Source organism: Barnesiella sp. B2-R-119 (genome assembly GCF_023656675.1).
GTDB classification, from domain to species: Bacteria; Bacteroidota; Bacteroidia; order Bacteroidales; family Barnesiellaceae; genus Barnesiella; species Barnesiella intestinihominis.
The window spans coordinates 691,313-734,358 of sequence record NZ_JAMOKL010000002.1 but is presented as its reverse complement, the minus strand read 5'-3'; the positions used below and the strand labels follow the sequence as shown (position 1 = coordinate 734,358).

The window sequence follows — 43,046 nt, the reverse complement described above, 5'->3', positions numbered from 1 at the left end:
TTACCCGCAACGGGACGAAAAGACCCCGTGAACCTTTACTGCAACTTAGCATTGCGTTTGGGCATTTGATGTGTAGGATAGTCCGGAGGCTACGAGCCGGCGACGCCAGTCGTCGGGGAGCCGCTGTTGAAATACGGACCTTCGAATGTTTGAGCGCTAACTCGCAGGAGCGAGGACACTGTTTGGTGGGTAGTTTGACTGGGGTGGTCGCCTCCAAAAGCGTAACGGAGGCTTCTAAAGGTACCCTCAGACCGATTGGTAACCGGTCGGAGAGTGTAATGGCACAAGGGTGCTTGACTGAGAGACCCACAAGTCGATCAGGTAGGAAACTAGAGCATAGTGATCCGGTGGTTCCGCATGGAAGGGCCATCGCTCAAAGGATAAAAGGTACTCCGGGGATAACAGGCTGATCCCTCCCAAGAGCTCATATCGACGGAGTGGTTTGGCACCTCGATGTCGGCTCGTCACATCCTGGGGCTGGAGAAGGTCCCAAGGGTTGGGCTGTTCGCCCATTAAAGTGGCACGCGAGCTGGGTTCAGAACGTCGTGAGACAGTTCGGTCTCTATCTGTTGTGGGCGCAGGAAATTTGCGGAGATCCGACACTAGTACGAGAGGACCGTGTTGGACAGACCCCTGGTGCATCGGTTGTTCCGCCAGGAGCACAGCCGAGTAGCTAAGTCTGGAAGGGATAAGCGCTGAAAGCATCTAAGTGCGAAGCCCACTCCAAGATAAGATTTCCATATAGGGACGTCAAAGACGATGACGTGGATAGGCCGCAGGTGTACAGGCAGCAATGTCATAGCCGAGCGGTACTAATAGCCCGAAACTTTCGGAAGCGCGAGGCGTCGAGGGTGGATAAGGGAGGCAGAGATTGCGAGAGACTCTTTTTTTTCGTCAAGGATCGAGACATTCAGGCGGTTACAGCGCGGGGGATCCACCTCTACCCATTCCGAACAGAGAAGTTAAGCCCCGCCACGCCGATGGTACTGCGCAAGTGGGAGAGTAGGTAGCCGCCAACTTATAGGAGAGAGAGCTGGAGAGGGAGAACCCCTTTCGGCTTTCTCTCTTTTTGTATATAGGACTCACAACGAGGCAAGGCAGGAGAGACACATGAACGCCCCTAAAGTTCCGAAAAGGTAAAAAGCTGTTCAAAGCGACACTTTTACCCCTCTCCCCCCAGCCGTGTCCCGCAGCAAAATATAGGGAGGTGTCCAAAGGACGGAGGGGTTAAATATACAAACAAGAATCCCTTCCTATCTTTTCACCTCTATCCCGAAGAAGTGTTGTTGATACCCTCGGTAACGAGAGTAGAAATTTTTCATTATTCTTGTACCAAAGCCTTTTTGAAGATAGCTTCGACTTCGTTCGGATAGATACCGCCCTCGTGCACCTTTTCGTCTGCGATGTAAAACGTTGGAACGTAATAGTAATCATATTGGTCTGCGATATCGGGGTGTTCGGTTTCTTCAATGGTTTCGATGACAATGTCTTTATATTCGGGACGTTTTTTCAATTCGTCGATGTAATTGAATGCCCGTTTACAAAATGGGCAACGAGCTTGATAGAATAATTTGATGGGCTTCATTTTCGTAGATTGTTTTTTTATACAAATATACTTTCTATTTTGGAGTGTAGTATTTTTACTTGTATTATTTTTGCATGAAATGCAAAGTATGAAGATATATGAAACGTTTTTATTAAATGGGTTTAATTGTTGCGGTGATTTCGGTATTATCGCTCGTATCGTGCGGCGTGCACAGTAAAAATTCGTATTTGAAAGAGTTCGAGTCATTTGTGGATAAAGTGGAGAATACCGATTTCGACACCGAGGCGGAGTGGAACGAGGCATTGAAAGAATACGAGCGGTTTACCACAACGTATTATGAAGAGTATGAAGATAAACTGACCGAAGAAGATTTAGTGGAGATTGGACGTTTGCGGGGACGTTTTATGAAAGCATCGATGACAAGAGGTGCTAAATTTATCGAAAAAAAATTCAATGATGCCATGAAACAGGCATCCGGATTACTCGATGGTTTATTCGAAGAGAATGAAGACGAAGAATAAATTTTAACGTCTTGTTTTTTAGCCCCGGAGCGATTCTTCGGGGCTTTTTTATTAAAAGCCGGTTCGAATAAAAAATTACGGAGATAGACTTTGTTCCCTTGTGGTGTTTCCTTATGTTTGGATATAAGGTGCGGTTCAACAGAAAAAATAAGCAAAACTCTTTTTTCTGCACTTACCTTTCACTACTTTTGTAAAGTATGTGAAAATGAAGTGTGACTTGGCAGAATAAAATTCTGTGTCTGTCTTTCGTTATTTTTGCAGGGGAGAAGGGTAGTCCTTTCCAATACATATTAAATTAAAAAGAAGCGTTATGCTTGTCTTGTAGTTTGAAAACGTAGGAAATTTTCGAAACGAGATACAAGGTTAGGCATGGTGATTCTTGCGCATCACGGGCGTGGGCTGCTATCTCATATCTGTATCTCGGGTTTCCTACGACCTTCAAACTGCGGTGTGAGTGTTCAGTTCCACGCTTCGTTGTTATATTAAACCTTCTTATGGGGACGGTAAGAAGAATCTTTTCGCTATGAAACCGATAGGGGAACTCATTAAAGAGCGATTGAAAGCCGAGGAGCGCTGTCGTTTGGTTTGCCCGCAAACTCTCTTGTAGCCGGGCCAATGTGTACAAGATATTCTGCAAAGAGTATATCGATACCGAGTTGCTCACCCGTATTTCTCGAATCTTGAACTACGATTTTTTTCAATATTTCTCTGAACATTTGAAAGAGAAGTAAGCCGGCTGTTCGACTTTTTGACGGGATAAATGTTTCATGTAGAGGGCTGTGAAGGGGTTTCCAATCGGTGTCCAATTTCTGGCTCAGTGGATTGCCTTTTAACTCTTGTATTCGCAGTAGGGAGGAAAAAGAATATTCGCAGAGACATTTTGGCCCTTCTTCCCTGCCGTGTCCCGTAGCCTTACGGGTTGTTTTCGAAGGAAGATAGGGGAGGTGTCCGCCGGACGGAGGGGTTATTCTTACTGTCAAAAATCTTATGAAATCTTTCTAACCCCTCTCCTAAGAAATGCTTGTTTCGTCAGTCTCTTTCCTATATAGCTAACGCGACTCCCCGTGAGGCTACGGGACACGGCAGGGGAGAAGGAGAAATGCAATCTATCTCATTCGCTAAAATTCAGGTCTATTCCCACGGATTTTTCTACCTATTTGCGACAGTAGTGTCAACTTTTTGTCGATTATATTGGAAACTAATGGGATATATGAATTGATGGGAACCGATACCGTTTTTCACTTTCTTTGTGTAAAGAAAAGGAAAAATGAGAATGGGTTTGAAACCATTTATGTGTATTGCATTGTTTATCCCGTTATTGGCTTGTAGCGGAAAGGTCACTAAGGAAGAGTCTCCCGAATCTTTATTTGAATTAGGATTAAACTATTTGAAGGGGAATGATTCATTAGGTATTTACATGAACAAAGAAAAGGGAATAGCCTTGATTCGTCGATCTGCCGAACAAGGGTATACCGAGGCACAATACAATTTAGGACGTTGCTATTATAATGGTGAAGGTGTATCACAGGATTATACCCAGGCCGTCTATTGGTGGAGTAAAGCTGCCGAACAGGGGAATGCTGATGCCATAGAATTGTTAAAGGTATATTACGAATAAAGATCTGTTGTTTTTAATAGTTCTTTCATGAGTGTTTTGCTGCTTATAATTTTGTCCCTTAGAAAGAAGAAACTATCATAAGAGCATTTTGATACAACTTTGCGAGCCAATGCCGAATTTCGGCATTGGCTCGCAACTGTTTTATTGAGTAGAATGCAATAGTTTCAATACTTATTATACGAAATCACCTCGTCGGCAGATTTTCGTTTTTTCTCCCGAAGCGGTTGGGTGGAGTATCCCAATACGATGTCGAGAATGACTCGTTTCTTATCGGGAACATGGAGTAGTTTACGCACGGCTTTCTCGTCGAACCAACCGAGTATGCAACTGCCCAATCCTTCGGCGGTGGCGGCGAGGGTGATGTGTGCGGCAGCGATACCGATGTCGAGCAGCGGAAATTGTTTGTCCTTGATGAGCCCGCCTATGCCCGATGTGAAATTGGGTCGCTCCTCCACGACGAGGATATGCACGGGAGCCTGTTTGGTGAAGTGGTTCATGCCCAATATGCGGCTGGCCACGGCATCGGCCACTTGGTTTCGCAACTCGGGTTCGTCCACTACGATGAAGTGCCAAGGTTGCGCATTGCAGGCCGAGGGTGCTATGCGGGCGGCTTCGAGGATGCGCCGTATTTTTTCGGGTTCGACCGGACGTTCGGGATCGTACTGGCGGTCGCTTTGCCGGTGGTTGATAATTTCGTAGATATTCATTTTGTTCTAATCTTTTTCGAAGTGCATGATACGGCTGATGTATTTGCCGATAATGTCGAATTCGAGGTTCACTATACTACCCTCCTTGATTTGGTGGAAATTGGTATGCTCGTAGGTGTAGGGAATGATCGCCACTTGGAAACTGTTGTCCTGCGAGTTGCATACGGTGAGGCTTACCCCGTTCACGGTAACCGATCCTTTCTCTACGGTCATATAGCCTTTGGCAGCCATTTCGGGATTGAGGTCGTAGGTGAAGGTATAGTATCGGCTTCCGTCGACAAGATCGATTTTTGTACAGCGGGCTGTTTGGTCCACATGGCCTTGCACGATGTGTCCGTCGAGGCGGCCGTTCATGAGCATACTACGTTCGAGGTTCACTTTGTCTCCGACAGAGAGAGTCCCTAAGTTGCTGCGTTCGAGAGTTTCTTGTATGGCAGTGACCGTATAGTGATCTCCTTCGATGTTTACGACTGTGAGGCACACGCCGTTGTGAGCGACGCTTTGGTCGATTTTCAATTCGTGAGTGAACGAACTTTTGAGCGTAAGGTGCAAATTCCCGTTATCCCGTTTCAAGGCAACAATGGGAGCGGCTTCTTCGACAATTCCTGAAAACATAATTTAATGAATTAGGGGTTATAAATAGACAAAGTCAAAAATACGAAAATTGTTCGGATTGTTATGCCGTTTATTCCCGAAAATAGTTATTTTTGAGAAAGGATTTCCTTTCATGTTAAAAAGTGCTACTATGGAAATATTGCTCCCGAAAAGAAACGATAGCGCACAAACCGAAAAACTGTCGTCGCGGACGGTAACGGTCGTTGGTGCGAATGGAGCCGGAAAAAGCCGGTTCGGAGTGGAAATAGCCCGACGGATACAAGACCATGCTTTTTGGCTTTCGGCTCAAAAGGCATTGTGCATTATGCCGCCTCACGAAGTTTGGCCGGGGTCTATCGAGGCGATGTACCGGGATGCTATGGAACATTCGCACTATGTTTCGAGAGAGATTCCCACCGAGTTCGACCAGTTGCTTTTCTTGCTGTTGAGCGAAGAGTGTCGCAATCTGTTCGAGTATAAATTCAAAACCCCGAGGGGGGAACGGGTCAATTTCCCGGAAACTCGTTTCGATCGGGTCCAAAAGTTGTGGGAACGGGTTTTCCCGAGAAATAAAATGTTGCGGGCCGAGGGGCGTTTGTTGATTCAAAGCGAGAATTCGGAGCCTTTCAATCCTTTGCGACTGAGTTCGGGGGAGAAGGCGGTGCTCTATTATATAGCAGGTGTGCTGTTTGCTATGCCCAATGCTGTGATTTTGGTGGAAGATCCTGAATTCTATCTGCACCATTCCATTATGAAATCGCTGTGGGATTCGATTGAGAACTTGCGCAAGGATTGTACTTTTGTTTATCTGACGCACGATTTGGATTTCGCGGCTTCGCGTGTCGAGAGTACTTGTATTTGGGTCCGTTCGTTCGATGCCGATCACGTGAGTTGGGACTATGAGTTTATCCGTAACGACGACTCTTTTCCCGAAGGCATGTATTTGGATATATTGGGCAGCCGCAAACCGGTATTATTTATCGAGGGAGCAGCTACCGGAAGTATCGATGTGAAACTCTATCCCTATATTTTCCCTGAATACACCGTGAAGCCGTTGGGTGGTTGTAATAAGGTAATAGAAGCGACAAGGGCTTTTGCCGATTTGAAGGAGATACACCATCTCGAATCTCGGGGAATTGTCGACAGGGATCGGCGGACGGAGCGAGAAGTCGAGTATTTGCGCAGTCGTCATGTGTATGTGCCCGAAGTAGCGGAAGTGGAGAATCTGTTAATGCTCGAAGGGGTGATTCGCTCGGTTGCCCGACGTATGAAACGAAACGAGAACAAAGTCTTCGAAATAGTAAAAAACAATGTCATTCAGTTGTTCGCGCAAGAGATAGAGTCGCAGGCATTGTTACATACCCGTCACCGCATACGGCGTGATTTGGAATATAAAATCGACCGGAGGTTCAACGATATCGGTTCGTTCGAAGACCATATCGACCATTTGACGGACGATACCGATGTACGCGGACTTTATAATACGATTTGCAGTCAATTCCGTACATTTGTCAAGAACAGAGATTACCGGTCGATATTGAAGGTTTACAATCAGAAGTCGATGTTGACGAACAGTAATGTCTGTAACCTGTGCGGATTGGCGAATAAAGATAAATATTTGAGGGTGATACTTTCCATATTGCGGGAAGATAGACCGGAAGCCGAGGGCATACGCACTACGATACGGGCCTGTTTCGGATTGGATAAAGAAGAGTCTCATGGTTAAGGATTGGATTTCGGCGGCTCGTCCGCGCACGCTGCCGGCATCGGCCAGCCCGGTGATCGCCGCTTCGGCTTATGCCTTTTATGCCGGTACGTTTCGTTGGGTTCCCGCCGTGTTGTGTTTGTTGTTCGCTTTATTGGCACAAGTCGCCTCTAATATGGCGAATGACTACTTCGATTATGTGAAGGGGAGCGATAAAGCCGGTAGGGTAGGACCTCGTCGAGCCGTCGCTTCGGGCGATATAACTCCGCGAGCCATGCTTATGGGTACATTCTGTGTTTTAGGGGTGGCTTGTGCGGTAGGATTGGGACTTGTTTTTTTTGCCGGTTGGCAGTTGATACCGATAGGCGTGATTATAGCGTTGTTTGCATTGGCCTATACGGCAGGCCCTTATCCGTTGGCCTATCACGGATTGGGCGATGTAACCGTGTTTTTGTTTTTCGGTCTGGTCGCAGTAAACATGACCTATTATGTACAGGCTTTACAGTTCGATGCAGATGTGTTTCTGCTGTCGATTGCTATGGGATTGTTGTCTATAAATATTCTGTTGGTGAATAATTATCGGGACATGGAAGAAGACGCTGCGGCGAATAAACGAACGACGGTAGTTTTGTTCGGGCGGCGTTTTGCTTTGTGGTGGTATTTTGTGAACGGGGTGGTAGCCGTTTTGTTGCTTTTTCCTTGTTTGGCAGATTTCGGAATCGCGTATATATTTTTACCAGCCATTGTATATCTGTTTCTTCATATAAAGACAGGGTTGGCGATTAAGCAGCGGGTGGGTGAGGCATTGAATCCCCTGCTGGGAGCGACGGCTAGGAACCTACTCGTTTTTACGATTTTGGTTTCTGTGGTGTGGATATGTAAAGGATTAGGATTATGAGCAGGACTATTTTATTCATTGCCGCATTTTGGTTGGCTGTGCCATTGTGGGGACAGTCGGGTATCATGCCGCGCCGAAGTTCTTCTATAAAAATTCCGAGTCAGGAAACAATGGAGAAAATAACCGAAGCCGACCCCGAGTTGGTAAGTCGGGAACCGGTATCGACATTATCCGATACGACATCTCGGGCGTTGCTGTTTTCTCCGGTAGCTGTCGATATGTTAGGGTTCGATAAACGTATGAGCGATACGAAAGAGAGTTTCCTTTTGCGAAACAATACTCCTTATCGGTTGTCGCGGGTAGTCTTGAAAATGATTTATCGTACCCCGGACGGCCAAATGATCGATTATCGTACTCGCATGGTGGATTGTGATCTTTTGCCTCGTTCGACTCGCAAGTGTGAAATCGAGAGTTTCGACCGTTCGAAAAATTATTATCATGTCGATTCTCCCCCGTCTCGTGTATCTGGACGTCCGTTCAAAGTGAGTTTCCAGCTATTGAGATATGATATTGTGATAGAGCCGTAACTCTTTTTTATAACTTCTCGTCAACTTTAACGACTTGCGGTTGACCCAAAAGGGGTATCTCCTTGTTTTAAGAGTGATTGTCGGAATAACCCGGCGACGTTAATTTATAAACTTATTTAGGAGGTATAATTATGACACCTGCAAAGCATCAACAAAACTGGCTCCCCGGAATTTTTAACGATTTCTTCGGAAATGAGTGGATCGCTAAAACTAGCAGTGCGGCTCCGGCCATTAATATTGTAGAAACGGAAAAGGAATATGAGGTTCAAATTGCAGCGCCGGGTATTACCAAAGACGACTTCGATATAACGGTCGACAAAGAAAATCATTTGGTCGTTACGGTAGAGCACAAACAAGAGGAAGGCGAAAAGGATAAAAAAGGACGTTATTTGCGCCGAGAATTTTCGTATTCGCAATTTCAACAGACTTTGATTTTACCGGATAATGTCAATACGGATGCCATTGAAGCACATCAGAACAACGGCGTATTGACAGTGATGATTCCGAAAAAGCAAACTCCTATGATGGCAGAAAAAAAGAAAATTATGGTAAAATAAACTTTTTCTGCATGGATAGCATACATAAAAGAGAGGGCTGCAATTTGCGGCCCTCTCTTTTATGTATTATCGCCACGTGAAATTCTTTTTTCTCGTTACAGAGCCTATTGCCTTGAAATAAAGGTTTATACATGGCTGTATGAAAGAAAAGAGCGGTAAGGAGAAAAAAAGTCTCGGTTTGCGGAGTATTTTTGCAGCCCGTCGATAGACGATGACTTTAATCGAGAATAAAGACAAGGCCAGTATCGAGGCCAAAACAGCGGTTGCCCAATTATGTATGATGCCCTCTACCCATAGACAAACGAACAGAATATCGAAGGCATAGTCGAAGAACTTGGCTATACCGAATATCGATTTGGCTGCGGTATGAAGGTATTTGGAAGTAAAGTCGTATTGTAGCTTCAACTCTTTCCATGCGTCGTAGTTATCCTGATAAGTCGCGGTCATTTGTCCCGCCTCGGATACTTCTATTCGGGTGTTGGTTCGGGTAGCTATCTCGTTGATAAACAGGTCGTCGTCTCCGTAGTGCAGATGTAGGAATTTGGAAAACCCTTTATTCTTGAAAAATAGTTCTTTACGGTATGCCATGTTGGAACTTATTCCCATATAGGGCCGATTGATGAGGGCGAAAGATAAATATCGGATAGAGAATAACAGTTGGTCATAAGAGCAATACCAGAAAGAGAGTTTTTCTTTTTCCTTTCGTTCGATGGCCGTATAGCCTAAAACAATATCGATTCCGGGAACGAAGTTTCGGGCGATAGCGGCCAACCATTCGTTGCTTTTTGGATCGCAATTGGCGTTCGTGAATACGACTATATCGTATCGGGCCGCTTTTATACCGAGGGTCAAGGCCAGTTTTTTATGGCTTAGGTTGCGCGATCCTTCCGGCACGTAGGTATGGTATAGATTTTTATATTGTGTCTCCAAAACAGAGAGTATGTCTTTGGAATCGTCAGTCGAATCGTCATTGACTACGATGACTTCGAATTCGGGGTATGCCTGATTAAGAATTTTCGGCAGGTATTTAACGAGGTTTTCGGCATCGTTTTGAGCATAAACGATTACCGATACCGCAGGATATGGGTGGGTATATTCTATTTTCCCGTTTTTCTCTTTTTGATAAACGCGAAAGGGGCGATTGAAAAGATAAAACTGATAGATTATTTCGATAATCCAAATCAGAATCAATGCCCCCAAGCAATATATTTCTGGGGTGGAAAAATCCCAAGAAAAGTTTAAATCCATAACATGTGATAAAATAAATTACAAACGTACATAAACTTTTTCAAACAGACCGTTTGAAATGATTTTAATATTCTTTTTTATTGAAGGCCGATAGAAAATAGAACATTAAAAAGCTGTATGTGAGAACTTTTCGTGAATGGCGAAAAATTGTAAGAAAAAATTGTAATAAAGGTTCAAAAAGATGTTGAGATATGTATAATAAAAGGGCGTGATACAACGTTATAAAATAGAATTATGCCGGGCTAATCCGGGCGGAAAAGGATAATGCGATGAAAATAAATGTGTTAAGAGCTATTGTCTTATTGCTTGTGGTTTCTTCCTGCTCAACCAGTAAGACAGCTTATTTTGAAAATTTGGATATCGAAGAGATGAGCGGAAAGATGGAGGTGGGCAATTATGAATTGCGAATAGCTCCCGACGATATGCTATCGATAACGGTTTCGTCGGTGGTCCCCGATGCGGCCGCTCCTTATAATTTACCGGCTGTTTCCTATTCTGAGCCGGGGAAGCAAGAGCTGACGATTGTCCCTAATTTGCAAGTCTATACGGTAGATAAAAACGGTTATATCTATTTCCCGATAGTAGGACGTATTCGTGTCGAAGGAATGACCCGCAATGAACTGTCGAAGTTTATAGAGGATAAAATCCGTCCTGAGTTGAAAGATCCTTTCGTATTGGTACAATTCATGAATTTTAAAGTCGTTGTACTGGGCGAAGTGAAAAACCCGGGGCAAATATCGGTACAAACAGAACGTATGTCGATACTCGATGCCATAGGTGCGGCAGGCGATTTGACTATCTATGGCGAACGGAAAAATGTATTGTTGATGCGGGAAGAAAATGGCAAACGGATTTTCCATCGTTTCGATTTGACCGATCAATCTCTATTTGGATCGCCCTATTTTTATTTGAGACAGAACGATGTCGTTTACGTTATGCCGAATAAAGCACAGCGAAATAATTCGAATTACAATCAATTGGCACAATATCGCATATCTGTGGTGGGTACTGTTGTGAGTGCCATCTCGGTGTTGGCATCGTTGGCGATAGCGTTGTTCATTAAGTAATGAAAAGATTTTGTTTATGGAAGAAAAATATACCTCGGAAAGAAAAAATGATAATATCGATATAGTCGCTTTATGGCGTGCCGCATGTAGAAAATGGTATCTCTTCGCAGGGTCGGTTGTCGTTTGTGTAGCGTTGGTAGTTTGTTATTTGAAGATTGCCAAGCCTGTATATGAAGTTTCTGCCGATATTCTTGTCAATGAAGATGAGAAAAAAGGCGGTGGAGGCTTGTCTTCGCTGATGGGAGGAATCTCTGGTGGTGGATTCTCGTTAGACGGTATGATAGGTGGTGGCTCGGTGAATGACGAGATATTGGTTATTTCGTCGCATTCTTTAATTCGCGAAATGGTTCAAAGACTCGATTTGAATATATCATATACGAGCAAAAAAAACTTTTTCAAAAAGAAAGAGTATTATCGTAATTCACCCTTTACCGTAGATATTCCCGAATCGATGGCGGATACATTGTCAAGTGGATTTGTCGTTAAAGTTCAAACGGGCGGCTCTGATGATAAAATCAAGGTCTTGTTGAAGAAAGGGTTCTTTACGACTTTGGCCGAAATGGAAGCGGCATCGTTCCCGATAAAAGTAGATTATGGAGAGGGGATTGTTATCGATAAGACCCAATTTTATGAGCCGGGCAAGAAGTTGAAATTCGTCGCTCATGTCAACGGGTATGACGGCGAAGCTGAAATATTGGAGAAAAGGCTGGATATCGATTTGTCGAATAAAAAAGCCAATGGCATTTCATTAAAAATAAGGGAATCGAATAAGCAAAGAGGAAAAGATATGCTCAGTACGTTGATAGAATGTTATAACGAGGATGCTGTGCTGAATAAAAACTTGAAGGCGCAAAACATGCTTTCGTTTATCGACGAGCGTTTGATAACGGTAGAAGAAGAACTCCATGACGCCGAGAATATTGTAGAACGGTATAAGAGGGAAAACGATTTGTCCGATATAGATGCCGAAGCCAAAATCATTCTTGAAGCAAACAGTCAATATCGCAAGTTACTGTTGGAAGCCGAAACACAATATTCGATTATTTCGATGGTAGATAGTTTCCTGAATAAGCCGGAAAACAAATATTCTTTGGTTCCTGTTACGACCGGTTTGCCCGATCGGGGAGCGGCCGAGGCGATTAATGAATATAATAAATTGTTATTGGAGAGAATGCGTTTGCTTCGTACAGCAAAGGACTCGAACTTGGCTTTACGTACACTTACCGCTCAAATAGATGTCATGCGTGAGAATATATTGAATACGGTGTCGAAAGCGAAAGAAAGTTCGGATATAGCCCGTACCGATTTGAAAAAACAAGAGCAAGAGTTTCGGGCTAGGTTGCGGGGCTTCCCTGAGCAAGAGAGAGAGTATATGGATATAAAAAGGAACCAGCTTATTAAGAATGAGCTATATACTTTCTTGATGAAGAGAAGAGAAGAAAGTGCTATGACATTGGCGGCGACTTCGCCTAAATGTAGGATTGTCAATCCGGCTTATAGTAAAAATAAACCGGTTGAACCGCAATCTTTGACTCTTTTATTGATCGCTTGTGGAATCGGATTGGTACTGCCCGTTGTCTACTTGTATGGAAAGACTGTTTTCTCTGTTAAGTTCAATAACAAAAATGATTTGCGCAGATTGACAGATTTGCCTATTGCTGGTGAAATTTGTCATAGCTCTGCTTCGGGCTATGTCGTTTTGAGAGAAAACAGTGTTTCTCCTGCCGCTGAAATGTTCCGTTTATTACGGTCTAATTTACAATTTATGTTGCCGGGTGGAGGAAAGGGTATTCTGTTGGTAACCTCGTCAGAACAGGGAGAAGGAAAATCGTTCGTCAGTCTTAATCTGGCTTACTCGATAGCTTTAATGAGGAAGCGTACGGTTTTGATCGATTTGGATTTGCGGAATCCGAAAATTGCTGATTATTTGGGGCTTTCGGTGACTACTGGGTTGACGAATTATTTGGTTTCGAATAAAGAAGGTGGAGAGAACGATTTGATTCATCATGTGGCACAAGAAGGCTTTCTTGATGTCATAACGGCCGGCCCCGTTCCACCGAATCCTTCCGAGCTTTTATTGTCCGAAAAATTGGATAGTTTAATGGCTCGTCTTCGAGAAAAATATGATTATGTAATTGTCGATACAGCTCCTGTGGAGAGAGTTGCTGATACGTTCTCGTTGACTCGTTTTGTCGATGCCACGTTATATGTTTGCAGGGCTGATTATACGCATAAGAATAGTGTATTCAACGTCGAGGATTTTGTAGCAGAGGGTTCTTTGAAAAATGTAATGTTCGTCTTGAACGATACGGAAATAAAAAAGACTTATGGGTATTCGGTGAAACATACAAGGGGATAAGCGATGATTTCCTTGAATAAAATATTCTATGGGCTGTTTATTCTGATGCTTGTGGCGGGGATTTATACCTATCAATTGATGTGGTTTAAAAGTTCCGACGAGTTGATTACATTGCTTTTAGCTCTTTTATGTGTACTGGATATATTAAGTAATAAGAACCATCGGCGTTATAAAGGTCTTTTTGGGGTCGTAGGTATAATGACGTTTTACCTGTTGTATTCGTTGGTTGGCGTTCATTATAATACCCCTAAGGCGATATTCTATGATTTTTTTATTCAAATCAAGCCCTTCATCGCTTTTTATGTAGCTTATGCCATGGGGGTAAGGTTTACGGGAGCTCAAAAACTTTTTTTGAAAAAACTATGCGTTGTTCTCAGTGTGGCGATGCTGGGAATAATCCTTGTAGGCATGGGAGAGGCTTTCTTCTTTCATGTAGCGTATTATGGTATTATCAGCACGGTACTATTTTTGATATATTATTATTGCTCTTGCCAGGATATGAGCCGTAAGGACAAGATTATCATGCTGTTTATCTTGTCTGTGGGGTTTTTTAGTACACGCTCCAAATTTTATGGGTTTTATGTGGCCGCTCTGTATCTCTTTTTGTGGTACAAACCGGGACAATTGTCGAAAGTAAAGTTAAAGCAGTGGGCGATGATGGCTTTGGTTTTCTGTGGCGTCTTATATGTAGCTTGGGATAAAATCAATTATTATTTTATTTCTTCCGGTTTGTTTTCCGGGGAGGAGAATATGGACGAATCCTTTGCTCGGGCTGCACTATATATCAGGGCTCCTCAGGCTTTGATGGACCATTTCTTTCTGGGTTCTGGATTGGCATCGTATGCCACCTATTCTTCGGGAATAATAGGCTATTCGCTTTTGTATAAAGAATACAATTTAGATGGGGTTTGGGGACTGTTGGAAGGCGATTGTCCGTTTGTATCCGATACCTATTTCCCGGAGTTGGTACAATTTGGAATGGTAGGGATTGTATTGTTCTTTTATTTTTGGATATGGGTATATAAGAAACTGAAAATTATTACAGGTTCTCCTTATGCGGTGCACCTCCATAAAATAGGCTTGATGATCATTTTGTTTATTTTCATTGAGTCGGTTGCCGGTAGTGCTTTCGTGCAAGGCTCAGGGATTATTGTAATGATACTGTTGGGCTTTGTCGTAAGAGATATTTCTGTGATAAGAGAGAAAGAAACAAGGGTGTTAAAAGAAGCGATGGTGAAGAAATGAATAGAAGTACGAAATTTATAAACGATATTTTTATTTATGCCATAGGAAACCTTGGCTCCAAGTTGATTACGTTTCTTTTGGTTCCTCTATATACATATTATATATCCCCCGATGATTTTGGATATTATGATATTGTCCTGACTCTTACGTTTTTGGCAATGGGGTTTATAACGTTTCAATTGCGAGACGGTACTTTTCGTTTTTTGCTCGATAATGAAGACGAATATACTCGTAAAGGAGTCGTTTCGTTCTCCTATAAATTGATGGCCCAATCCTCTTTGTTGGTATTGTTGGTGGGGATTGTTTTTTCTTTCTTTTACGATATACGGGATTGGGGTTGGATTGTCGCATTTGTAATCACGCTTTCGTTGTATGAGGTCGAAGTCCAAATCGTAAGAGGCTTGGGACAAAATAAATCTTTTGTCTTGGCCGGTATATTGACCGCCTTTCAGATAGGATTGTACAGTTTGATTTTTGTTGCTTGGTTACGAATGGGAATTGCGGGCATATTTTGTTCCAATATATTGTCCCGTTTGGTGACAATGGTTATTATAGAATTTCGGGCACGAGTATTTAAACGCTATTTTATCGTTAGTTTTAGAGATAAGTCTCTGAATAGAGCTCTGTTGAAATATTCTTTGCCTTTGTTGCCGAATGCTGTTTGCTGGTGGCTTTTGGGAAGTTCCAGTCGATTGTTTATAGAACATTTCTTAGGTTTGGAGGCCAATGGTATATTTGCGGTAGCCATGAAATTCTCTACTATATTAGAGACATTTTCGGTGATCGTATATCAAGCATGGCAAGAGACTGCTATTAAACAGTACGGGGCGGCAGACCGGTCGAAGTTCTTTTCCAGAATATTCAATACATATATTCTCATATTGTCCGTTTTAGCGCTGATTTTTGTTTTCGTGCTGAAAATCAATTATTCATGGCTGGTGGATTCTCGTTATTTAGAGAGTTTGCAATATTTATATCCGATGTTCATCTCGGTAATTTGTTTTGCTTTGGCATCTTTTTACGATTTGGGCTATCAATGTTCGAAGCAGACCGTGAGAAATCTGCCGGGAGTGATTATTACAACGGGGTTGAATTTAATCATGAATTATGTTTTCATTCGTTTTATGGGTATTTGGGGAATTGTCCTTTCTTCCATTCTTTCTTATCTGTTTATGCTTGGTTTCCGGATAATCGATACGTGGAAATTTTTCCCGGTGAAGGTATCGATGGAAATCATTTATCCGATTTTGTTCTTGATAGGAGGGGCGATAGTATTTTATAGGGTCGATTCGATTATATTGCAAATTATTTATATTGCAGTGGTTGTGATTCTTAGCTATTGTATTCAACCCAAATCGATTCGGCAGGAATTACAAATGAAGATAAAAGCCCTGTTTAATTGAATAAAATTTTGGCATAAATAAACGAGTTCGTTGGTAATCTTATTTATACGAAGACTTACAGCATGTTGCGAATATAGGTTACACTTGGCAGGGACAAATTTATTTGTTTCTGCTTTCGTTTGTGCTATCTTTGCGGTAATAAATAGACTTTACGTATGAAAATCATAGTTATCAATCCCATTCTTTTTACTCATGAAAAAGGAGTTATACCACATGTAACTACTATAAAAGAGACGATGATCTATGATTTGTGTTTGGCTTATCATCGAGCCGGGCATGCTGTCACATTGATAGCGGCAGCCGACTATGCACCAGATAGAGAGGAGACGTATGATTTTGAAGTCGTCTTTTTGAAGTCGATTGGACGAAAAATATTTCAACCGAGTGTGCTTCCTTTTTTACCGGGAGTATGGAGGTATTTACAGCAAAGAAAAGGTGATGTCGATATGGTTTTAGCAAGTGAGACTTTTTCTATACCGTCGTTGTTCGCTTCGCTCATTGTCCCTCGTAAAACTGTAATTTGGCAGGAATTAGGAGCTCACAATCGCAAGATGAAAACTTGGCCTTCTCGCATTTGGTATAATATAATAGCTCGTTGTTTTATGCGTAAGGCTTGGATTATACCTCGGTCGTATGTCTCGCAGCGGTTCATTCGGCGATATATGCCTCGTGTCGGCGACCCCATAGGACATGGGGTAGTAGTGACATTGGAGAAAGAGATGTCGAATAAAAAGAGCCAGTTCTTGACTGTCGGACGTTTATTTTGGGAAAAGAATGTCATATCTGTTATTCGTAAGTTCGATGCTTTTCTTTCAAAATATCCTCGATACAGAGATTACATATTGTATATAGCCGGCGATGGCGTGTTGAGAGAAGAGTATGACCGACAAATAAAAGAAATGGGGCGAGAGCGGCAAATCGTCCTATTGGGGAAACTGCCTCATAAAGAATTGTTTCGGTATTATCGGGATTCGAAGGCTTCTTTGTTCGATTCTCTGCGAGAGTTGAATATGCTGGCGATTATGGAATCTGTGGCGATGACAACGCCGGTAGTTACGAATCGTGTGCCGTTTGATAGTGAGATAGTAGAGAAGCGAAAGTTAGGAATCTCTAAAAATGACTGGAACGAGGACGATATAGCTCGAATGATAGAGCGAAATGACGAGTATGTGGAAAATTGCAGGGAATATGCTTCTTTAATTACTGTCGATGCGGTCGCTCGACGAATTATAGATTCGTTTGAGAAGGCTTCGAAATATAATAGCTGATGGGAAAGATTCGGGATATAACGTTCGATATAGCAAAGGGAATAGGGATTGTATTGGTCGTTATTGGGCATTATATCCCAGATACCGCTCCTTCGTGGTATATCGGATTTGTAAGTTTTGTCTATCATTTCCACATGCCTCTTTTTTTCATGATCGCTGGTTTTTTTTATGAGCGTTCTATAAAAAAGATAGGCTATTGGCGGTTTGTACGCTCGAAGTTCGAGCGATTGATGTTTCCCTATTTTATTCTCTCTTGGACAATTATAGGGATTAAAATACTGGTCGACGGGTTTATGCAAGTCGATCACCCGGTTTCGATAAGAGCTTTATATCGAGTGTTCTATTTGCCGGAAGCCGGGTATTTTTTATGGTTCGTTTATGTTTTGTTTTTAATATTTTGTATCGCCCCGGTTTTCAAGGCAGGGAATCGCTTGGTACTATTGTCTCTTCTTTCGCTGGGGCTCGCTTTTTGGGATACGGCTCCTGAATATTTTTGTATTGAACAGTTTTGTTTGAATTCGATTTTCTTTGTATCAGGAATGTGGGTGGCCCGAAAATCATGGATAGAGCAAGCGATATACCGGTATTCTATTCTTTGGATTGTAATTACGATCGGCTTCTCGATCATATATGAATTTATTCCCGATAAATTTTGGAACGAAACTTTGGCCGTCCTCCTCGGTATCACCGGTAGTTTTATGATTCTGGGCATATCCAAGTCATTATCTCGTTTAACTGTCTCATTTGTAGAATGGTTGAAGTATATAGGAACTATGTCCATGACTATATATTTGTTTCACACTTTATTTATGGGTGTGGTAAAGTCAATTTTAACATATATATTGTCGGGCGGAAATATAATAGAATTTGTGTTCGTTACGTTATTTATAGTAGGAACGGGAATAGTCTGTCCCATTTTATTGTATAAATGGGTATGGATAAAAAATAAATTTACGTCCCGAATATTTAAATAACCTGAACACGACCCATGAAGCGAATGCCACGTATCCTTTTGGTAAATAAATTTTACTATCCGAGAGGGGGAGATTGTATTTGTATGATCAATCTCGAAGCCTTGTTACGTCGTCTCGGATATGAAGTGGCCGTGTATTCTATGGTTTATTCTCAGAATTTGCCCAGTGAAATGTCGGGCTATTTTGCATCGGAAATTTCATTTTCCGATGGACTTAAAAATAAAACAAGAGCGACTTGCCGTATCTTTGGATTAGGAGATATAAAAAAATCGTTTAAGAAGATATTGAATGATTTTCGTCCTGACATAGTCCATTTTCACAATATTCATTCTTATCTTTCTCCGGTTGTCGTAAAATTGGCGAAAGAATATGGCTGTCGTACTGTTTGGACGCTGCACGATTATAAATTGTTATGTCCGTCGTATAACTGCCTTTGTCAAGGGAAAATTTGTGAAGCCTGCTTTACCGATCGTTTTCAAGTATTTCGTCGGAAATGTATGAAAGGAAGCCGGATAGCCAGCGCATTGGCTTATGGAGAAGCCTTATGGTGGGATCGGAAAAAACTGCAACGCTGGGTTGATACTTTTGTTTGCCCTAGTTCTTTTATGGCACAGAAGATGAGAGCTTGCGGTTATGATTACACGAAATTATCCGTAATTTGTAATTTTATAGAACGGGATAAATTGGATTTTTTTCATTCGACAGAGATAAATGAAAGGGAAAAGTCGCGCTACTATTGCTATGTAGGTCGTTTGTCCGAGGAAAAAGGTGTACGCATGTTGCTCGAAGTGGCAGAGTCTTTGCCATTCCCTCTTTATATTGCGGGAGATGGGCCGTTGCTGAATGAGTTACAGGCAAAATATAGTTCGGGAAATGTCATTTTTTTAGGACACCTTTCGTCTATGGAGATAGTACGATTGGTGAAACATGCGCAGACGATGGTAGTCCCTTCCATTTGGTATGAAAATAATCCATTAAGTGTGATAGAGTCTTTGTGTATGGGAACGCCGGTTATCGGAGCCGAAGTCGGTGGAATACCGGAACTGATACGTGAGGGCGATGGTATGTTGTTCCGCATGGGAGATAAGGAAGAATTAGCCTCGGCTATTGTTTCTATGATGTCTAAGGACAACGTGGATACACAAGGTATTGCACGACGAGCCCAAAAACGATTCTCGGAGGAACGATATTGGGCGGAATTGAAGAATGTGTATGACTTGTGAAAACAAGATGTTCGATATATAAAATTTTTGATAGACCGGTGAAAAAGGTTTATCTTTGCACGATATTTGTAAGAAATGAAAGTTTTTGCGCCTACCGATATAAGCATTATTACCACTTATCGCTGTCCCATGCAGTGTAAGATGTGTAATATCTGGAAAAATCCGACAGATCCGCGGCTGGAAATTCAACCGGAAGAATTGGAGATTTTGCCGCATGTGAAATTTATCAATATAACAGGGGGAGAACCTTTTATTCGTGAAGATTTAGATAAGATTGTGGAGGTCGCTTTTCGAAAAGCCCCCAGAGTTGTTATTTCCACGTCGGGGTGGTTCGAGGAGCGAGTATTGGAGTTGGCGAGAAAATTCCCCAAAATAGGAATACGTATCAGTATCGAGGGTTTATCCCAAAAGAATGATGAATTACGGGGAAGAGCCGGAGGTTTTGATAAAGGGTTGAGGACTCTCTTGTCACTTAGGGAAATGGGCGTGAAGGATATTGGGTTCGGTATAACGGTGTCGAATAATAATTCCGAAGATATGCTTTCCCTATATCGTCTTTCCAAAGCCTTGAATATGGAGTTCGCTACCGCTGCGTTTCATAATTCGTATTATTTTCACAAAGATGACAATGTGATTACCAATCGCGATACCGTTTGTGGTAACTTTGCCGAGCTGATCAATATGCAAATGAGGGAAAAACACCCCAAATCATGGGCACGGGCATTTTTTAATATGGGATTGATAAACTATATCGAAGGAAATCGCCGTATGTTGCCGTGTGAAGCAGGTTTGATGAATTGTTTCATAGATCCTTATGGCGAAGTTTATCCTTGTAATGGGTTGGAAGCTAAGTATTGGAAAGAGAGTATGGGAAACATTCGACAGGCGAACTCTTTTTCGGATATTTGGAACAGCGAACAAGCCCAACATGTGCGTAGTTTAGTACGCAAATGTCCGAAGAATTGTTGGATGGTCGGCACGGTCTCTCCGGTTATGAAGAAATTTGCTTATGCCCGTCACCCCATGGGGTGGATTATCAAAAATAAATTACGTTCTCTTTTAGGGAAACCTGTTTGTCTGGATAAGAAATGGTACGACGTGGGGCAAGATCCCATGCAGGGGAATTTAGGACGTGAGTAAATGGGGGAGGGGAGTGTTGCGATGAAGATAGTTGTAGTCGGTACTCGTGGTATCCCCGATATTCAGGGAGGTGTGGAAACACACTGTGAGGAATTATATCCCCGATTAGCTGCTATGGGACATGATGTGACGGTTGTTCGTCGTTCGTGTTACGTCACTCCCCAAAATAAGATTAAGGAGTATAGAGGCGTTCATCTAAAAGATATTTATGCTCCCCGCAGAAAAAGTATAGAAGCCATTGTTCACACTTTTTTAGCGATTATTTATGCTCGTTGGGTCGGTGCTGACGTTTTACATATCCATGCTATCGGCCCGGCTTTGTTAACCCCGTTGGCCCGGTTGTTGGGATTACGAGTGGTGATGACTCATCACGGTCCCGATTATGATAGGCAGAAGTGGAATAAGACGGCTAAGTCTGTGCTCAGATGGGGCGAACGAATGGGGGCGAATTATGCCAACGAAGTGATTGTAATTTCTACTGTGATAGATAATATTTTACGTGAAAAGTATGATCGCACGGACGCGCACTTGATTTATAATGGCGTGAATAAGCCTGTGCCGGCAAAAGACGACAGTTATATTCGGTCGTTGGGGTTGACACCTCGACGATATGTTTTGGCCGTAGGACGTTTTGTGGAGGAGAAAGGATTCGATTTACTCATAAAAGCATTTGCTCGTATTTCCGATTCGAGCTGCAAATTGGTCATAGCTGGTGATGCCGACCATGAAGATCATTATTCGGTCTCTTTAAAACGGCTGGCAGAAGAACACCATGTCGTTCTCACAGGCTTCGTAAGGGGGGCTAAATTGAATGAGCTCTTTTCCCATGCGCGTTTGTTTGTCCTTCCGTCTTTTCATGAAGGACTGCCCATTGTGCTGCTCGAAGCGTTGAGTTATCGGTTGCCGGTATTGGTCAGCGACATTCCGGCAAATAGGCTTGCCTGCCTTGATGCCTCCGATTTTTTCGTCACGGGGAACATCGGCTCGTTGGAAGAGAAATTATCTTGTAAATTAGAGGGAGAAATGGAAGAACGTCATTATGATTTATCTCCTTATAATTGGGACTATATTGCGTCTCAGGTAGATTCTGTATATCGGTTAGGTAAGAAACCCCGATAATAAAAAATATTCCTTCGATAAAAATTTCCGCTATTTTCGAACTATCTTTTGTCGGTTTTGTTTTTGGAGTATAACAATGGTGTTATTACATAACAATCAAAACAAAACTGATATGAAAAAACTAATCCCAATTCTTTTTGTCGTAGCGGTATTAGCTGCATGCCAAAAAGAGCCCAGCCTTTCCAAGCTGGATGATGATTATGTGGTGTTTACCGATTATGATAAATCGGCCGACTTCGGCGAATATCTCACCTATTATATGCCGGATAGTGTCTTACTCATTACGAATAATGAAAAAGCGACCTATTGGACAAATGAAGATGCCGATTATATTCTCGAAACATTTGCCGATAATATGGCTGCTCGGGGATTCACATTGGTCGATTCGAAAGAAGATGCCGATTTAGGGTTACAGGTAAGCTATATTGAAGACGTACGTTATTTCGTCGATTATCCCAATGATTATTGGTGGTGGGGATATCCCGGATATTGGGGCCCCGGATATTGGGGATCATATTGGAACAGTTGGTATTATCCCTATCCCGTAGTATATAGTTATAGTGTGAATTCATTTTTGGCCGAGTTAGTCGACTTAACGAATAAAAACAGTAGCAATCGACGGTTAACGATTCTTTGGGATTCCTATATGGCCGGATTGAAGAGCGGCTCCCCTAGATTAAATAGAAATTTAATAATCCAAGCGATAGACCAGTCGTTTGTTCAGTCTCCTTACTTGACGAATAAATAACGGGCTACCCCATTTTATATATTAATAAAAAGAAAACGAATTATGAAAACTATTAAACACATATCGTTATGGGTGGTAGTCGCTACTTGTATGGTAGCCGTGTCGACCCGGGGAAACGCACAAGCCGTTTCGAGTACTTATTTTAATGTCGATTGGCAGTTTAACGCTCCTGTTGGGAACAGTTATGCCGATAAAGCCAGTGGATGGGGTATGAATTTTGAAGGTGGTTATTATGTAATGCCTAAAATGGCTATTGGAGCTTTTATTTCTTATCACACGAATAATAAATATATAGACAGGCAGACTTTGATGTTAAAGAGCAATTCGGCTCTTACGACCGACCAGCAACATTCGTTGTTTCAGCTACCCTTTGGTCTGTTGGCAAAATATCGCTTTACGACCGACGGAATTTTAGAACCTTATGCAACGGTGAAATTGGGCGCCAATTATAGTCGCATGTCTTCTTATTTGCAGGCTTGGGAGATTTATGATGATACATGGGGTTTTACCGTGTCTCCCGAAATCGGAGTGAGTATTTTCCCGAATCCGAGTGTCCGTTATGGTTTCCACGTAGCTTTGTATTATAATTATGCTACTAATAAGAGTAAAGTATTGACCTATGATATCGATGGTCGCAACAATATAGGGTTCCGTTTAGGGGTCTCTTTCTAAAAAGGTTAGTCTCGGTATAAAGGGGGAATAAATGTATATTCATACACTTTATTCCCCCTTTTTTGTTAAATAAAGAGAGGGGAGTTGTGCCGTAGTGCTTTATATATTATTTTTGTCTCGATTATCAATAATATTCATACATTATGTATCATCGTTTGAGAGTAGGATTATTAGTCGTTTTCTGTTTATCTATCGGAAATTTATTCGGGCTTTTTGCCCAACATTCGACAGATTACTATTCTTTGTCGATGGTCGGAAATGCCGGAAACGGGATTTTTGCACCGTATTATTTGTCTGCCAATAAGCATGGGTTGGTAACACACAGTAAAAGCGGATATTTGCGAGCCTCGGTTTTTAAAGGCTTGGAGATGAACAAACGGTTTTCCTATGAGTTTGGTATCGATTTGGTTGGATTGATGTCTTCTACATCTCCGGTATCCTATTATTCAGACGGAAACCTGAAAACGTATAATCCGGGCGTGTCGTCTTTCCTCATACAACAAGCCTATATAGGCATGAAATACCGCATGATTTTTATATCGGCAGGTTGTCGGGAGCTTACCGATGAAGTAGTAAATTTCGAGTTGAGTTCCGGCGGGTTGGTCTGGTCAGGCAATGCACGGCCTATACCCCAAGTTAGAGCCGGATTTATCGATTTTGTAGATATTCCGTTTACGAAAGGCTGGGTACAGATTAAGGGTGAACTCGCGTATGGAAAGTTTATGGACAACGATTTTTTAAGGGACCATTACAATTATTATAATCAGTATATTACGACCGATGCTTTATATCACCATAAATCCATTTCGTTTCGTTCCAATCCCGACAAACCCTTTGTCGTAACGATCGGAGCCGAACTGGCAGCACAGTTCGGAGGCACAAAACGGTATTATAAAGAGGGCGTTTTGATAGATTCTCTCACGATGAAAAGTCCGACCCGCTTGAAAGATTTTTTTAAAATCTTGTTTCCGTCGTCTGGTGATGGCCAAACCAATGAAGGAGATCAGGCCTACTATTATGGAAACCATGTGGGACAATGGAATTTATCGGCGGAATACAGGTTCAAAGACAATTCTTCTGTAAGAGGTTACTTCGAATGGTATTACGACGATGCATCGGGAATGGGGAAGTTCAATGGTTGGGACGGTCTATGGGGGCTTGAATATAAGAGCGGTAAGAAAAACTGGCTGTCGAATGTCGTTTTAGAATATTTGGATATGACCAATCAAAGTGGGCCTCTGAATTGGTGTCCGAGTGATTATAATGATCCTAAATTGGATATAGAAGCCACGGGAGCCGATGATTACTACAATAACTATTTCTATAACGGTTGGGCGCATTACGGCCTTTCCAATGGTACGGCAATGGCTAAATCCTTGTTGTACAATACAGATGGTTATATGAGATACAAGCATAATAGAATACGAGGAGTCCATTTAGGAGCGTCGGGTTATATTGCTCCCGAATGGAAATATAAAATATTAGCGTCGTATCGAACCTCTTGGGGAACGACTTTTCTTCCGTTAGCCGATACCCAACACGATATGTCGGGGCTGATAGAATGTGTTTATTCTCCGATAAAACTTTCGGGGTGGTCGTTTTCCGCTTCTTTGGCCGGAGATTGGGGCGAGTTGTATGGAGATAAATGGGGTGTTGCTATCGGTATCAGGAAAAGTGGAATTTTAACAATTGGAAAATGAAGAACAAGATAATGATTCGCCGTATTTTAATAGGACTGTTTTTGGGGATTGTTGTCACCTCTTGTACCCATAATGATGGGTATATAGGTCCTCTTTTCGGGAAATGGCAATTGATTGAGATGTGGGAGAATGGTACAATGACCCCACATGATAGCCTTTACTATAATTTTCAGAGTAGTGTCATAAAGTTACAATTGGTTCATCGGGGAGGAATAGAAAATACAACAGAAAATTATTTCGGGAGTTATGTTCGTGAAAATGACATACTGAAATTTAAAATAATGGAACCCTCTTGGTTTGAATTTAAACCTGATTTATCTGTTTTCAAGTTGGAAATGGACAAAGAATATACTTTTTACATTGAGAAACTTACCTCTTCCAAAATGATTTTGACCCGGGGTGAAGATGAACGCTTTGTTTTCCGAAAGTTCTGAATTTACAGATATCGGATTTCCCGATTTTCAGAATCCTCCGAGATTTGCTTGGGATATAATTTAATGAATCCCGACCGGGGATCGAATAAGTCTTCTAATTTTTTAGCGCTGTTTCCTGAGAATAAAATGCCGTTGAGGTCAGAAGTCAGTCTGGCCGAAAACCTTTTGGGGGCGTAAAGTATTGCGCCTGTCAGTTTATGTTTATAGAGCCAGATGAAACAAGTGTTAGGATTTACTCCGCGAGTTAAGTACCCTAAAATAGTTCCGACGGGAATTTCACTGCGTACCGACGAATCCAATTTAACGATTCGGTGTGTAAAGATTTCGGAAAATCGAATGTCTTTAAACCGTTCGATAGCGACTCTTTCTCCATTTTCTGTTAGGAGCCAAATACCTTCCCAACTGTCGATTGGAGCTGTATCGAAATAATGTTTGGCACTTTCTTCGGTATAATTTTCAAGAATGAAACTACGATAAGGAGGCTTACTTTCATAACGCCCTTCTTCATCTTTTATCGATGAGGAACAGAGCATACCGATGCATAGTAAAACTATGAGTTTGATTCTCATTAGAATTTATAGTTGAATCCGAAACTTAGTAATTCTTTCAGTTGGAAATGTCCGAAGTCTTTGTTCAGCGCGCGAGCGTCGTCATATCGCAGATGAACAAACAAACGAGTAGAGAAGAAACGGTTGAGGATAAAGTCGAATGTATTTTCCATATCCCCTTGTACATGATCATAGTTGGTGAAATAAAACAGTCTGCAACTCCAAACCATGTTATGATAGAACTCCCATTTGATGCGCCCTTCGAAGGAGGAACCGTATTGATTCATGCTTTTCCCCGATTTGATCCCGAAGCTGGCCGCATCCATGTCGTCGTTAACGATGAATTGCAAGTTGTAGGAAAGCGGAGAGAGCGATATTGATGTCTCGAAACGTTTTTTATCGTTTTTATATTGATAAGACATACCTAAACCCAAATTCAACTCGGCAGGAGATAGAAATGCAGCCACCTTGTTGTTGGAATTAGCGGCATAACTGGTGAAAAATTGTGTCTTGAAATTCATGGTAGCAGTGTAGTACCATTTGTTGTAGGCTTTAAGACCGAATTTCGAGTTTATCTGGAATAAATCTTCACTGATTTTTACAGAATGCAATGTGTCTTCCGGGGCACTGTTGATGTTCAATCTCCATTGTACTAAATTCTCGAATAAGATACGTTGCTCTTTGGGATCGTTATATTTGATAGAGAATTGTTGATCGCTTAGCAGATTGACGTTGCTCGTCCCTCCTTGATACCAATTCTCCGAAACATAGACTTGGGAAAATTGTATGGACGATTGGAAATTGATTATCCATCGTTTTAGTTTGATCTTTTCTTTTCCCACGTCATTTTTTATAATCAGCGGCTTTTCTTTGATAGAGAGAATATGTTTGGCCGGATCGTTTTCGATCACGTATTGTTTAGGCACTTCCGGTAGATTGTCTGTATTGTAATGTATAAGTTTCGGGTAATTGACGATTACATAGTTCTGTGCTAAATTTCGGGTCTTTTCGGCTTGAATCTCGTCTTGTAACCATTTATCGTCCACCGAAAGAGACTTTGGTTTGAATGGGCATTTTTCGGCCGAGGGTAAATGTTGAAAAGGAGTAGACATCTGTTTTTCGAACACGATAGGTAAGAAAAGTGGGTTGACAGGTATTTCGCCCGACCCTTGCATAGCTCTTATGCTGTCAGCATATTCGAGCATACGCAACATTTTGATAACCGGTAAAATCTGCTCGGTTGAGTCTGTTTCCAATAATGAAAGTAAATTCTTGTCGGCCTCTTGCTGGCGAGCGATCGAGTCGGTATCGGTAACCTGTATGGTTATAGAATCTGATGGCATGGCCATTGTTATACTGTCAGATACGATTTCGTTCGTTATACTATCGTTCTGTTCTATGACAGTCGTTGCGAATACTCCGGTTACAGAAAGAAGACCTATGAGAATAGCTGTAATTCGTGAGTTCATAAGAGTATATGTTTGTATATTTTAAGATAGTGCAACAAGTAGAGAGTAGAAATAGGTTTATTCGATTATGGCAAGGCGTAGCCTATTTTCGCATCTGTTTGCAAAGATAGTGCCAATGAGGGCAAAAGCAAGCTTGCTTGACTTTGCCGAATGCAGCCTATTTTCGCATCTGTTTGCAAAGATAATGATTATTTGATACAAATTGTTTACCGATAGTCTTTCTTTTGGGTAAAAATTGTAAAGTGTTTCTATCTGTTATGGGCTTTTCTCTTCATAGCAAATGAAAAGTGATAATTCTGTTGAATGTTGCGATAGATTGTGGATTATTTTTCCTAATTTTGCGACTTGTAAATGTAACACATAAACCATATTTTATCGTGGAGACTAAGTATATATTCGTTACGGGGGGGGTAACCTCGTCGTTGGGTAAAGGTATTATTTCGGCTTCGTTGGCTCGATTGCTTTTGGCAAGAGGTTATAGAGTAACTATCCAAAAGTTCGATCCTTACATCAATATAGATCCCGGAACATTGAACCCTTATGAACATGGAGAATGTTATGTGACGGTCGATGGACACGAAGCCGACCTTGACTTGGGTCACTACGAGCGATTCACCAATACTCCTACGACTCGCGCCAATAATATTACAACAGGGCGTATTTATCAAAATGTAATAGATAAAGAACGACGGGGCGATTATTTGGGAAAGACGGTGCAGATTATTCCGCATATTACAGATGAAATTAAACGTAACATTAAACTTTTAGGATCGAAGAACCAGTTCGATTTCGTAATCACGGAGATCGGGGGAACGGTCGGGGATATCGAATCTTTGCCCTATCTCGAAAGCGTACGTCAGTTGCGTTGGGAAATGGGGAAAAATTGTGTATGTATTCATTTGACCTATGTACCTTATATTGCTGCCGCTAAGGAATTGAAAACCAAACCGACCCAACATTCGGTAAAACAATTGCAGGAGGTAGGTATCCAACCCGATATATTGGTATTGCGTACCGAGTATGAGTTATCTCTTGCTTTACGTAAGAAGGTGGCATTGTTTTGCAATGTAGATCCTGCGGCAGTGATTCAGTCGATAGATGTTCCGTCTATATACGAAGTCCCTTTGAAAATGCATCAACAGCATTTAGATGAAATCGTATTGACAAAAACCGGTTTACCCATAAATGGAGAACCTCATTTGGAGCCGTGGTTGAATTTCTTGCATCGCATGAAAAATGCGACTAAGACCGTACGTATCGGATTGGTCGGCAAATATGTAGAACTTCCCGATGCCTATAAATCTATCAATGAATCGTTGTTTCAGGCAGCTACCTATAACGATCGCAAACTCGATTTGCAATATATTCATTCCGAGAAGTTAAATAGCGGAAATGTGGACGCTATGCTTTCTTCTTTAGATGGCGTGTTGATTGCTCCGGGATTTGGGCAGAGAGGTATCGAAGGAAAATTCATCGCTTTGAAATATGCTCGTGAACACGATATTCCGACATTTGGCGTATGTTTGGGCATGCAATGCATGGTGATCGAGTATGCCCGCGATGTGTTGGGGTATACCGATGCTAACTCTACCGAAATGGACGTGACGACCAAGCATAATGTGATAGACTTGATGGAGGAGCAGAAAAGCATAACCAATATGGGTGGGACGATGCGTTTAGGCGCCTATGACTGTATATTGGCCGAAGACTCTATTGCTGCTAAGGCTTATGGAACGACCCATATTCGCGAACGGCATCGCCATCGTTTCGAATTTAACAATGAGTATCGTAAAGCTTTTGAAGATGCCGGAATGCGTTGCGTGGGCGAGAATCCCGAAACTCATTTGGTCGAAGTTGTCGAGGTTCCGTCTTTGCGTTGGTATGTGGGAGTACAATATCACCCCGAGTACAATAGTACGGTTCTTAATCCGAATCCCCTTTTCGTTGACTTTATTAAAGCTGCGATTTCAAAAAAATAATTTAGTAATCTCAAAATTGAAGAATGGATAAAAACACGATTTTAGGTCTTGTATTGATGGTCGTAGTTGTGCTGCTTTTCTCTTGGTGGATGCAGCCTACACCCGAACAATTGGAGGCACAGCGTCGGTATAATGATTCGATTGCCGCTGTGGAAGCGGAACGTATGGCCGAGGCCGCTTTGGCAGAAACACCCGTTTCGACCGATACCGTTTCGGGAGAAGTTGCCGATTCATTAAAAAATGCAGGTTTGATAGCGCGTTTCGGCGAGTTCGCTCCTTGTGCCGAAGGTTCGGAAGAATTTACTACTTTGTCCAATAATAAGGTGACATTGAAGTTTTCTAATAAAGGAGGTCGTCTTTATGAGGCTGTTTTGAATGATTACATGGCCTATGATTCCACGAATGTGACTCTGTTTACCGGAGACGAAAACGACTATGGATTCATTATTCGTACGAATGCGCGCGTGATCGATACACGCGATTTATATTTTACTCCCGAAATCGATGGTAATGCTGTAAATATGACATTGCAGCTTGCCAATGGAAGCCAGATGGGCATTCGATATTCTTTGCCGGAAGACAGCTATATGTTGAAAATGGATATCTGGCAGAAAGATATGGATCGGGTAATTCCGTCGAGCGCTGTTTATTGGGATTTTATTTGGGACCAGAAAATGCGCCGTCAAGAACAAGGACGTATGTTTGAGGAGAGAAATAGTGCCTTGTATTATAAATTTGCAGGAGACGATGTAGAGCATTTGAGCGAGTCGGGTAACGATGAAGAGAAAGCGACTACGAGCCTTAAATGGATTGGGTTTAAAAACCAGTTCTTCTCTACTACTTTTATTGCCGATGGAAAATTTAACGACGGAATTTTTACCTCTCGGTCTTTGGAAGAAGATAGATATTTGAAACAGTTTCATGCCGAGAGTACGATAGATTATGATTCGAAAGAGCCGCAGGTTGCCGGATTCAATATTTTTCTCGGACCGAATTCTTATCCGTTATTGTCCTCTTATGACGACGATCTTTCGGGAGACCAGACACTCGATTTGGATAAGCTCGTTCCACTGGGATATAAGTTTTTCCGTTGGATAAATACGCTCATCGTTATACCGGTATTCACCTTCTTGGGTAAATTTTTCAGCAATTATGGCGTTATCATTTTGTTGTTGACGATATTTATAAAGCTCGTTTTATTCCCCTTCACGTATAAATCTTATAAGTCGCAGGCTCGTATGCGGGTTTTAGCCCCTCAAATTAAGGAGATTAATGATAAGTATCCGGGGCAGGATAAAGTGATGGAGCGTCAGCGTTTGACAATGGATCTGTACAGCAAGGCGGGAGTGAATCCTATGGGCGGGTGTTTGCCGTTACTTTTACAAATGCCTATTCTTATTGCGATGTTCACCTTCTTCCCGTCTTCTATCGAGCTTCGGGGTGAATCGTTCTTGTGGGCGAAAGATTTGTCGACCTATGATGCGATCGTAAGTTGGGATACTTATATACCGTTGATAACGCCCTATTTTGGTAATCACATCAGCCTTTTCTGTTTGTTGATGACTATTACCAACTTGATATACACCAAAATCAATATGCAGAATACCGCCGGACAACAACAGATGCCGGGTATGAAGTTCATGATGTATCTGATGCCCGTCATGTTCTTGGTATTCTTTAATAATTATTCGGCCGGGTTGAGTTATTATTATTTCTTGTCGTTGTTGATTACGATTATTCAAACCTATGTATTCCGTAAGTGTATCAATGAGGAGAAAGTTCTTGCCGAGTTGAAAGAGAATCAAAAGAAACCTCGCAAGAAGAGCGGTTTCATGGCTCGGTTGGAAGAAGCGCAACGCCAGCAGCAGGCTGCGTTGAGAGAACAACAGAAGCAACGAAACAAACAACAGCGTCGTCGATAAATAACGAAGGGGAGCATTGCTCCCCTTCGTTATTTATGATAGTTTCGGATTTTTCCCGTTTTATTTTATGGGAAAGAATACTGGAAACATACTACTTTTATATACGATCGGCAAGTGACAACTTCGTTCTCCATCGTTCTTTTTAGTAGTGGCGCAGGTAGTTTATGCGGCAATTAGTGTAGATGATTTTGTAGAAACTGTCTTAGTACTGAAGCATGATTGTGGGTGGCATCTTTTGAGGCATACAATAATGTTATTCGATCGTGGCTCTTTATTTTTTCGACGAAATCTTTTACAGAGGCGGAGTTTTCCAACTCTTTTGAATATAGCGATACGAATCCCTCCCAATGCTCTTGCGGATTCTCATGGAACCATCGGCGTAATGCGGGAGAAGGAGCAATGTTCTTCTCCCAGATATCATATTTCAGAGCCTCTTTTTTCGTGCCTCTGGGCCATAAGCGATCTATTAATATACGATAGCCGTCCGATACTTTTGGAGGATCGTATACCCGTTTTATATTGATTTGCATGGTTACCTATTTCCTTAATTCTTTTTCCATTTCAATAGCTCGTGGAAAGACTATATTGTTTTCGAGGTGAATGTGTTGGTGTAGGGCTTTTTCAAAAGATTTCAATCTGTCGAAAGCCAATCGGTAACTGTTGCAAGCATCTTTGGGGACTGTGTAGTTTTGGGTTAATCGGTTGATATGCTGGAATCGTTCTCCCTCAGCCTCGTGTTCCGACAACATTACCGAGATGGGAGCTTCGATCGAACCGCAATGGAAATCGGGTAAATGTTTGTGCTCTTCTCTGGCCTTAAACATTTCGTAGATATAAGGGAATAAAACCAGTTCTTCTTTGTCGAGATGGCTGTAAAGGCTTTCGAGCGAGTCGTGAAAGAGAGTACGTATTTTGTATAGTTCCGGGTGGCGATCTCCGTGGACATTACAAACTTTGTCCAAGAGATGTAATAATTCTGGCCCGTGCGAGCGAATGTTGCGGTGGTGGATTTTGAGAATATAGTCTATGAGTAAATCGATAGGCCAATTGGTAAAATCGATGTTTCCGTAAGCAGACGATGGAGTATTTTCGAGTTCTTTTTGGACTTGGTCGAGTTCTACATTTGCATTTTTACAGGCTTCGAGCAACGGTGTGGAACCGTGGCAACAGTAGTCGATACCGTATTTTTCAAATACATTCGCTGCTTCGTATTTGTCGGCGACAATTTGGCCGACAGTCAGGGTTTCGTAGGATTTCATATTCCGATATATTTTTATTTCCCGGAAATTCCCGGTATTGTCAATACAATTTATCGAAGAAAAAGTTTCGAGGTTTATGGTTATTTATTCTATACGTTCGGGTATAAGAAAAGAGATTATCCCAACGAGTGGGATAATCTCTTTTCTATATGGTAATCTATTTGCCGGTTAGTTATTTTCGGGGCGTAATTTTCGAACGGTCACACCGGCTTGCCACATCTCGCTTTCTCGCAACTCTTTCAACTCTTTGTTCAGTCCATCGCGATATCCCTCTTTACTGTTCGTGTCGATAGAGCGTTGAGCTTCGTTCCCTTTGGCTACCTCTTCATACAGTTCTTCGAATACGGGTTTGGTAGCATCACGAAACTTTTTCCACCAGTCGAGAGCTCCTCGCTGGGCTGTTGTCGAGCAGTTGGCATACATCCAGTCCATACCGTTTTCGGCGACAAGAGGCATCAGTGATTGGGTAAGCTCTTCGACCGTTTCGTTGAATGCTTCCGAAGGGCTGTGTCCGTGTGCGCGCAGTGTGTCGTATTGTGCGGCGAAAATACCTTGAATGGCTCCCATGAGAGTTCCCCGTTCTCCGGTAAGGTCGGAATAAACTTCGCGTTTGAAAGTAGTTTCAAAAAGGTATCCCGAACCGACTCCGATACCGAGAGCTATAACTTTCTCTTTGGCGTGCCCAGTCGCATCTTGGAAAATAGCATAGCTCGAATTGAGCCCCCGACCTTGCAAGAACATGCGCCGTAAACTGGTTCCCGAACCTTTGGGCGCAACCAGTACTACATCGACATCGGCAGGAGGAACGATACCCGTGCGCTCTTTGTAGGTGATGGCGAATCCATGAGAAAAATAAAGCGTTTTACCGGCGGTAAGATGTTTTTTCACTTTGGGCCATACCTCTATTTGAGCTGCGTCGGAAAGAAGGTATTCGATAATTGTTCCACGCTGGCAAGCCTCTTCGATTTCGAAAAGCGTTTCGCCGGGAACCCAGCCGTCGGCCACCGCTTTATCCCATGTCTTCGAGCCTTTTCTTTGCCCGACGATGACATTGAATCCGTTGTCCCGCAAGTTCATACTTTGTCCGGGACCTTGTACGCCGTATCCGATAACGGCGATGGTTTCGTCTTTGAGGATTTCCCTTGCCTTTTCCAATGGAAATTCTTCCCGGGTGACTACGTTTTCGTCAACACCGCCAAAATTCATGATTGCCATTTTCTTTTTTGTTTAGAGGTTAATTAAATTGGTTTTATCTGTTTTCAAATATGATTCTTCCTTTGCAGTACACGGTTTGGTCGTCCCGTATTTCTAAGGTAAAATAATCCGGAGCTTCTTCCTCTTTCAGCAGTTGCAGGGTAGAACCGTATCGAGCTTCGTTGGCATAGCTTATTTCGAACCGTCGGATACGTTGTTTGTCATACCGTTCGAAAGGGAAAAGGTCGAGTTCGTGCTCGATGTATTTCACACTGTTGACATGTCGGTTCAAATCTATATCGTTATAAGTCACAGGATAGATTACTGCATTTTCGTCATGTACATCGCGTACTCTCGATTGCTTTTCGATGGGACATGCTTTGTCCGATATGTTCTCGGCGATATATTCGAATTGACTTATATCTACCGATGTGCGACTATCCAAATCGATAACGACCCAAATCGTGCGGGCATATCCGCAGGGAGAGCCGTCCTCTCCCAGTATGGCGAAGTTTCTCGATGAAAAATGCTTGTTATACCCTTCGATCCATGTTTGTAAAGTATAATGCTCGTTGATGAGCGGATAACGGTACATTTCGACGGTGAGCCGGGAGAGTACCCATACTTGCCGGTTTTTGATGAGCGTACTATATCCCACGCCCCACGATTCGGCATGTAACGTAGCCACTTCGAGTATTCGTTTGGCGAGCAGGGTGAGCGGCAACTCCTGTTGACCGTTTCCTTCGGCCGGCTCTACGGTATAAGTTTTGGAGTAGACCGGTTCTGTTTGTCGTTTGGATTGTTCTTCTTTTTCTTTCATAGTTGGTTTTGTCGGTATTGTTGTTCTTGTAGGAATATGCTTACGTGCTCGACGGTCGATTTGGTTATGGCGACACGTCCCGACCGGACGAATTGCATGACATCGTATCGACTCAGTTCTTCGAACAGAGATTGAGTTTCGTCGGGGTGGCCCGATTTCTCGATGACGGTATATGTGCGGTTCACTTCCAAAATGCGGGCATTGTGTTTGCGAATCAAATCTTCGATGCTCCTGTCGTCCAATAGTTTGTCGGTAGGAACCTTGTAAAGTGCGACCTCTTGAAAAATGATTTCGTCGTCGGTATAAAAGAAGGCGCGTAATACGTCTATTCGTTTTTCTATCTGCTTGACCAGTTTTTCCATCGTTTCGCGGTCGCTGTATGTCGTGATGGTAAATTTGTGTACACCTTCGATAGCCGAGCCCGATACCGACAGGCTCTCGATATTGAGCTGTCGGCGTGTAAAGATAATCGAAATCTGATTCAGTAATCCTACTTGGTTTTCAGAATAAACGGTTACGGTATATAATGTCTGTTGAGTCATATCGGTCTTAATATTTTTCAGTGGCGTTGAGCATGATATGGGTTACACAGCTCCCGGCGGGAGTCATCGGGAATACCATGCAATCCGGGTCTATTTGTACATCGAGCAGGTAAGCTCCGCGGTGGTCGAGCATACGTCGTATGGCAGAGTCGAGTTCTTCGCGGGTGGCGACCCTTTCGCTGGCTATGCCGTAAGCTGCTGCCACGCCCGTAAAATCGGGATTCAGCATTGGGGTTTCGGAGTAGCGATGGTCGAAGAACAGGTCTTGCCATTGTTTTACCATACCCAAGAAATTATTATTGAGAATAATGATCTTCACATCGATACCATATTGCATGATTGTACCCAATTCTTCGATTGTCATTTGCAGTCCTCCGTCTCCGGTAAAAAAGCAGACCGTGCGGTCGGGATTGCCTATCTTGGCTCCGATAGCGGCGGGAAGGCCGAACCCCATAGTGCCCAATCCGCCGGAGGTAACGATACTGCGGGATCTTTTGAACCGGTAATATCGGGCCGATAGCATTTGGTTTTGTCCCACGTCGGTCACGAGAATACTGTCGTTGCCTGTGGCTTCGGATACCTTTCGGGCGACCTCTCCCATATTCATCAATGGTTTCCGGGGGTGTATCTCCGGTTCTATGACCTTTTCTCTTTCCACCATTTCACACACCGAGAAAGATTCTATCCATTCGGTGTGTTTGGCAGGAACGATTTTTTCGTTCAGCTTTTGCAATACGGCACGGGCATCACCCAGTACTGATACATCGCACTTCACGTTTTTGTTAAATTCCGACGGGTCGATGTCTATATGAATTACTTTGGCTTGTCGGGCATATTGTTTCAAGTCGCCCGTTACTCGGTCGTCGAACCGCATGCCGATGGCGATGAGCAGGTCGCATTCGTTGGTCTTGATGTTGGCGGCTATGCTGCCGTGCATGCCTAACATGCCTTTGTATAGGGGGTGGCCGGTCGGCATTGCCGATAATCCCAACAGAGTGCAACCTACTGGTATATCGGCTTTTTCGGCCAGTTCCGACAATTCCTTTTCAGCATGGGAGATAACTACCCCCTGACCGGCGAGTATGAACGGCTTGCGAGACTGGTTGATAAGCCGGGCGGCTTCCTCTATTTCGCCGGGTTGTATGTCGGGATAAGGGTTGTAGCTGCGAATGAATTGACAGGGTTTGTAGTCGAATTCGGTCATTCCCGTTTGGGCATCTTTGGCAATGTCGAGAACCACGGGACCTGGACGACCGTTCCCGGCGATGTAAAAAGCTCTTGCTACCGCCCAAGCTATTTCTTCGCTGTGACGTATCTGGTAACTCCATTTGGTCACCGGCTGGGTGATTCCTACGACATCGGTTTCCTGAAAAGCGTCCGAGCCCAATAGGGGAGAGGCGACCTGCCCGGTGATGACGATGAGCGGAGTGCTGTCCATCATGGCATCCGAGAGCCCCGTGATGATATTGGTGGCGGCGGGACCCGAGGTGACCATGACGACTCCGGTCTTCCCCGATACTCGTGCGTACCCTTGTGCGGCATGAGTCGCTCCTTGTTCGTGCCTCACGAGGATATGTTTCAATTTGTCTCGATAATCGTAGAGAACATCGAATACGGGCATGATGGCTCCTCCCGGATATCCGAATATATACTCTGTCTTTTCTGCGATGAGCGATTTGATGAGCGCTTCCGCTCCGCTTATTTTCTCTGTTGCCATAGTCGTTTTGTACAATTGGGACTCTGTTTCTTAGATAATTCGTACAGCACCTTTGTCGGCCGAGCTTACTAAGGCAGCATAGGCTTGCAAGGCTTTCGATATGTTTCGTGTTCTGTGTCGAGGGGTGAATGCCTCTTTTCCCCGGGTATTTTCTTCTGCTCTGCGACGTTCCATTTCTGTTTCTTCGATAAGCAGGTTGATGCTGCGGTTGGGAATGTCTATTTCGATGAGGTCGCCGTTCCGCACTAATCCTATGTTTCCGCCGGCGGCTGCTTCGGGCGAGATATGTCCGATGGAAAGTCCCGATGTCCCTCCCGAGAAACGCCCGTCTGTAATGAGGGCACAGGCTTTGCCGAGGTGTTTCGATTTGATATACGAGGTAGGGTAGAGCATCTCTTGCATGCCGGGGCCTCCTTTGGGGCCTTCGTAGATGATGACGACCACGTCTCCGCTCTCTACTTTCCCGCCGAGTATGCCTTCGCAAGCCTCTTCCTGCGATTCGAATACTTTGGCTCTTCCCTTGAAGCGGAAAATGTTTTCGTCCACTCCGGCCGTTTTGACGATACAGCCGTCTTGGGCGATATTACCGAAAAGTACGGCCAGTCCACCGTCTTTGACATAAGCGTGTTCGAAATCGCGGATACACCCTTTCGAACGGTCGGTATCGAGCTTGTCGTAATAGTTTTCCTGAGAGCCCATCACGAGGTTGAACCGGTTGCCCGGTGCGCTTTTCCAAAGCCTTTCCGCTTCGGGGGGACATGTTCCGTTTCGTATCGCATACTGTTCGATGGCTTCGGTTAAGGACAGTCGATCTACTCGATGGACAGATGCGTCTATCAGCCCCTCTTTTTCGAGTATGGCGAGAATCGAGAGAATACCTCCCGCACGGTTCACGTCTTGTATGTGGTAGTGCGAATTGGGTGCTACTTTGCAAAGCACCGGCGACTTGCGGGACAGGGTGTCTATGTCTTGTATCGTAAAGTCTACTCCGGCCTCTTGGGCTATGGCGAGCAGGTGCAATACCGTGTTGGTAGAGCCCCCCATGGCAATATCGAGAGTCATCGCATTGAGGAATGCCGCGCGAGTAGCGATGTTACGGGGCAATACGCTTTCATCGCCGTCTTGGTAATAAGCCCGGCAGTTCTCCACGATTTGTCGGGCAGCTTGTATGAATAACCGTTCCCTGTTGCGGTGGGTCGCTACGACAGTACCGTTTCCGGGGAGAGCCAGACCGATGGCTTCGTTGAGGCAGTTCATGGAGTTGGCGGTAAACATGCCCGAGCAGGAACCGCAAGTAGGGCATGCGGCATGTTCTACTCGGCGTACTTGTTCGTCGCTTATGGTTTCGTCGGCCGATTCGACCATGGCATCGATTAAATCGAGTCCTTTCCCATCGAGATGCCCCGCTTCCATAGGACCTCCTGATACGAAGATGGTAGGAATGTTGAGCCGCATGGACGCCATGAGCATGCCCGGCGTGATTTTATCGCAATTGCTGATACAAATCATCGCATCGGCCTTGTGTGCATTGACCATATATTCGACGCTGTCGGCGATGAGGTCGCGGGAGGGAAGGGAATAAAGCATGCCGTCATGTCCCATAGCTATGCCGTCGTCGATAGCGATCGTGTTGAATTCGGCGGCAAAGCATCCTGATTTCTCGATTTCTTTTTTTACCGTTTGCCCTATTTCATGCAGATGTACATGGCCGGGAACGAATTGGGTGAACGAATTGACGATTGCGATGATGGGGTTTCCCATCTCCGTTTCTTTCATGCCGTTGGCTCTCCATAGAGCTCTCGCTCCTGCCATTCTCCTTCCGCCAGTGCTCGTCGCACTCCGCAATTGATGTTTCATAATCTGTACTCATTAAAAGAAAAACCTTTCCGCAGTGTGGAAAGGTTTTTACAATTACTCTAATTTAACATTCTATGAGAAGTAACTACATACGCCTTTCCACCTTACCGACTCACGACAAGAAGTTCGCTAATGACCGATAGAGAAATGACGTGTAGTAACATAATTATCACATAAATATCGTTTATGATGTTGCAAATGTATAACTATTTTGTGATATAAACAAATAATTTGAAAGAAAATATATGTTTGCTATTTTAAATTGCTTGTATTTACGGGGTTTAATGTGATAAATGAAAATAAAAAACATCGTATAACTGTGTGATTGAAACCCGGTTAATTTTTGTCTTCTTGCTTCTGCCTAATGAATGGCTGGAATTGAAAAAAATAAAGTGTATATTTGCAAGGTTTTATCCATCGAGAAAGAATCAAGTTATCGGAGAAGCGTTGAAAATTCGTCGAGTTATAAAGGCAAGTTTAGGAGCGATCGTCGGTGTTGTTCTGGTTGCGTGTAGTCCTACCCGCCATGTCCCGGACGGTAGCTATCTGCTCGACCATGTAAAGATAGAGACCGATGATAAGTCGGTGAAACCTTCCGATTTGAAATCCTATTTGCGTCAAGAGCCTAATCACCGTATGTTCGGGTTGTTCCGCTTTACGCTCGGGCTATATAATTTGTCGGGAAACGATTCGACCAAATGGTATAACCGTTGGGTAAGGAATGCCGGTACACCCCCGATAATTTACGACCCGGTTTTGATAGAAAATTCTCGTATGCAAATGGAGAAGGCCATGAATAATAAGGGGTACATGGCTGCTCGGGTCGATGTCGATACGGTTTCGAAAGGTAAACGTATGGACGTGTTCTATCGAGTCTCGGCAAATACGCCGCATTACATAGACGATATAGACTATCGTATTTCAAACGATACGATTTCCCGGCTTGTTGAGCGGCAATATGTCTCTCATTCGCTTTTGAAGAAAGGATCGAATTTCGATAGAAATGTGTTGGACGAGGAAAGGCAACGTATTTCCGATATGTTGCGGCGTGATGGCTTTTATGCTTTTAATAAAGAACTGATTACCTATACGGCGGATACCGCCGACCGTTCGAAAGCAGTCGATCTCACTATGAACCTCGTTCCTGAGTCTGTTGCCAATGCTTCGGGGTATCGTCCGTACGAACGGTATTATATGAGGAAAATCTATTTTGTGTTGTCTTATGACCCGACGGCGACCGACCAAATTGATGTTGCCAATGCCGGTACATATAAGAATTATTATTTCGTGGAAGGCGATCGCCCTTATATTCGACGGGAAACATTGGTGGAGAATTGTTTCATTCGTCCGGGGTTGTTGTTCAGTAGTCGAGATGTGGACAATACCTATACGGCATTCGGGAGATTGCGTATTGTCAAATATGTCAATATTCGCTTCGAGCCGGCCGGTCGGAACGACGAAGGTGTAAATCAATTGGATTGTTATATCTTGCTCAGCAAGGATAAGCCGCAGTCTGTCTCGCTCGAATTGGAAGGTACTAATTCCGAGGGCGATTTAGGTTTTGCCGTGGGAGCTACTTATCAACATCGTAATATCTTCAAGGGTTCCGAAACTTTTTCGGCTAAGGTACGCGGTGCTTATGAAAGTTTGTCGGGCGATTTGAGCGGACTCATCAACGACCGATATACCGAGTTGGGAGGGGAGATAGGAGTTACTTATCCCAAATTTCTTTTCCCGTTTTTGCGTACCGATTTTCGGCGGCGTATGAAGGCCAGCACCGAATATAGTATAAATCTTAATTTCCAGCAACGTCCCGAGTATACGCGAGTCATTTGGGGAGCAGCTTGGAAATATAAGTGGACGACCAATCGGGGATTCTACCGTCACAACTACGACCTGTTGGATATAAATTATGTCTATTTGCCTCGTAAGACCGACGGATTTCTCGAAAACATAGCCCCCGATAATCCGCTTTTACGATACAGTTACGAGGATCACTTCATCATGCGTATGGGATATACCTTTTATTGCTCCAATCTCAATCCCTCCAATCCGGTGCAGCGTCGCACCAATGTCTATACGTTGAGGGCTGCGGGAGAAATAGCGGGCAACGTGCTCAATGCCTTTTCCAAACTTACCTCGAAGGAGCCCGATGGGGGGTACAAGATTTTTGGTATCCGATATTCCCAGTATGCTAAATTCGATTTCGATTATAGTTTTACCCATTTGATTGACGAGAGAAACTCTATCGCTTTTCATGTAGGCGGAGGAATAGGCATACCCTATGGGAATTCCGATATTTTACCTTTTGAGAAACGCTACTATTCGGGTGGAGCCAACAGTGTGCGGGGGTGGTCGGTAAGAACGCTCGGTCCCGGTAGTTATAACGGCAATAATTCTGTGTCCGAATTTATCAATCAGTGTGGAGATATACGCCTCGATATAAATCTTGAATATCGCACCAAACTATTTTGGAAAGTAGAGTTGGGAGCTTTTATCGATGCCGGTAATATTTGGACGATTCGTGATTACGAATCGCAGCCCGGCGGTCAGTTCCGACTGGATTCGTTTTATAAGGAAATCGCGTTGGCCTATGGATTGGGAATCCGTCTGGATTTCAGCTATTTCTTACTTCGCTTCGACATGGGAATGAAAGCCTATAATCCGGCGGCCGGACAAGACCATTGGGCAATCGCATCGCAGAACTTCAAACGAGATTCTGCGTTTCATTTCACGGTGGGGTATCCTTTCTGATACTTCTATTTTATATGAGGGCTACAAAAAATAGGATACATATATTTGGAATATCCCGAAATATCCCTAACTTTGCAGCACTTTTTCATAAAAGGTCGGTTGAGTAGCTCAGCTGGATAGAGCAACAGCCTTCTAAGCTGTGGGTCTTGGGTTCGAATCCCAACTCAATCACTCGAAAGGGAAGCAAATTTTTTGCTTCCCTTTCGTTTTTATACGACTTTATTAATTCTCTCCCTATCCCATCTACTAAAATTTCACACTCCTCCGCTGCCGTGTCCCGTGGCATTACGGGGTGTCGCAAAGCGATATAGGTGCACTTCTCTGCAATGAATAGAGGGTTATTTACCCTCCTCCCTGCTGTGTCCCGTAGTATTACGGGGTGTTTTTGCGTTGCAAAAACACAGGGGAGAAGGTTAGAATGTTTTGTCTTGTTGTATAAAAACCTCGTTGGACTGTAACGAAATAGGAAATGTGTCTCCCTCTTCTGCGCATGTATGTACGATAGGGTAGATGTACGAAGGGCGGAGAGGTTGGAAAATACCGGCAGTGGAGTTAAGTCTCGTCCACCTTTTGTTTATCATAAATGAGGTGGAGTGTACCACAGGACGAGGGAGAAATAAATATACAAAAGCTCCCCCTGCTTAGCAACAAGTCGAGACGGGCTTGAAATAGAAATAAGATTCTTTTTGGAGGCGAATTTTGTAGAGAGATTTAGGCTTAATTCACCGAAAAGGAAGAGCTTTATGGGTTTATGTAGGGTGCTTATTCAGCAATCGTTGCTGTCGAAACTTTCGACTTTCACCCGTTTGCGTGATTTGAATACCAGCATATCCGCTACGAAATAGTTGAACAATCCCGAAATAAGCAGGGCGGCAAGATTACAATAGATAACGTCCCAGCCGAATATCTTTTGGAAAATGAGTAGAAAAAACATTTTCATTAAGAAGCCGGCTCCCGATGAAAGATTGAACATGAGAAAACGAATACAGAAATCAGACGTCGAACGACGGCCGATTCTACTTTTCCATATCCAAAAATAAGAACATAGGAAATTGCTCAATACGGCAAATTCAAAACTGATGATAGGGGAAAGGACATATACCTCCCAGTAGCTGCTGAATATAAAAGTCGAGCATATCCACAGTATCAAGGTATCGACACCTGTGCCCAATAGCCGACTGACTACGAATTGTAGGTAAATACGCAGCTTTAACACCGTATCTTTATTATTTTTTAGGAGAATAGGGTTTCAATGGATCTTGTTTGGACAAAATGCGACGGTCGGTGATGAATTGAACCAACCATGCCACGAACAAGAAGCAGGCAATGAACAATCCGGCTACATCGAATATGCCCAATGTTTGCCCTTCGATGGTCCACTTTATTTCCGAGAGGGAAGTATACATGAACACCGTGTTGATGAGAATAACGATCAATCGGAATTCTGTTGGCCCGAGGCTGCCGTAAGTGAGCAGGAACTTACCGCTTAGGATTGTCGAGATATACGTATAAATTGAAAGAACCAAATAGCCCACTAATACCAGCATCGCTACATCGAGCCTGAACATGGGCGAAAGACCGGCTCCGATACACATGATACAGATGGTGACGGCATCGAGCGTATGGTCGATAAAAAATCCATAAACGGGTCTTTGTGCATTCCTTACTCTGGCAAGAGTGCCGTCGAGGCTGTCGCCATACCAGTTAATTAC

Annotated in this window: 37 protein-coding genes, 1 tRNA gene and 2 rRNA genes (1 of these 40 cut by a window edge); 25 read left to right on the top strand and 15 right to left on the bottom strand. The window is 43.2% G+C overall.

The window, feature by feature from the left end; translation table 11 throughout:
• Positions 1 to 837 (top strand): 23S ribosomal RNA (locus NBH06_RS06345); the annotation flags it as partial.
• A 73-nt stretch (positions 838 to 910) separates the two neighbouring features.
• Positions 911 to 1,019 (top strand): 5S ribosomal RNA (gene rrf / locus NBH06_RS06340).
• A 302-nt stretch (positions 1,020 to 1,321) separates the two neighbouring features.
• Here rrf and NBH06_RS06335 read toward each other — a convergent pair.
• Entirely contained in the window at positions 1,322 to 1,585 is a 264-nt protein-coding gene (locus NBH06_RS06335; RefSeq protein WP_046412455.1) for a glutaredoxin family protein, read from the bottom strand.
• A gap of 116 nt (positions 1,586 to 1,701) precedes the next feature.
• On the opposite strand from NBH06_RS06335, the gene NBH06_RS06330 reads away from it, so the two are divergent.
• Positions 1,702 to 2,067, top strand: a complete 366-nt coding sequence (locus NBH06_RS06330; RefSeq protein ID WP_250793362.1) for a DUF6565 domain-containing protein — start codon at positions 1,702 to 1,704, stop codon at positions 2,065 to 2,067.
• Positions 2,068 to 3,334: 1,267 nt separating this feature from the next.
• On the top strand, positions 3,335 to 3,685 hold the full coding sequence (locus NBH06_RS13535; RefSeq protein WP_284703177.1) for a tetratricopeptide repeat protein: 351 nt from the start codon (positions 3,335 to 3,337) through the stop codon (positions 3,683 to 3,685).
• A gap of 164 nt (positions 3,686 to 3,849) precedes the next feature.
• Here the strand turns inward: NBH06_RS13535 and NBH06_RS06310 are convergent, their stop codons facing one another.
• Positions 3,850 to 4,392, bottom strand: a complete 543-nt coding sequence (locus NBH06_RS06310) for a nitroreductase family protein (protein ID WP_250793360.1) — start codon at positions 4,390 to 4,392, stop codon at positions 3,850 to 3,852.
• Between the two features lie 6 nt (positions 4,393 to 4,398).
• The gene (locus NBH06_RS06305) at positions 4,399 to 5,007 is read right to left on the bottom strand and encodes a riboflavin synthase (RefSeq protein ID WP_250793359.1); all 609 of its coding nucleotides are present in this window, start codon (positions 5,005 to 5,007) and stop codon (positions 4,399 to 4,401) included.
• Positions 5,008 to 5,137: 130 nt separating this feature from the next.
• Between NBH06_RS06305 and NBH06_RS06300 the strand changes: the two genes are divergently transcribed.
• The 4 genes from NBH06_RS06300 (at position 5,138) to NBH06_RS06285 (ending at position 8,673) form a co-directional block, all read left to right on the top strand.
• Positions 5,138 to 6,712 carry a DUF4435 domain-containing protein gene (locus NBH06_RS06300; RefSeq protein ID WP_250793358.1) on the top strand — a complete coding sequence of 525 codons (1,575 nt, stop codon included), beginning with the start codon at positions 5,138 to 5,140 and terminating at the stop codon, positions 6,710 to 6,712.
• Entirely contained in the window at positions 6,705 to 7,589 is an 885-nt protein-coding gene (locus tag NBH06_RS06295; RefSeq protein WP_250793357.1) for a 1,4-dihydroxy-2-naphthoate polyprenyltransferase, read from the top strand. Before NBH06_RS06300 ends, NBH06_RS06295 begins: the two co-directional genes overlap by 8 nt.
• Positions 7,586 to 8,116 carry a hypothetical protein gene (locus NBH06_RS06290; protein ID WP_046412441.1) on the top strand — a complete coding sequence of 177 codons (531 nt, stop codon included), beginning with the start codon at positions 7,586 to 7,588 and terminating at the stop codon, positions 8,114 to 8,116. Before NBH06_RS06295 ends, NBH06_RS06290 begins: the two co-directional genes overlap by 4 nt.
• A gap of 131 nt (positions 8,117 to 8,247) precedes the next feature.
• Positions 8,248 to 8,673 (top strand): Hsp20/alpha crystallin family protein, encoded by a 426-nt coding sequence (locus NBH06_RS06285; protein WP_046412439.1) that lies wholly within the window; start codon positions 8,248 to 8,250, stop codon positions 8,671 to 8,673.
• A 66-nt stretch (positions 8,674 to 8,739) separates the two neighbouring features.
• On the opposite strand, the gene NBH06_RS06280 is transcribed toward NBH06_RS06285, so the two are convergent.
• Positions 8,740 to 9,921: a glycosyltransferase gene (locus NBH06_RS06280; protein WP_155012759.1), complete on the bottom strand. Its 1,182-nt coding sequence runs from the start codon at positions 9,919 to 9,921 to the stop codon at positions 8,740 to 8,742.
• Positions 9,922 to 10,190: 269 nt separating this feature from the next.
• Here NBH06_RS06280 and NBH06_RS06275 point away from each other — a divergent pair, with 269 nt between their 5' ends.
• From NBH06_RS06275 to NBH06_RS06215, 13 genes are all read left to right on the top strand, one after another.
• Entirely contained in the window at positions 10,191 to 10,988 is a 798-nt protein-coding gene (locus NBH06_RS06275; protein ID WP_155012758.1) for a polysaccharide biosynthesis/export family protein, read from the top strand.
• A 16-nt stretch (positions 10,989 to 11,004) separates the two neighbouring features.
• Positions 11,005 to 13,347: a polysaccharide biosynthesis tyrosine autokinase gene (locus tag NBH06_RS06270; RefSeq protein WP_250793356.1), complete on the top strand. Its 2,343-nt coding sequence runs from the start codon at positions 11,005 to 11,007 to the stop codon at positions 13,345 to 13,347.
• 3 nt (positions 13,348 to 13,350) lie between these two features.
• The gene (locus NBH06_RS06265) at positions 13,351 to 14,592 is read left to right on the top strand and encodes a hypothetical protein (RefSeq protein ID WP_250793355.1); all 1,242 of its coding nucleotides are present in this window, start codon (positions 13,351 to 13,353) and stop codon (positions 14,590 to 14,592) included.
• Positions 14,589 to 15,995, top strand: a complete 1,407-nt coding sequence (locus tag NBH06_RS06260) for a lipopolysaccharide biosynthesis protein (RefSeq protein WP_250793354.1) — start codon at positions 14,589 to 14,591, stop codon at positions 15,993 to 15,995. Before NBH06_RS06265 ends, NBH06_RS06260 begins: the two co-directional genes overlap by 4 nt.
• A 155-nt stretch (positions 15,996 to 16,150) precedes the next feature.
• A complete protein-coding gene (locus NBH06_RS06255) occupies positions 16,151 to 17,263 on the top strand; it encodes a glycosyltransferase family 4 protein (protein WP_250793352.1) in 1,113 nt (370 codons plus the stop codon).
• Entirely contained in the window at positions 17,263 to 18,237 is a 975-nt protein-coding gene (locus tag NBH06_RS06250; RefSeq protein ID WP_250793351.1) for an acyltransferase family protein, read from the top strand. The genes NBH06_RS06255 and NBH06_RS06250 overlap by 1 nt, the downstream gene beginning before the upstream one ends.
• Before the next feature lie 14 nt (positions 18,238 to 18,251).
• On the top strand, positions 18,252 to 19,460 hold the full coding sequence (locus NBH06_RS06245; protein WP_250793349.1) for a glycosyltransferase: 1,209 nt from the start codon (positions 18,252 to 18,254) through the stop codon (positions 19,458 to 19,460).
• 75 nt (positions 19,461 to 19,535) lie between these two features.
• On the top strand, positions 19,536 to 20,600 hold the full coding sequence (locus NBH06_RS06240) for a radical SAM protein (protein ID WP_008861480.1): 1,065 nt from the start codon (positions 19,536 to 19,538) through the stop codon (positions 20,598 to 20,600).
• A 21-nt stretch (positions 20,601 to 20,621) separates the two neighbouring features.
• Entirely contained in the window at positions 20,622 to 21,719 is a 1,098-nt protein-coding gene (locus NBH06_RS06235; RefSeq protein ID WP_250793348.1) for a glycosyltransferase family 4 protein, read from the top strand.
• Between the two features lie 112 nt (positions 21,720 to 21,831).
• Positions 21,832 to 22,467, top strand: coding sequence for a DUF4136 domain-containing protein (locus tag NBH06_RS06230; protein ID WP_021891282.1), 636 nt, complete (start codon positions 21,832 to 21,834; stop codon positions 22,465 to 22,467).
• Between the two features lie 42 nt (positions 22,468 to 22,509).
• Complete coding sequence (locus tag NBH06_RS06225; protein ID WP_008861483.1) at positions 22,510 to 23,139, top strand: outer membrane beta-barrel protein; 630 nt, start codon at positions 22,510 to 22,512, stop codon at positions 23,137 to 23,139.
• A 143-nt stretch (positions 23,140 to 23,282) separates the two neighbouring features.
• On the top strand, positions 23,283 to 24,839 hold the full coding sequence (locus NBH06_RS06220; protein WP_250793347.1) for a capsule assembly Wzi family protein: 1,557 nt from the start codon (positions 23,283 to 23,285) through the stop codon (positions 24,837 to 24,839).
• A complete protein-coding gene (locus tag NBH06_RS06215; RefSeq protein WP_250793346.1) occupies positions 24,836 to 25,273 on the top strand; it encodes a lipocalin-like domain-containing protein in 438 nt (145 codons plus the stop codon). Before NBH06_RS06220 ends, NBH06_RS06215 begins: the two co-directional genes overlap by 4 nt.
• A 2-nt stretch (positions 25,274 to 25,275) precedes the next feature.
• On the opposite strand, the gene NBH06_RS06210 is transcribed toward NBH06_RS06215, so the two are convergent.
• Both NBH06_RS06210 and NBH06_RS06205 read right to left on the bottom strand, forming a co-directional pair.
• Positions 25,276 to 25,842 (bottom strand): hypothetical protein, encoded by a 567-nt coding sequence (locus tag NBH06_RS06210; protein WP_046414798.1) that lies wholly within the window; start codon positions 25,840 to 25,842, stop codon positions 25,276 to 25,278.
• Positions 25,842 to 27,290: a DUF3078 domain-containing protein gene (locus NBH06_RS06205; protein WP_250793345.1), complete on the bottom strand. Its 1,449-nt coding sequence runs from the start codon at positions 27,288 to 27,290 to the stop codon at positions 25,842 to 25,844. The genes NBH06_RS06210 and NBH06_RS06205 overlap by 1 nt, the downstream gene beginning before the upstream one ends.
• A 374-nt stretch (positions 27,291 to 27,664) precedes the next feature.
• Between NBH06_RS06205 and pyrG the strand changes: the two genes are divergently transcribed.
• Both pyrG and yidC read left to right on the top strand, forming a co-directional pair.
• Positions 27,665 to 29,269, top strand: coding sequence for a CTP synthase (gene pyrG / locus NBH06_RS06200; RefSeq protein WP_040296059.1), 1,605 nt, complete (start codon positions 27,665 to 27,667; stop codon positions 29,267 to 29,269).
• 23 nt (positions 29,270 to 29,292) lie between these two features.
• Positions 29,293 to 31,191: a membrane protein insertase YidC gene (gene yidC / locus NBH06_RS06195; RefSeq protein WP_250793344.1), complete on the top strand. Its 1,899-nt coding sequence runs from the start codon at positions 29,293 to 29,295 to the stop codon at positions 31,189 to 31,191.
• 173 nt (positions 31,192 to 31,364) lie between these two features.
• On the opposite strand, the gene NBH06_RS06190 is transcribed toward yidC, so the two are convergent.
• From NBH06_RS06190 to ilvD, 7 genes are all read right to left on the bottom strand, one after another.
• Positions 31,365 to 31,721 (bottom strand): DUF488 domain-containing protein, encoded by a 357-nt coding sequence (locus NBH06_RS06190; protein WP_250793343.1) that lies wholly within the window; start codon positions 31,719 to 31,721, stop codon positions 31,365 to 31,367.
• A gap of 6 nt (positions 31,722 to 31,727) precedes the next feature.
• The gene (gene ric, locus NBH06_RS06185) at positions 31,728 to 32,450 is read right to left on the bottom strand and encodes an iron-sulfur cluster repair di-iron protein (protein WP_250793342.1); all 723 of its coding nucleotides are present in this window, start codon (positions 32,448 to 32,450) and stop codon (positions 31,728 to 31,730) included.
• A gap of 168 nt (positions 32,451 to 32,618) precedes the next feature.
• Positions 32,619 to 33,665: a ketol-acid reductoisomerase gene (gene ilvC, locus NBH06_RS06180; protein WP_046414794.1), complete on the bottom strand. Its 1,047-nt coding sequence runs from the start codon at positions 33,663 to 33,665 to the stop codon at positions 32,619 to 32,621.
• A gap of 34 nt (positions 33,666 to 33,699) precedes the next feature.
• A complete protein-coding gene (locus NBH06_RS06175; protein ID WP_021891275.1) occupies positions 33,700 to 34,464 on the bottom strand; it encodes an acyl-[acyl-carrier-protein] thioesterase in 765 nt (254 codons plus the stop codon).
• Positions 34,461 to 35,006 (bottom strand): acetolactate synthase small subunit, encoded by a 546-nt coding sequence (gene ilvN / locus NBH06_RS06170; RefSeq protein ID WP_008861492.1) that lies wholly within the window; start codon positions 35,004 to 35,006, stop codon positions 34,461 to 34,463. The genes NBH06_RS06175 and ilvN overlap by 4 nt, the downstream gene beginning before the upstream one ends.
• A 7-nt stretch (positions 35,007 to 35,013) precedes the next feature.
• Complete coding sequence (ilvB, locus tag NBH06_RS06165) at positions 35,014 to 36,723, bottom strand: biosynthetic-type acetolactate synthase large subunit (RefSeq protein WP_250793341.1); 1,710 nt, start codon at positions 36,721 to 36,723, stop codon at positions 35,014 to 35,016.
• A 30-nt stretch (positions 36,724 to 36,753) separates the two neighbouring features.
• Positions 36,754 to 38,580 (bottom strand): dihydroxy-acid dehydratase, encoded by a 1,827-nt coding sequence (gene ilvD / locus NBH06_RS06160; RefSeq protein WP_250793340.1) that lies wholly within the window; start codon positions 38,578 to 38,580, stop codon positions 36,754 to 36,756.
• 321 nt (positions 38,581 to 38,901) lie between these two features.
• Here ilvD and tamL point away from each other — a divergent pair, with 321 nt between their 5' ends.
• Together tamL and NBH06_RS06150 are read left to right on the top strand one after the other, a co-directional pair.
• Entirely contained in the window at positions 38,902 to 41,334 is a 2,433-nt protein-coding gene (gene tamL / locus NBH06_RS06155; RefSeq protein WP_250793339.1) for a translocation and assembly module lipoprotein TamL, read from the top strand.
• A gap of 97 nt (positions 41,335 to 41,431) precedes the next feature.
• Positions 41,432 to 41,505: transfer RNA gene (locus NBH06_RS06150), tRNA-Arg, on the top strand.
• A 595-nt stretch (positions 41,506 to 42,100) separates the two neighbouring features.
• On the opposite strand, the gene NBH06_RS06145 is transcribed toward NBH06_RS06150, so the two are convergent.
• Both NBH06_RS06145 and NBH06_RS06140 read right to left on the bottom strand, forming a co-directional pair.
• Positions 42,101 to 42,550, bottom strand: a complete 450-nt coding sequence (locus NBH06_RS06145; RefSeq protein WP_008861496.1) for a GtrA family protein — start codon at positions 42,548 to 42,550, stop codon at positions 42,101 to 42,103.
• Between the two features lie 10 nt (positions 42,551 to 42,560).
• Positions 42,561 to 43,046 carry the 3' portion of a CDP-alcohol phosphatidyltransferase family protein gene (locus NBH06_RS06140; RefSeq protein WP_195491053.1) on the bottom strand. The gene runs 210 nt beyond the window's last position, so 486 of the gene's 696 nt are visible here — the last part of the coding sequence; the start codon falls outside the window, past its right edge; the stop codon is at positions 42,561 to 42,563.

What these genes read in the sequence shown, in the direction of transcription:
- NBH06_RS13535 (WP_284703177.1), top strand. Translation starts at nt 3,335, where the DNA reads ATGAGAATGGGTTTGAAACCATTTATGTGTATTGCATTGTTTATCCCG.
- NBH06_RS06260 (WP_250793354.1), top strand. Translation starts at nt 14,589, where the DNA reads ATGAATAGAAGTACGAAATTTATAAACGATATTTTTATTTATGCCATA.
- ilvD (WP_250793340.1), bottom strand. Translation starts at nt 38,580, where the DNA reads ATGAAACATCAATTGCGGAGTGCGACGAGCACTGGCGGAAGGAGAATG.
- NBH06_RS06245 (WP_250793349.1), top strand. Translation starts at nt 18,252, where the DNA reads ATGAAGCGAATGCCACGTATCCTTTTGGTAAATAAATTTTACTATCCG.
- NBH06_RS06270 (WP_250793356.1), top strand. Translation starts at nt 11,005, where the DNA reads ATGGAAGAAAAATATACCTCGGAAAGAAAAAATGATAATATCGATATA.
- NBH06_RS06330 (WP_250793362.1), top strand. Translation starts at nt 1,702, where the DNA reads ATGGGTTTAATTGTTGCGGTGATTTCGGTATTATCGCTCGTATCGTGC.
- ilvN (WP_008861492.1), bottom strand. Translation starts at nt 35,006, where the DNA reads ATGACTCAACAGACATTATATACCGTAACCGTTTATTCTGAAAACCAA.
- NBH06_RS06290 (WP_046412441.1), top strand. Translation starts at nt 7,586, where the DNA reads ATGAGCAGGACTATTTTATTCATTGCCGCATTTTGGTTGGCTGTGCCA.
- NBH06_RS06175 (WP_021891275.1), bottom strand. Translation starts at nt 34,464, where the DNA reads ATGAAAGAAAAAGAAGAACAATCCAAACGACAAACAGAACCGGTCTAC.
- NBH06_RS06335 (WP_046412455.1), bottom strand. Translation starts at nt 1,585, where the DNA reads ATGAAGCCCATCAAATTATTCTATCAAGCTCGTTGCCCATTTTGTAAA.
- NBH06_RS06295 (WP_250793357.1), top strand. Translation starts at nt 6,705, where the DNA reads ATGGTTAAGGATTGGATTTCGGCGGCTCGTCCGCGCACGCTGCCGGCA.
- NBH06_RS06235 (WP_250793348.1), top strand. Translation starts at nt 20,622, where the DNA reads ATGAAGATAGTTGTAGTCGGTACTCGTGGTATCCCCGATATTCAGGGA.
- NBH06_RS06265 (WP_250793355.1), top strand. Translation starts at nt 13,351, where the DNA reads ATGATTTCCTTGAATAAAATATTCTATGGGCTGTTTATTCTGATGCTT.
- NBH06_RS06230 (WP_021891282.1), top strand. Translation starts at nt 21,832, where the DNA reads ATGAAAAAACTAATCCCAATTCTTTTTGTCGTAGCGGTATTAGCTGCA.
- NBH06_RS06250 (WP_250793351.1), top strand. Translation starts at nt 17,263, where the DNA reads ATGGGAAAGATTCGGGATATAACGTTCGATATAGCAAAGGGAATAGGG.
- ilvC (WP_046414794.1), bottom strand. Translation starts at nt 33,665, where the DNA reads ATGGCAATCATGAATTTTGGCGGTGTTGACGAAAACGTAGTCACCCGG.
- NBH06_RS06190 (WP_250793343.1), bottom strand. Translation starts at nt 31,721, where the DNA reads ATGCAAATCAATATAAAACGGGTATACGATCCTCCAAAAGTATCGGAC.
- NBH06_RS06280 (WP_155012759.1), bottom strand. Translation starts at nt 9,921, where the DNA reads ATGGATTTAAACTTTTCTTGGGATTTTTCCACCCCAGAAATATATTGC.
- yidC (WP_250793344.1), top strand. Translation starts at nt 29,293, where the DNA reads ATGGATAAAAACACGATTTTAGGTCTTGTATTGATGGTCGTAGTTGTG.
- ric (WP_250793342.1), bottom strand. Translation starts at nt 32,450, where the DNA reads ATGAAATCCTACGAAACCCTGACTGTCGGCCAAATTGTCGCCGACAAA.
- NBH06_RS06275 (WP_155012758.1), top strand. Translation starts at nt 10,191, where the DNA reads ATGAAAATAAATGTGTTAAGAGCTATTGTCTTATTGCTTGTGGTTTCT.
- NBH06_RS06300 (WP_250793358.1), top strand. Translation starts at nt 5,138, where the DNA reads ATGGAAATATTGCTCCCGAAAAGAAACGATAGCGCACAAACCGAAAAA.
- NBH06_RS06310 (WP_250793360.1), bottom strand. Translation starts at nt 4,392, where the DNA reads ATGAATATCTACGAAATTATCAACCACCGGCAAAGCGACCGCCAGTAC.
- NBH06_RS06215 (WP_250793346.1), top strand. Translation starts at nt 24,836, where the DNA reads ATGAAGAACAAGATAATGATTCGCCGTATTTTAATAGGACTGTTTTTG.
- ilvB (WP_250793341.1), bottom strand. Translation starts at nt 36,723, where the DNA reads ATGGCAACAGAGAAAATAAGCGGAGCGGAAGCGCTCATCAAATCGCTC.
- NBH06_RS06220 (WP_250793347.1), top strand. Translation starts at nt 23,283, where the DNA reads ATGTATCATCGTTTGAGAGTAGGATTATTAGTCGTTTTCTGTTTATCT.
- NBH06_RS06285 (WP_046412439.1), top strand. Translation starts at nt 8,248, where the DNA reads ATGACACCTGCAAAGCATCAACAAAACTGGCTCCCCGGAATTTTTAAC.
- NBH06_RS06305 (WP_250793359.1), bottom strand. Translation starts at nt 5,007, where the DNA reads ATGTTTTCAGGAATTGTCGAAGAAGCCGCTCCCATTGTTGCCTTGAAA.
- NBH06_RS06225 (WP_008861483.1), top strand. Translation starts at nt 22,510, where the DNA reads ATGAAAACTATTAAACACATATCGTTATGGGTGGTAGTCGCTACTTGT.
- NBH06_RS06205 (WP_250793345.1), bottom strand. Translation starts at nt 27,290, where the DNA reads ATGAACTCACGAATTACAGCTATTCTCATAGGTCTTCTTTCTGTAACC.
- NBH06_RS06210 (WP_046414798.1), bottom strand. Translation starts at nt 25,842, where the DNA reads ATGAGAATCAAACTCATAGTTTTACTATGCATCGGTATGCTCTGTTCC.
- NBH06_RS06240 (WP_008861480.1), top strand. Translation starts at nt 19,536, where the DNA reads ATGAAAGTTTTTGCGCCTACCGATATAAGCATTATTACCACTTATCGC.
- NBH06_RS06255 (WP_250793352.1), top strand. Translation starts at nt 16,151, where the DNA reads ATGAAAATCATAGTTATCAATCCCATTCTTTTTACTCATGAAAAAGGA.